Here is a 57,671-nt window from a genome sequence, read left to right on the forward strand (position 1 = left end):
GAGGTCAATTACGACCTGATTCCCAACGTGATCTACACCCGGCCAGAGCTGGCCAGCGTCGGCAAGACCGAAGAGCAGCTGAAAGCCGAAGGCCGGGCGTACAAGGTCGGCAAATTCCCGTTCACCGCCAACAGCCGGGCGAAGATCAATCACGAGACCGAAGGTTTTGCCAAAGTCATCGCTGACGAGCGCACCGACGAAGTCCTCGGTGTGCACCTGGTCGGCCCGAGCGTCAGCGAAATGATCGGCGAATTCTGCGTGGCCATGGAGTTCAGCGCCTCGGCCGAGGACATCGCGCTGACCTGTCACCCGCATCCAACCCGCTCCGAAGCGCTTCGTCAGGCAGCAATGAATGTCGAGGGGATGGCGACGCAGATGTAAGCACTGTGCGAATACTTCCCGCGCAATGCGGGAAGTATCAGGACGGCAGATGCCCCAGCGGCAGCGCGCCGGGCGTCTTCACCGTGTGAATCGCAAAATTGCTGCGGATGTCGCTTACCCCCGGCAGCTTCAACAGGCAACCGGTGAGAAAGCGGTCATAGGCGCGTAGATCCGGCACCACCACTTGCAGCAGAAAGTCCGACTCCCCGGACACCAGAAACGCTGAAATCACCTCCGGCAACGCCGTCACCGCCCGGTGGAACGCCTCGGCTTGTTCGTCGTTGTGCCGCTCGACCTTGACCCCGACAAACACCGTCAGACCCAACCCCACTTCATCGCGATCCAGATTGGCCTGATAACCGCGAATCACCCCAGCCTCTTCGAGCATCCGCACCCGGCGCAGACACGGCGATGCCGACAGACCGATCTCGTCGGCCAACTGCACATTGCTCAAGCGCCCGTCCCTTTGCAGCGCGGCGAGAATCTTGCGATCAAAGGCATCCAGTTTCATGGTTGGCAGATCCTGATGGTTTAGGCGGTGAAAGAGCGCAGATTATGCCAATTCAGCGGCCTTTAGAAGCTGACTACGCAACCACCTGCCCTGCCTTTCGGCCCTAGACTGAGGCGACCGAATCGACAACGAAAGGGGTGCGACATGGCGAGTCTCTGGCTGTTTTTCCTGGCGCTGGCAGTGGTCTTTCTGTTGCCCGGCCCGGACATGATCCTGCTGCTGCAGACCGGCGCTCGCCAGGGGCGCGGTGCAGCGCTGGCCACGGCGGTGGGTCTGGCCATCGCCCGAGGCTGTCATGTAGCGCTCGCGGCGTTGGGGCTGGCGGCGCTGTTCAAGGCGGCGCCGTGGACGTTCGATGCCGTGCGGATCGCCGGGGCGGCGTACTTGCTGTGGATCGGCATTCAGTGCCTGCGCACCACGCTGCTGCCGGATCTGAACGCCGGCACCATCACGGACAGTCATGCGCAGTGCTACGCCGCCATCCGTCGCGGCCTGTTGACCAACCTGCTCAACCCGAAAGCGTTGCTGTTCTGCTCGGTGTTGCTGCCGCAGTTCATCGTGGCAAATGGCGCACCGGTGCTGACGCAGTTTGCGCTGCTCGGCGCGATGCTGGTGGGCGCCGGCCTGCTGTTCGACAGCGCCTACGCCCTGACCGGCGCCGCGCTGGGCCGCTGGCTGAAACACAGCCCGACGGCCCAACGGGTGCAACAGTGGCTGTTCGGCAGCCTGTTGATCGGCTTTGCGGTGCGCCTGACGTTCGTCCAGCAGGCTTAGGCTTTGCGAGACTTGCGCTGACGGCGGGTAATGATCACCAGCACAATCACGGTTAACCCGACAATGGTGCCGATCTGTACTGCACGCTTGTAGGGTCGCAACACTCCCCGTACAGCATCGACAACCTGGGTGACGTAGCGTTTGTCGGCGCTGGCGAAATCCGGATAAGGGCATTGCTGGCCGAAATAGCCACCCCAGCCCATGTACGGACCTTCTTTCACATATCGCTGATACAGCGCGCTTTGCTCTTGCAGGCTGCTATTGAAACCGGCCGCCGAGCACAACACAGCGGCAAACGCCTGACTGGTGTGCGGCAGATTATCCGCCGCACGGCTGGCCAGCGCCGTGGCAACAAACCGATAGTGATAGCGCTCATCCGGCTGCGCTTCACTGGCCTTCTGACGTTGGACTTCGGCCTCGCTCACCAGCGGTCCGACTTTCAGCTCGGCGTTTTCCAGACTGAAGTTGCCACCAAAGGTCGCGTAATCCGGGGCCATTTCGTAGCCCAGTATGTCCATGCCCCACTCACGGGCTGTCCACGCAGCATTGAACAGTGCGCTGGCACGTTTGGTCGGCCACCATGCCGAATCGGCTTTGAGGCGTTGCTCACCATAGAGCCGCGCCTTGTTCTGCAGATCCGCGCTGTCGAAATAGCCAACCGCTTCTTCGTAGTGCCCCTCACGCAACAAACGCCGCCCCAGCAGATTACGCAGACTGGCGGCCACCGGCAGCGGCACGTAATTGTCGCGATCCTGCTGGCTCAACGCAGGCGGCGCCGGGACGTTGGTATCGACATAGTTTTTCAACTCCTCGACCGTCAGCACGCGCTCGGCCACGGTCGCGGCGTCGAACCAGTAAATGTGCTGGCTGCGATACAACTGATCGAAGGCCTGCAGGTACTCGCCACGTTGCAGCGCCAGAATGGCGCTTTCACCCTCGACCCGGCATTTGGGCTGCACGCTTTCGAGATTCCAGTCGGCAGTGCGCCGCTCGCCCCAGGATTCGTCCTGCGGGAACGCTTGCGCGGCTTTCGCATAAGCCGCAGCCGCCGCGTTCCTGTCGCCATCGCGCACCGCCAGTTTCGCCCGCAGCCACCACGCCAGGCCGCTGTCGCCAGCGTGTTCGAGGAACGCCTTGGCGCTGGCGTAATCGCCCTGTTGATAATTCATCGCCGCCAGACGATCAGCGTTATCGAGGCTGCCGCGGGTGCTCGCTTGCAGGGCCTTGACCAGCTTCTTCTCGTTCGGCGGCTCATCACCGAACGACCAGCCGATCCGGCTGATCAGCGAGGCGGTCACCAGTTGCTGCACCGCTTCGCGGCGCAGCAATTTCGCCAACCGATCTTCGGGCTCCTCGGCCAGTTCGTTCATCAACTGCTTTAGCGAGGTATACCCGACGTTCGAGCCGTGCAGGTTTTGCGCGGCATACAGCTTGATGGCGTTGTTCCAGTCACCCGCCATGCGCAACGCCCGCGCCTCTTCGCCAAGGCTGGCCACGCCCAGTTCCAGCGGATCGCTGAAGCCGTCGATGCTCAGTTGCCGCGTCTGGCGGAACGCGTCGATAGCGTTTTCCCAGGCTTCAAGCGCATCGCCCGATTCGCTGCTCATGGCAAAGTACGCCCGGCCCAGAGAATAGGCAGCCCAGGTGCTGCGTAACGCCCGCTGATCGGCCGGCAGCGCCAGCAACTGACGGAAATACTCGACCGCCAGTTGATGGTCACCGGCGCCGAACGCCACCGCGCCCGCCACATACAGACGCAGTTCCGCCGGCAGGCTCGCGCCCTGCACGTCGACCTGATGCGCATCGGTCAGGCCGCGCAGTTGTTTGACCAGCGCTTGCTGATCAGGCGTCAGGCCGATCTGCTCGGCCTTGTCGCGCACCTCGGCGGGTTCTGGAGCCTCGGCGTAGATGTCATCCGGATTGTGGGTGGCGGCGGTGACGTTCTTCAGCCCGGCGATGGTTTTGCCGAGGCGACTGATCTCGAACCTGAAGTTGCCCTCCGGCAGCTCCGCCAGCGATTGCCCGCGATCGTCGAGCAGACGCATCGGGAAATCCGGGCCGCAGGCCAGCGCCGAGCCCAGCGGCAGGCTGAGGCTCAGGCAAAGCAGATGGCGCGGCCAGTTACGGGTCAACATGCGAACCTCCTTGATCAATATTTGCGCAGCGTGCCCAACCGATCGCACGCTGCCCGTTCGCCGGCAATCGGCCGTCGCGCAGGCGGGTGAAGGTAAGCAGATCCGCCGTCTGTTGCAACGCATAACCGGCGAGCGCATCGGCACCTTCGCAGCCCCGGGCCTTGATGGTGATGCGGGCGGGCCAGGCGCTGTCGAGGTTACCGACGTTACGCAGGGCGATGTCTTGCAGGCCGTTCTGTTCGGTGAACGTCAGTCCGAGCTGGCTGCTCAATGCATCGCCTCGGGCGACCGCACGCAACGTGCTCAGGCTCCAGGCTCTGCGGTCGTTGGCCAACGGCAGCCGAAACCAGATCAGACCGGCCAGATGCGCCGGGCGATCCTCGCGTAACTCATTGGCCAGCCGGCCCAGTTGTTGCGGATCGGCGAGCAATTCGCGTCGCTCGCCACCGCGCTCGAGCGGCACTTCGCTTTCCACCACCGGGGCGCCGTCGGCAGCCGCCAACAACGCCACGCCATAGGCCGGCAGTGCCAGATAAAACGGTTTGTCGGTCACCCGCCCCCAGGCCTTGGCCCAGCGCTGGGCCAGCTCGGGATCGAACAGACCGCGACGCGGATCGCTGACGGCATGCACCTGCAACACGCTGCTGTCGACGGTCGCCAGCAGCGCCGGCAATTGCGGGCTGTCGAGCCAGGCGGGCAACGCGGTGATGCTCAGGGGCAGATTGGCCGGCAATGCGCCGCGCAACTGAGTGAGAAATTCAGTGTAAGCAGGCAGTCGGGCATTGCCGGCGTCATGATCGATCTCGACGCCGCTCAGGTTCAGCCCCTGGCCTTGCCAGTCAGCGAGCACTTGAAGGATTTGCGCCGTGACCGCTTGCGTATCGAGCGCCTTGAGCTGGCCGTCGAGGCGAATCACCGCAATCAACGGCCGCGCATCGTGTTTCAGCAGCGCGAAATCGACGCGTGCGAGACTCCAGCCGTCATTCGGGAAAGCCTGCAACGCCAATACCCGCAACGTCGAAAAGTCGTTGCGACTGTCGTTCAAGGCACGTTCATGGGCTGGCGTCCATTGCCGTTGCCAGACGTAAAGCTGCTGATCGAGCGGCACCGCGTCCTGTCGTTCACAAGCACACAGCAACAACACAGCCACCAGGGCCAACCACCCGATGATAAAGCGCATACCTTGCAGATCCCTGAGACATCAAGCTGCAAGGTTACACAAAAGCGTTCAGGGCTTGCGGGCAATGATTACCTGACTCTTGGCCACCACCGCATCCAGCGCCTGCTTGATCTGCGCGCCGCGCGGTGAGTCGAGCACCGCTTGCCAGGTCTCGGCCCAATGGTTTAGCAACGGGTGATCCGGGTTGCTGAAATCGACCTTGGCCTCCCAGAACAGCAACATCCACATCGACCAGTAAAAGCCGTACTGGCTATGGCTGATGATCTCGAGTCCCGCCTCGCTGACCATCGCCTTGAACTGCTCTTCACTGATGATGCGAATGTGGTTGGGCTTCTGGAAATACTCCGGCGCGGCGATATCTTTCTGCAGGTCTTCGGAGCTCGGATGCGGCACGCTCAACAGGTACAGCGCGCCCGACTGACCGACGCGCACCAGCTCGGCAAGGAACTGCGCCGGGTCGTCGACGTGCTCGATGACTTCGGTGGACACCACACGAGTGGCGGTGCCATCGGCGATCGGCAGCGGATTGCAGTCGGTGACATGGCATTCGACCCCACGCGCCGGGGTATCGCTCAGGCGCTGGCGGGTCGCCTCGACCTTGGCGCCGTCGATGTCGGCAATGATGATCTTCGCCCCGCGCATGCCGCAGAAATGCACGTTGCCACCGTCGCCGCAGCCAACGTCCAGCAAGGTGTCATCGGCGGTCACCGGGAAGCCTTTGAACAGCTCACCGGTTTCCTGGTTGAACCAGCCGCTGAGCATCGCGTCGTGCAGGCCGAGCATGTACGAATCGACCTTCCCGGCAGCTGGCTGCTCGGGCATCGGTGCAGGCGTCGACGCCGTGAGTTTCTTCAAAAGGCTCAGCATGAGGTGGCTCCAGAGGATGGGACGGCGATTCGCGATGTACCGAGGCGCCGCACCAGGGCAGCGCCTCGATTGCGCATCGGCATTTCGATGAGACGGTAATTGAGCTCGCTGAGCAGCACGATCAGACCGAACGCCAGCAACAGCGTGATGATCGGGTGACCGGCAGGGCTGGACATTCCCGCCTCCTGCAAGCGGAAGATCAGCTCACGCACCAGTTGGTAAGCCGGAATGTGGATGAGGTAGATCCCGTAGGAACGGCTGCCGACCCATGCCATCAACTGTTGCAGCCTGCCGGCAGGCAGCAGGTAATCGCGGTTGTACGAAGCGATCCACACCAGCAGCGCACCGAGCACGGCAATCGAGCCGATGCGGTAAGAAACAAAGGTGAAACGGTCGGTGGCCATGTAGCTCAGCAGCAGCGCCAGCACGATCAGCGCACCCACTCCGGCCCACGGGCGGTGCAGGAAAGTCGGCTCCCACCGGCGATAGCCCGGCTGCATGCTCCACATCGCCAGCAACACACCCAGGGCCAGCGCATCGGTACGGATGACCATCAGTATCGGCGTGCGCAGGGTGAACAATTGCACCGCAACCAGTGCCAGCAGCGCCCAGACCAGATGCTTGCGGCACACCAGAATCAGCAGCGGGAACAGCAGATAGAACTGCTCCTCCAGCGCCAGGCTCCAATACACGAAACTGCTGCCGTACTCGTAATGAAAGAAACTGTCGGCAAAACGGAAGTTAGCGTACTGCAACACGCCCGCCAGCGTCGCCTGCAGGTTGGCGTGCAGCGTACCGAACGCTCCGGAGCGATTGAGAAACAGGCACGCCAGCAACATCAGCGCCAGCCACAGCCACGCCGACGGCAGCAGACGAAAGACCCGGCGCAACCAGAAGTTGCGCGTCTGCTCCCAGTATTCCTGACGGGTCGTGCAACCTCGCAACGCCGGGATCAGGCTGCGGGCTATGACGAATCCGGAGATCGCGAAAAACAGATCGACGCCCCACCACGGCTGCGCCCAGGCGTGGATTTTTTCCAGCAGGGGTACCGGGTCGGTGAACAGGCTGCCCTGCAAATGATGAAACAGCACACCGAGCACCGCGATCGCCCGCAGCACTTCGATGTCCAGGATTCGTTTGTCACTCATGCCTGGGGCACCTCGGTGCCCGCGGATGCCTGATGCTCGAACAGTTGCGCGAGAAAAACCTGCAACCGCTGCTCTGCCACTGCCTGACTGCAGAAACCCTGCAGACTGCTGACGGCCCGGGCCGCCATGTGTGCGTAACGCTGCGGATCGTGTTTCGCCACTTCGTAGCTGTCGCGGTAGGCCACGCAGACCGACGCCCAGTTGGTCATGTAGCGCAGGGTACGGAAAGCCCTGCGCGGATCGTGAGGCCAGGCGGTAAGTTCATCGGAGGACTCGACCAGGAATGCGTTCTCGGCACTCAGGTAATCGATCATCGCCGTGGTCCGCGGCGCCACGGCCGGCTTGCCGCAGGACATGAATTCCATCAACGGCAGGCACTGGCCCTCACCGTAAGAAGTATTCACCACGTAACGCGTGGCCTGTACCAGACGCTCGTAGTCCGCGTCCGCGAGGTAGCCATAAATCAGCACGATGCGACAGCGATAGGACTGGTTCTTATACAGGTGATGAAGAATGTCGCTGAGCGCTTCTTCGGCATCGTGGTGCGTGAGCTTGAGTACCAGCGTCGCGTCTTCGATGTCGCGAAACGTCACGCAGAATGCGCTCAGCATGTCTTCCCAGTTCTTGCGGCCGTCACCGGGATTGAACACCGACGTGTAGACGACCCCGTCCAGCAACAACTCTTGCTCGCACACCGGTGCCTGGAAATCGATGCCCTCACCACGGCGCAAATGTTCCGGGCCGAAGGCGTCGAGGTCGAGCTGGCGACTGTCGGCGATCAGTCCCTTGATCGTCAGTCGCACCGGTCCGGTCGGAGACTGACCCTGAAGCTGCGCGCCTCGGGCTGCGAAGCGATCCCATACAGGCGCCGGGACCGCGACAATCGGGTAATCGGCGCCCATGGCCTCGCGCACGGCATTGACCGTGTAACCGGAATGGGTGATCGCCGCACCGCAGGCCCGGAGCACCGTGCGCCAGTCGTTGCGCGGCTCGTTGTCGAAGGGTTCGTTGGGGATGGTGCTGAATTCCCAGGCGAATACCGGCAGTGTCGGGCACGCGAGGTGGATCGGCGTGCGGTGCGGCGGCGAGAACGACAGAAACACGCAGGGCTCGCCACGGGCCAGGCATTCCAGATACAACGCATCGACTTCGCGCGCCGGATCAACGACTTCCACCACACGCCCAAGGCGTTCGAGCACCGGCCGGTACTCCTTGAGTACGAAGTAGTAGCTGTACTCCGAACGGCCGAGGTTTTGCGCGATGGTGTGCTGGTTGGTTTCCGAATGAATGATGATCAGCATGAGGCGTTGTCCGTCACAGGGGCGGCATCGGCGGCCAGTGGCTCGAGGCCGAAAAAGTCCGCCATGCGCCGTTGCACCGGGGCGAACGCGCAATAGTCGCGCATGCGTTCGACAGCGGCGGCAGACATGCGCGCGTACTCCTGCGGCTGCGCCCTGGCCATCCGGTAGCTGTTCTCATAGGCGCTTTTGAGCGAAGCCCAGTCCGGCCGATAGCGCAGCGTGCGATAAATTATCCGGGTGTCCTGAGGCCAGATCGTCAGCTCTTCGCTGGACCGGACGACGAAGGCCACCGTATCGTCGATGTAGTCTTCCATGGCCGTATGGTCCGGGGCGATCACCGGTTTGCCGCTGGACATGAACTCCATCAGCGGCAGGCACAGGCCTTCGCAGCGTGAGGCGTTGACGTAAAAACTGGCGGCCTGGTAAAGCCGCGCGTATTGCGCGTCGTCCAGGTAACCGTGCATCACCAGCACCCGGCAGGCGAACGGTGTCAGTTGCGCGAGCAGGGTCATCAGTTCGCTGTAGTAGGACGCCAGATCATTCTGGGTAATCTTCAGCACCAGCGTCGCGTCAGGCGTTTCGCGAAAGGCCCAGCAGAACGCGGTGATCAGGTGGTGCCAGTTCTTGCGGCCGTCTTTGGGGTTGAACACGGTGACGTAGATCACGCCTTCCACCGCGGTCTCGACCACTGAGGAGGTGTCCGGCAAATCCAGCGGGGGTGGCTCGACCACCGCCACCGCATGCGGAGCGGCGATGGCCGGGAAACGTTTTTCAAGCCAGGCGTGTGCGCTGTCCGACAGCAGATCCTGCACACCCTCCCAGTACCAGTGGTGCAGGAATTTCACCCGTTCTTCACCCGCGCCCAGCCTCCACAGACGCAGATAGTGACGGGCAATGACCAGGCGTCGTTTGACCGTCAGCGGTGGCGGGCGCAGTGCCTCGATTTCAGCCAGTTGTTCGGCGGTCAGCGGTTTGGGCAGCAAATCGTCGGCAGACAGTCCCAGCGTGCGGCTGTCGAAAATGCAGCCCTTGATCGCCAGGGTCGCGCCTGGATTGATCGGCGCACTGACGTGCTGCTCACGAATGGCGGCGAAGTTTTCCCACAAGGGCGTCGGCAGCACGAGTACCGGAAAGTCCTCGCCCATGGCGCGGCGAATCGCGCGGGCGGTGTGGCTCGACAGCGTGATGACCCGTCCCTGTCGTGCGAGCATTTGCGTCCAGTCGTGGCGCGGATCATCGTCCCACGACTCGTCCGGGATCGAATCGAACTCCCATGCGATCACGCAGATCGTCGGGCATTCAAGATCGCTCGGGGTATTTTGCGGCGGAGTAAAAGACAGAAACACGCTGGACTCGCCGGCAGCAAGCAGCCGTCGATAGAGCGGATCGACCTCGGCGGTGGTGGACACCACATGCACCTGCCCGAGGCTTTCAAGCACCGGGCGATAGGCCTTGAGCACGAAGTAATAGCTGTATTCGGGACGCCCGAGACTCTGGCTGATGGAGCGGTCGTTGACGTCCGAGTAGAGAATGAAATTCATGGCATCCCACGGTGAAACCGCCATCCCGGCAACTTCACGCTATGACGGCCTGGCCATTGGATCGAGTCGGCAGGGCCGATGCTCGTCCAGTGTTCCGGGACATGTCTTCGTTCTTGTTTTAGTGGTCAGATTCACCCGGTTGCACACCCACTCCGGCAGCGTTCGGGGAACCGTGACGAGGGGCATTCTAAACACATCCGTTGAAGGTTCGGGAACCGCCCGACGAGAAAAACGCGACTACGCTGACGAGAACTGACCGGTCACGGTTTGGCCGGTTGAAATTGCTGCGCAATTGGCACAGATTGGCAGTCAAACAACTACAACAATGACTTCACCTGCCGTTCTGCCCGGTTTTACCAGGGGTCTGACAGACATTCCCTTAAAGCCTGTGGGAAGAGGTGAAAGTTAAAGACCAAGGGGTCGCTGTTTGAAAAAAAGTCTGTTCATCACGGGCCTCAGTGGGTTCGTAGGACAACACATCCAGTCACGTCTGCAAGGGGAAGACGCGTCGTGGCAGCTTCTGCCTGCCGCCTCGGCCTACGACCTGACAAAACCGGACAGCCTTATCGATCTGTGGCCGCAGCTGCCCGATGCGATCATTCACCTGGCTGGACAAACCTTCGTCCCCGAAGCTTTCCGCGACCCGGCACGTACTCTCGACATCAACCTGCTCGGCACTCTGAACCTGTTGCAGGCCCTCAAGGCCCGCGGCTTCAAGGGCACGTTCCTGTATGTCAGCTCGGGCGACGTCTATGGCCAGGTCGAAGAACCCGCGCTGCCGATCACCGAACAACAACCACCCTGCCCGCGCAATCCCTATGCAGTCAGCAAGCTGTCGGCGGAGTTCCTCAGCCTGCAATGGGGGCTGAGCGAAGGTTGGCCGGTACTGGTCGCGCGTCCGTTCAACCACATCGGCACCGGGCAGAAAGACAGTTTTGTCATCGCCAGCGCCGCGCGGCAGATCAACCGTATCAAGCAAGGCCTGCAGGCGCCGCAACTGGAAGTCGGTGACATTGATGTCACCCGCGATTTCCTCGACGTCGGCGATGTGGTCTCGGCCTATTTCGCGCTGCTGGAAAAAGGCACGCCGGGGCAGGTGTACAACATTTGCTCAGGCCATGAGCAAAGCATCCGCAGCCTCATCGAACAGATGGGCGACCTGGCCCAGGTCAAGCTGCAACTGGTTCAGGATCCGGCACGTATGCGCCGCGCGGATCAGCGTCGCGTCTGCGGCAGCCACCGACGGCTGGCCCGGATCACAGGATGGACGCCGCAAATCACTACACAACAATCCCTGCGGGCGATCCTGTCCGACTGGGAGACGCGAGTACGACAAGAATGACAAAAAGTGCATTGATCACAGGGATCACCGGCCAGGATGGCGCGTATCTGGCCAGACTGTTGCTCGACAAGGGTTACAAGGTTCACGGCCTCGTGGCACGGCGCAGCAGCGACTCGCGCTGGCGTCTGCGCGAGATGGGCGTTGAAGCCGACATCGTTTACCTGGACGGCGACATGGCCGACGCCTGCTCGGTGCAGCGCGCGGTGATCAAGTCGGCGCCGGACGAGGTGTATAACCTGGCGGCCCAGAGCTTCGTTGCCGCCTCCTGGGACCAACCGGTAACCACCGGCATCGTCGACGGCCTGGGCGTGACTCACTTGCTCGAAGCGATCCGTCAGTTCAGCCCGCACACGCGTTTCTATCAGGCGTCCACCAGCGAAATGTTTGGCCTGATCCAGGCCGAGCAACAGGACGAAAACACGCCGTTCTATCCGCGCAGCCCTTACGGCGTGGCCAAGCTCTATGGCCACTGGATCACCGTCAACTACCGCGAAAGCTTCAACCTGCACGCCAGCAGCGGCATCCTGTTCAACCATGAATCGCCCCTGCGCGGTATCGAGTTCGTCACCCGCAAGGTCACCGACGCTGCGGCGCGGATCAAGCAGGGCAAACAGCAGGAGCTGGCCCTGGGCAACATCGACGCCAAGCGCGACTGGGGTTTCGCCGGTGACTACGTCGAGGCCATGTGGCTGATGCTGCAACAGGACAAGCCTGACGATTTCGTGGTCGCCACCGGCGTTACCACCACCGTGCGCGAGATGTGCCGAATCGCCTTCGATCACGTTGGCCTGAACTACCGCGACTACGTGAAGATCGACCCGGCGTTCTTCCGCCCGGCCGAAGTCGAAGTGCTGCTCGGCAACCCGGCCAAGGCCCAGCGCGTGCTCGGCTGGAAACCCAAGACCGACCTCGACACCCTGATCCGCATGATGATGGATGCAGACATGAAACGCGTCGCCAAGGAGTAGGCCATGCTGATCCCCGTGATTCTGTCCGGCGGTGCCGGCACCCGTTTGTGGCCGGTGTCCCGCGAGGGCCACCCGAAGCCGTTCATGACCCTGCCCGACGGCCAGTCGCTGCTGGGCAAGACCTACCGGCGCGCCGCCGCGCTGCTGGACGGCTGGGGCGACATCGTCACGGTGACCAACCGCGAGTACTACTTCCAGAGCAAGGATCACTATCAGGCCGCGCGCCTTTCACGCCATCGCGGGCATTTTCTGCTCGAACCCGCCGGGCGCAACACCGCGCCGGCCATCGCGGCGGCAGCGCTGTCGCTGCAAGCCCTGCACGGTGATGCAGCGATCATGGTGGTGATGCCTGCCGACCATCTGATCGTCAACGAAGACGCGCTCAAGAGCGCGGTCGAACATGCGGTCAATCTAGCAAAAGACGGTTATCTGGTGACCTTCGGTGTGGTGCCGACCGCCCCGGAAACCGGATTCGGCTACATCGAAACCGGCGCGCCACTGGACGCAAACGGCGCAGCCAAAGTGCAGCGCTTCGTGGAAAAGCCCGATCTGCAAACCGCGACCCATTATCTGGAGAGCGGCAACTTCCTGTGGAACTCGGGGATGTTCTGTTTCACCACCGCGACCCTGATCGCCGAGCTGGCGCTGCACGCCCCCGAGTTGCTGGAACAGACTCGCGCCTGCATGGCCGCCAGCGAACCGGTGGAAACCGTCGGCTGCCTGCAACAGGAACTGTCGCCCCAGCTGTTCGCCGAGATCACCGACATCTCCATCGACTACGCGCTGATGGAGCGCTCGGAAAAGGTCGTGGTGGTGCCCGCCGGTTTCGACTGGAGCGACATCGGTTCGTGGGGCGCGGTCGCCGCGCTGGTGCCGGCCGACGCTGACAATAACCGCGCCAGCGGCGAAGCGATTTTCATCGACAGCCGCAACAACTTCGTTCAAAGCGAAGGCCGGCTGGTGGCCGCCGTCGGTGTGGAAGACCTGATCATCATCGACACCGCCGACGCCGTGCTGGTGGCCCACGCCGACCGTGCTCAGGATGTGCGGCGCGTGGCCAAGCAGCTCAAGGACAAATCCCACGAAGCCTATCGCCTGCATCGTACGGTCAGCCGTCCGTGGGGCACCTACACCGTGCTCGAGGAAGGCCCGCGCTTCAAGATCAAGCGCATCGTGGTCAAACCCGGCGGCAAGCTGTCGTTGCAGATGCACCATCACCGCAACGAACACTGGGTGGTGGTCGAAGGCATGGCCAAGGTCACCAACAACGGCAGCGGCACGACCCTGGTGGCGAAGAACGAATCGACGTTCATCGCCGCCGGTCACAAGCACCGTCTGGAGAACCCCGGCGTGATCGACCTGGTGATCATCGAAGTGCAAAGTGGCGAATACCTGGGAGAGGACGACATCGTCCGCTTCGAAGACCAGTACGGCAGGACGGTTTAAATGCTGCTTTCCCTGTATCGCTCGCTGCATGACTATCGAGGCTTCATTCTCGGCAGCGTGCAGCGAGAGTTTCAATCGCGCTATCGCAATTCACTGCTCGGTGCCTTGTGGCCCGTGTTCAACCCGCTGTCGATGATCATCGTCTACACCGTGATCTTTTCCCACATCATGCGCGCACGCCTGCCGGGCGTGGATGACAGCATGGCCTACAGCGTCTACCTCTGCGCCGGTCTGCTGGCCTGGGGGCTGTTCTCTGAAATCACCCTGCGCAGCCAGACCATGTTTCTGGACAACGCCAACCTGCTGAAGAAAATCAGCTTCCCCAGAATCTGCCTGCCGGTGATTGTGCTCTGCAACGCGGCAATCAACTTCGCCATCATCATCGGCCTGTTCCTCGGCTTTCTGCTGATCACCGGGCGCTGGCCGGGCATGGCGCTGCTGGCGCTGATCCCCCTGATCGCGCTGCAAATGATGTTCTGCGCCGGGCTGGGCATGATCCTCGGCGTATTGAATGTGTTCTTTCGCGATGTCGGTCAGCTCTTCGCCATCTGCCTGCAGTTCTGGTTCTGGCTGACGCCGATCGTGTACCCGATGAGCATCCTGCCGGAGTGGGTTCAGCGGCTGCTGCAACTCAACCCGTTGACCAACCTGATCGGCAGCTATCAGAACCTGTTCCTGTATGGGCAGTGGCCCGTCTGGAGTTCGCTGCTGCCGGTGTTCATCACCGCGCTGGTGATGTGCCTGATCGGCCTGCGGCTGTTTCGCAGGCGTGTCGGTGAAATGGTGGATGAACTCTGATGGGACATATTCGCGTCACCGGCCTGGGCAAGGCCTATAAGCAGTATCCCAATCGCTGGAGTCGCCTGGCGGAATGGCTGATCCCGTTTTCGCCCCTGCGCCACCACCAGCACTGGGTGCTGCAGGATGTCGCTTTCGAAATCGCTTCCGGCGAGGCGGTGGGCATCGTCGGCGCCAACGGTGCGGGTAAAAGCACCTTGCTGAAGATGATCACCGGCACCACTCAACCCACGTGCGGCAAGATTGAAATTGAAGGTCGCGTCGCCGCATTGCTGGAATTGGGCATGGGCTTTCACCCGGACTTTACCGGCCGCCAGAACGCAATCATGGCCGGGCAACTGCTGGGTCTGCAGGTCGACGAAATCGAAGCGATGATGCCCGAGATCGAACATTTCGCCGAAATCGGCGAGGCCATCGACCATCCGGTCCGCACCTACTCCAGCGGCATGCAGATGCGCCTGGCCTTCAGCGTCGCCACCGCACGGCGACCGGATATCCTGATCGTCGACGAGGCGCTGTCGGTGGGTGACGCCTACTTTCAGCACAAGAGTTTCGACCGCATCCGCAGCTTCCGCAAGGCGGGCACGACACTGCTGATCGTGTCCCACGACCGCTCGGCGATCCAGTCGATCTGCGACTCGGCGATCCTGCTCAAGGACGGCCAGATGGCCATGTACGACAAGCCGGAAGTGGTGCTCGATTACTACAACGCCCTGATGGCCGAACGCGAAGGCCAGATCGTGCGTCAGGAAATGCTCGCCGGCGGCGAGGTGCGGACTGTGTCCGGCACCGGTGAGGCCGTCATCCTCGGGGTGCGCCTGCTGGATGAACAGGAGCGCTCCATCGAGGCTGCAGAGGTCGGTCAGCCGGTGGTATTGGAAGTACAGGTTGAGGTGCGCAGCGACATCGAACGAATGGTGCTCGGCTTTCTCATCAAGGACCGCCTGGGCCAGATGATGTATGGCATCAATACCCATCGCCTCGACAAGGCCCTGACGGATCTGCACGCCGGAGAACGTTTCACCTATCGCTTTGCCTTCGTGATGGGTCTGGGCAAGGGCAATTACTCGGTATCGCTGAGCCTGTCGCGACTGGACTCTCATATGGATCGGAACTTCGAGTGGCGCGACTATGGCCTGGTGTTTCATGTGATCAACGGCCGGCAGGAAAATTTTGTCGGCTGCTCGTGGCTCGACGCCAAGGCCTCGATAACCCGCCATACCGCCGCTGCGCTGACTGAGCGCGCGCCATGACCCGGCTGCTGGTCGAATGCACCCACGTGTTCAAACACCCGAAGGTCAATTCGGGGATTCAGCGGGTGGTGCGCAACGTCATCAAACAGCTGCCGCCGAGCGCCGAAGGGGTCGAATGCGTGCCGGTGATCCTGCTCAAGGGCAGGCTCTACCGTGTGACGCGTCTGGCGCCGCTGGACTCACCGCTGTTCAATACCATCGCCACGCTTGGCGAACGCCTGGAACGGCTTGCCCACCGCTTCTGGCAAGTGCATCAGCGGCTGGACACACGCTGCCGAACAAAGCTGACACGACGTTTGTTGTACGTCGGCTATCGCCTCACGTCGTTCGGTGTATTCGGGATACCACTGCGGTTGGTCGAGCAGATCAATCGCTATCAACTGGATCGACGCTGTGAGCCGCTGCAACACCAGCCCGGCGATCATCTGGTGTTGCTGGACTCGTCCTGGCATTCGGACTTTTTTCTGCACGCCGAACGCCTCAAACATGAAGGTCTGGGCATCGTCGCGGTGATCTACGACCTGATTCCCCTGTCCCACCCGCAGTTTTACGACACGCGGCTGGTCGAGGTGTACAGCGAGTGGTTCGACTGGATCGCCCACAACGCCGACGGTTTCATGGCGATTTCCGCCACCGTGCGCGATCAGGTGCGTGCAGAACTGCAACGTCGCCTCGGATCGGAACAGACCGGCAAACGCTGGTTCGACTATTTTCACCTCGGTTCCGAGCTGGATCTGCAGAGCGTTGAAGCTGCCGTCGAACCGCGTCTGGAACGGCTGTTCGCAACGCCGGAGCCAGTGTTCCTGATGGTCAGCACCATCGAGCCGCGCAAGAACCATGACTATCTGCTGGATGCCTTTGATCATGCCTGGGCGAACGGCTCGAAAGCCCGGTTGTGCATCGCCGGACGCATTGGCTGGAAGTGCGACACGCTGCTCGCCCGGATCCGCCATCATCCCGAGCTGAACCGGCGCCTGTTCATGTTCAACGACCTGAGCGACACCAGCCTCGAACACGCCTACGCCCATGCCAGCGCGCTGGTGTTTCCGTCGTTCGTCGAAGGATTCGGCCTGCCGCTGGTGGAAGCCATGCAGCGCGGGCTGCCGGCGATGGGCAGCGACATCCCGGTGTTTCGCGAGATCGGCGGTGAGTTCATGGCCTATTTCGATCTGCAGGCCCCGCAAAGCCTCGCCGATCTGGTGCAGTCCTTTGAACGCAGCGGTCGATTCCCCGCCGCCCGCGATGTCAGCGACTGGCAGTGGAACGGTTGGCGCGAAGCCAGCGCGCAACTGGCCGAGCGTACCGCACGCCATGTGCTGGAGGCGCCTCAGGTGCCAGCGAGGCAACATGCGCATAGCCCTTAACGCCCGGATTCTCCAGGCACCGCGCACCGGCATCGGCCATTACGTCGCCGAGCTGGTAAATGCCTTGCACGCGGACACCGATATCGACGTGGCGCTCTTCCATGGCTGGGGCTGGAGTTCGCAGCTGCCGGAAGCAGCGATGCCCGGTTATTCGCGTCTGACGCCATTGCTGCGGCAGATCCCCGGCGCCTATCAGGCCCGCCGCTGGCTGGAGCAGAAACGCTTCGATCAGGGCCCGGCGCACCCGGTCGATCTGTATCACGAACCGAGCCTGTGGCCGCTGGCCTTCGATGGCCCGACCGTGATCACCCTGCACGATCTGACGCACCTGCATTTCCCCGAGACCCAGCCGCCGGCACGGCTGCGGGAAATCGAGCGACGACTCGCCGACGGCGTACGCCGGGCACGGATCATCCTGACAGACTCGCAAGCCATCGCTGACGAGGCACGGGAATATTTCGGACTGCCTGCCGAGCGTTTCGTGGTCGCGCCGCTGGGTGTTGCCGAGCGTTTCCATCCGCGCGAGCCGGAAGACATCGATACGGTGCTCAAGGCCCATGCGGTCGAGTTCCGGGAGTATTTCCTCTGCGTCGGCACTCTGGAGCCACGCAAGAACCTGAACCTGGCTCTGCGCGCCCACGCGCTGTTGCCGGATCTGGTACGCCAGCGTTTTCCGCTGTTGATCGTCGGCATGGCCGGCTGGCAGCGCGACCAGTTCAGTGATGAATTGCAGCAGGCGCTGGCTTGCGGGCACGTGTGCCTGCTCGGCTACTTGCCCGATGAGCAAGTCGCGCAATTGCTGTCCGGCGCCCGGGCGCTGATTTTTCCGTCGCTGTATGAAGGTTTCGGCCTGCCGGTGCTGGAAGCGATGGCCAGCGGCACGCCGGTGGTGCTCACCCACTCCTCGGCCATGCCGGAAGTGGCGGGAGACGCCGGCAACTATATTGAAGCTGACGATGCAGACGGCTTGCGTGATGCGATGAGCCGACTGATCGAAGATCAAGCGCACTGGCAGGCATGCCGGAAAGCCGGATTGCAGCAGGCACGGCTTTTTTCCTGGAAGCGTTGCGCGCAGGCCACGGCCGGCGCCTACCTCCAGGCCATGGGAGGTTGAATGCGGGTTCTGCATTTTTTCAAGACGTACCTGCCTGACTCGGTCGGCGGTATCGAACAAGTGATCTTTCAACTCTGCGAGAGCGGCGCCCAACACGGCATCGACGGCCAGGTGCTGACCCTTAGCGCCAATCCAGAGCCTGCTGTGGTGCGTCTCGGCCAGCACGAAGTGCATCGGGCAAAACTGGATATCCAGTTCGCCTCCACCGGTTTTTCCTGGAGCGTGTTCAAGCAGTTTCGCGAACTGGCCGCCGAAGCCGACGTGATCAACTACCACTTCCCGTGGCCGTTCATGGATCTGGTGCACTTCGCCAGCGGCGTGAACAAACCGACGGTGGTGACGTACCACTCGGACATCATTCGCCAGAAGCACCTGCTCAAACTCTATCGCCCGCTGATGAACCGCTTCCTCGCCAGCGCCGACCGGATTGTCGCGGCCTCGCCTAACTATCTGCACACCAGCGATGTGTTGCAGCAATTCCAGGACAAGACCCGCGTCATCCCTTATGGCTTGAACAAGGCAGGTTATCCACAGGCCGATGTCGAGCGCATGAACCGCTGGCGCCAGCAGCTTGGGGATAAGTTTTTCCTGTTTGTCGGGGTGATGCGCTATTACAAAGGCCTGCACATCCTGCTTGATGCCTTGAAGGACGTTGACTACCCGGTGGTGATCGTCGGCGCGGGCCCGCTGGAGCAGGAGCTGCACGCCCAGGCCGCCGCGCTTGGCCTGAAAAACATTCATTTCCTCGGCCGTCTGAGCGATGAAGACAAGGTCGCCCTGCTGCAACTGAGCTACGCCATCGTCTTCCCGTCGCACCTGCGCTCGGAAGCGTTCGGCATTTCTCTGCTCGAAGGCGCGATGTACGGCAAACCGATGATTTCCAGCGAGATCGGCACCGGCACCAGCTACATCAATATCCACAACGAAACCGGGCTGGTGGTGCCACCGAGTCATCCCCAGGCGTTTCGCGAAGCGATGCGCACCCTGTGGGAAAACCCGGCCCGCGCCGCCGAAATGGGCCTCAAGGCAGAGGCCCGCTATCGGCAGTTATTCACAGCCGACGAAATGGGCCGCAAGTGGACCGAGTTGTATCAGGAGCTGCTGGAGGAAAAGGCGTTGTCCTACGCCTGATCCCTTACAGATCCAGCACCAGCGGCTGAGCACTCTGCGCCGGCACCGCGCAGCAAATCAGCACCTGCCCCTCCTCCGGCACTTCAGCCGGAGGCTGTGGATAATTCACCGCGCCGCTGATCAGCCGTGTCTTGCAGGTGCCGCACGAACCACCGCGGCAACTGAACTCCGGACGCAATCCACGGCTTTCCGCCAGCTCCAGCAAACTGCCGCCGTCGGGCTGCCAACGTGCTTCCTTGGCCGAACGCTCGAACACCACCGGTACCGATGTGGTCGCGGCGGGCAATTGCTCGATCACGATCGCATCCGGATCGGGTTGGCGCTTGAGGGTCGAAGGGCCGAAGGTTTCGGCATGGATCTGCCCGTCCCGCACATCCAGTTCACGCAGAGTGTCATAGATGCCCTGGGTAAAACCGCCGGGACCGCAGAGCACGAAGTCGACCTGATCGAAGTCCTCGTCGGTCAGCAGATTGCGCAACAGATCGCCATCGATACGGCCACGCAGGTCGAAGTCTTTTCCTTCGACCAGATCGTCTTCCGGCTGACTTAGCACTCGCAACACTTTCACGGCATCACCGGCGTCCTCCAGCAACCGATCCACCTCTGCGCGGAACGGCTGGTCGGCGAGGCTGCGGGAGCTTTGAACAAACAGGGTCGGACGAATCCGCCGCGTCCGCAGGCCCTGATACACCACCTCACGCAGCATCGAAAGCAATGGCGTGATGCCGACGCCCGCAGCCAGCAGCACCAATGGACGGCGTTCCAGCGCCGCTACAGTGAAATGCCCCTGGGGCAATCGCGCCTCCAGCACGTCGCCGACGCGAATCTTTTCGTGAAGGTGGGTCGATACCCGCCCTTCGCGTTTCACGCTGATCCGGAAGAAATCATCCGACGGCGCGCCCGACAGGCTGTAAGTACGGATGTGCACCTCACCGTCGAGGTTGAACCGAAGCGGCAGATGCTGGCCCGCCAAAAACACCGGCAGACCCGCGCCATCGTTCGGTTCCAGGTAAATCGAGCGAATGTGGCGGCTTTCCATTTCGATCCTTGCCACTCGCAATGGACGCCAGCTGTCACCCAATGCCTTGGCCTGCAACCGTGCATCGGCCTGGGCCCAGTTGCCGGTCAGCAGGCTGGTGGGCGACATGCCGTCGAAGCGCCAGCGCAGAGCCAATGCCGCCGGACGTCGAACCAGTTTCTCCACCTCGAAGGTCCACAACCGTTCGGCGCCCTGAAAGGCTTCGATCTGTGGTGCCTCGAGAATCACCTCGGTGCGACCGCTGAGCTGCAATACGTCGCCTGTGGAAAAGTCGATGAACAGCAACCCGGCCAAGGGATTGAGCAACAGATTGCCGAGGGTGTTGAAATGCAGGTTGCCGGCAAAATCCGGGATCGTCAGGCGATTGCCTTCGATCCGTACGAAACCAGGCTGGCCGCCGCGGTGGGAGACATCCACCGAACGCTCACCGTCGACATCGACGTAACTGGCGACGAAGAAAGTGTCGGCGCTTTCGATCAGCGCAATCGCGGCGTCATCGAGACTATCACGGTGTTCGGCTTTGCGGGTCTGCGGATCCGTCAGGGGGACCCGTTGGAACTGGCGCAGCTGTATGTACTGCGGACAGTTGCCGAAGGACTGATCCACCGTCAGCGCAAAACCATCCGCCCCAAGGCTGCTGATGTGACCATTGAGCCGATTTCGCCGACGGGTGTGCAGCTCGATACCGAGCAGGCCGATCGCGGCGCCGGCCTCTAGCTGTGCCGGATCATCGGCAGCCGGCAGACCGGCGAACTGCAGTTGCGTCGGCTCGGGAGAGTGAGCAAAGCCCGGCTCCCCCTCCAGCACACTGGCCCAGGGGCGACCTTCGGCATCCACCGCGCCGTACAGCATGAATGGCAATTGCTGATAGAACTGGCGGTGTTGATCCGGCATCCAGGTGCGAATCACCTTACGACCGAATTCCTCCATGCGCTCGGCAACGCCGACATGGGCCTGCAACTGTTGCTCGCCAGCGTGCCACGGTGAACGTTCCATCACGGTCTCTCCCCTGCGCCGTCGGCGCAGATTGAATGTCAGACGGTGGTTTGCAGGCCGGCAACGGTGCGTGGCATGCCGACAAAACCGGGCAGCGCCTCAATCCGCGAAAGCCAGGCGCGAACGTTAGCGTAGTCGTCCAGCGACACATTGCCTTCCGGCGCATGGGCGATGTAACTGTAGGCCGAGACATCGGCAATGGTCGGCTCAGTGCCGGTCAGGTACGGGGTTTTGCCCAGTTCCGCATCCATCACCTTGAGAAAATTGTGCGCACGGGTGATGACCTCCTCGGCGTTGAACTTCGCCCCGAACACCGTGATCAAGCGTGCGGCAGCGGGCCCGAAAGCAATCGGCCCGGCGGCGGCCGACAACCAGCGCTGCACGTGCGCGGCGCCGACCGGATCACTTGGCAGCCAGCGGCCATTGCCGTATTTCTGTGCCAGGTAGACAAGAATCGCGTTGGAGTCCGCGAGCACCACACCATTGTCATCAATGGCCGGAACTTGGCCGAAGCTGTTGATGGCCAGATATGCCGCCTGTTTATGTTCGCCCTTGGCCAGATCGACGAAGATCAGCTCGGTCGGCAGTTGCAACAGTGACAACATCAGTTCGACGCGATGGGCGTGGCCGGAACGCGGGAAGTTGTAGAGTTTGATCGCTTGCATGGTCGACTCCGCTGGATGATGGCGCCGTTCAGGATGGACGGTGGCCGTGGGAGCCATCTTCCCCTGATCGCGAAAACAACAGAATCACCAGCAAATGCAATCCATTATTTCTCTGGATGAAATAACGCAGCGTTTTTCAGCGCCGGATGCTCGCGCAGCGCCTGCACGATGAAGTCGACAAAACTGCGTATCCGCGCCGGCGCCTTGCGCCCGCCCTGATACACCACATGGATCGGCAGCGCAGGCAGTTCAAACTCGGCGAGGACGATTTCCAGTTCGCCGGAAGCCACCTTGCCGGCCACCTGATAAGACAGCACCCGGGTCAACCCCAGACCCAACGACGCCGCTGTGATCGCAGCTTGATTGGCGGTAACCACCAGACGCGGCTCCGGTTTTACGCCAATGAGCTCACCGTTTTCCATGAATGGCCAACTGCGCTGCTGGCCGATGGCCGACGTCGCCACCACCGGCGCCCCGGCCAAGGTCTGCGGATGGGTCGGCCGGCCATGGACCGAAAAGTATTCCGGCGAACCACAAATCACCCGCCGCACCTCACCGACCCGGATCGCATGCTGATTGCTGTCCGGCAACTCGCCGATGCGCACCGCGACGTCGACGCCCTCCTCGACCATGTTCACCACCCGGTCGAGCAACAGGGCATTGATGGAAACGTCCGGGTATTGCGTCAGATAACGCGCCATTACCGGCGTGACGAACTGTTCTCCGAATAAAACTGGCGCCGTCACCGTCAACTGCCCACGGGGCTGGGTATGACTGCCGGCAGCGGAATCCTCCGCTTCCTGCACCTCGGCGAGAATTCTCCGACAGTCTTCCAGATAACGCAGACCCGCTTCGCTCAAATGCACGCTGCGGGTGGTACGGATCAACAACTGCGTACCAATTCGCTGCTCCAGCCCCGCCACCGCCCGGGTCACGCTGGCTGCCGACAAACCCAGGCGCCGCGCGGCAGCGGAGAAGCCCTGCTCCTGGGCAACGATGGCGAAGACTTGCATTTCCTGGAAGCGATCCATGGTGCCCTCGATCCGGATAAAAAAATCGCAGCCGAAGCTGCGATTTTATGGGGGTGATTCAACTGTGGATAACTTATTCCACCGTCACCGACTTCGCCAGGTTGCGCGGCTGATCCACGTCCGTGCCCTTGAGCACAGCAACGTAGTACGACAGCAATTGCAGCGGAATGGTGTAGAGGATCGGCGACAGGATGTCGTGGATGTGTGGCATCTGCACCACGTGAGTGCCTTCGCCATTGGTCATCCCGGCTTTTTCGTCGGCGAACACGATCAGTTCGCCACCGCGGGCGCGGACTTCCTGCAGGTTGGACTTGAGCTTCTCCAGCAGTTCGTTGTTCGGTGCAACAGTGACCACCGGCATGTCGTTATCCACAAGCGCGAGCGGGCCGTGTTTCAGTTCGCCGGCCGGGTAGGCTTCGGCGTGGATGTACGAGATTTCCTTGAGCTTCAAGGCCCCTTCCATCGCCACCGGGAATTGCGCGCCACGGCCCAGGAACAGCGTGTGGTTCTTCTCGGCGAACAACTCTGCGATTTTTTCCACAGTGCTGTCCATGGCCAGCGCTTCGCCCAGACGGGTTGGCAGACGACGCAGCTCTTCGACCAGCGTGGCTTCAACGCCATCGGCCAGAGTGCCGCGTACCTGGCCCAGAGACAGAGTCAGTAGCAGCAGACCGACCAGTTGCGTAGTGAAGGCTTTGGTCGACGCCACGCCGATTTCACGACCGGCCTGGGTCAGCAGGGTCAGGTCGGATTCGCGTACCAGCGAACTGATGCCGACGTTGCAGATCGCCAGGCTTCCCAGGAAACCCAGCTCCTTGGCGTTGCGCAGGGCAGCCAGGGTGTCGGCGGTTTCGCCGGACTGGGAGATGGTGACGAACAGAGTGTCCGGCTGCACCACCACCTTGCGGTAGCGGAACTCGCTGGCGACTTCGACTTGGCACGGAATGCCGGCCAGCTCTTCGAGCCAGTAACGGGCAACCATGCCGGCGTGATAGCTGGTGCCACACGCCACGATCTGCACGTTGCGCACTTTGGCGAACAGTTCGGCCGCTTGCGGGCCAAACGCCTGCACCAGCACCTGATCCGAACTCAATCGACCTTCCAGGGTGCGCTGCACCACGGATGGCTGCTCGTGGATTTCCTTGAGCATGTAGTGACGGAACTCGCCTTTGTCGGCGGCTTCGGCGCCATCGGTGTACTGGACGGTCTGGCGCTCGACGGCTTTGCCGCTCACGTCCCAGATCTGCACCTTGTCACGCTGGATTTCGGCGATATCGCCCTCTTCCAGGTACATGAAACGGTCGGTGACCTGACGCAGGGCCAGTTGGTCGGAAGCGAGGAAGTTCTCGCCCAGGCCCAGACCGATCACCAGCGGGCTGCCGCTGCGGGCTGCGACCAGTCGATCCGGCTGCTGTGCGTGGATAACCGCCAGACCGTAGGCGCCATGCAGTTCCTTGACCGCGGCCTTCAGGGCGTCGGTCAGGTCCGGCAGATTTTTGAGCTTTTCAGTCAGCAGGTGGGCGATGACTTCGGTGTCGGTGTCCGAGGTGAACACGTAGCCCAGCGCCTTGAGTTGTTCACGCAGCGCTTCATGGTTTTCGATGATGCCGTTGTGCACGACGGCAACGTCACCGGAGAAATGCGGGTGGGCATTGCGCTCGCTCGGCGCACCGTGAGTGGCCCAACGGGTGTGGGCAATGCCGAGACGGCCTACCAGCGGATGTTCGGCGAGCGCCGCGTCGAGTTCGCTGACCTTGCCCACACGACGGGTGCGTTCCAGAGTGCCGTCATTGGTGTACACCGCCACACCGGCGCTGTCATAACCCCGGTATTCGAGGCGCTTGAGGCCTTCGACCAGAATGGCGGTGATGTTACGTTCAGCTACCGCGCCGACAATTCCACACATGCTTATTTCTCCTGACTGACAGTCGCGCAAATCAAGTTGATACCGCGAGCCTGAATCTGAGCGCGTGCCTCAAGGGGCAGGCGATCATCGGTAATTAGGGTATGGACGCTGCTCCATGGCAGCTCCAGGTTGGGAATCTTGCGGCCGATCTTGTCGGCCTCGACCATCACGATCACTTCCCGCGCCACTTCCGCCATCACCCGGCTCAGGCCGAGCAGCTCATTGAAAGTGGTGGTGCCGCGCACCAGGTCGATGCCATCGGCACCAATAAACAACTGATCGAAGTCGTAAGAGCGTAGTACCTGCTCGGCGACCTGGCCCTGAAAGGATTCCGAGTGGGGATCCCACGTACCGCCGGTCATCAGCAGTACCGGCTCGTGTTCGAGCTCGCTCAGGGCGTTGGCCACGTGCAGGGAATTGGTCATCACCACCAGGCCTGGCTGCTGGCCAAGCTCGGGAATCATGGCGGCGGTGGTGCTGCCACTGTCGATGATGATGCGGGCGTGCTCGCGGATGCGTGTAACCGCGGCGCGGGCAATCGCCTGTTTGTATTTGGAAACGTTCTGACTGACGTCTGCCACCAACTCTTGAGGCATGGTGATCGCTCCCCCGTAACGGCGCAGCAACAGGCCATGACTTTCCAGGGCGGCGAGATCCTTGCGAATCGTAACTTCCGAAGTTTCGAAGCGCTTGGCCAGTTCGTCCACACTCACTTCGCCCTGCTCATTAAGCAAAGCCAGAATGTTGTGACGACGCTGAGGTGTATTGCGTTTCGACATGGGCTACTAAGTTTCGATTCGAAAGATAACGGAAGCAATCAAAACCTATCAGCTGCAAATCGTCAAGACGTGCCCAATAAAAAAGACCGCCGGCGGCGGTCTTTTTCATACATCGAGCATTGTGGATAACTCAGCTCTTCTTGATCTTCTCAGGCCGCTTCCAGCCATCGATGTTCTTCTGCCGTGCCCGACCAACCGCCAACTGCGCGTTATCCACATTCTGGGTAATGGTCGAACCGGCCGCAGTGGTTGCGCCGGCGGAGATATCCACAGGTGCGACCAGCGAGTTGTTGGAGCCGATGAACACATCTTCGCCCAACACGGTTTTCCACTTGTTGGCGCCATCGTAGTTGCAGGTGATGGTGCCGGCGCCGATATTGGTGCGCGCACCGATCTCGGCGTCACCAAGGTATGTCAGGTGTCCGGCCTTGGCGCCCTCGCCCAAGCGGGCATTTTTCAGTTCGACGAAGTTACCCACATGGGCGCGGGCCTCAAGCACAGTGCCCGGACGCAGACGGGCAAACGGGCCGGCATCGCTGCCTTCACCCAACACTGCGCCTTCAATATGACTGTTGGCCTTGATCACCACGCCTTTGCGCAGGGTGCTGTCCTTGATCACGCAGTTCGGGCCGATGACCACGTCGTCCTCAATGACGACCTTGCCTTCGAGAATCACGTTGATATCGATCAGCACGTCGCGACCGACGGTCACTTCGCCACGTACATCAAACCGGGCCGGATCGCGAAGAGTGACACCCTGAGCCATCAGGCGACGACCGGCGCGCAACTGATAATGACGCTCCAGCTCGGAGAGCTGTTTGCGATCGTTGGCGCCCTGCACTTCCATCGGGTCGTGCGGTTGTTCGGTGGCGACAGTCAGGCCGTCGTTGACTGCCATCTCGATCACGTCGGTCAAGTAATACTCGCCCTGCGCGTTGTTGTTCGACAGGCGACTCATCCAGTCCGCCAGGCGGTTGGCCGGCACAGCCAGGATGCCGGTATTGCCTTCGGTGATCGCCCGTTGTGCTTCGCTGGCGTCTTTGTGCTCAACGATGGCGGCCACCTTGCCGTCGGCGTCGCGCACGATGCGGCCATAACCCGTGGGGTCGTCCAGTTCGACGGTGAGCAGACCCATTTGCCCCGGTACAACGTGCTTGAGCAGACGCTGCAAGGTCTCGACCTCGATCAACGGCACGTCACCGTAGAGAATCAGTACGGTATCGGCCGTAATGAACGGAACAGCCTGGGCCGTGGCGTGGCCGGTGCCCAGCTGCTTGTCCTGCAACACGAAGTTCAGGTCGTCTGCGGCCAGACGTTCGCGTACTACATCCGCACCATGGCCGATGACGACATGGATGCGCTGTGGATCAAGTTGACGGGCGCTGTGGATAACATGACCGAGCATGGAGTCGCCGGCAATCGGGTGCAGCACTTTTGGCAGCGCGGAACGCATGCGGGTGCCTTGACCGGCCGCGAGGATAACGATTTCAAGAGACATGACTGGCTACCAATCCTGGGTGGTCAGCAACTGCGACCGGGGTTTCGGGAATTCTGAAAAGAAAAAAGGGTAGCCGAGGCTACCCTTTTTTATCAATCGCACAACAAGTGGCTGACGGGTTAACCGCCAAACTTCTTGCGGATCTGCTGGACGGTGCGCAGCTGAGCTGCAGCCTCGGCCAGACGTGCGGATGCAGCTCCGTAGTCGAAATCTGCGCTCTTCTCATGCAGAGCAGCTTCGGCAGCCTTGAGAGCTGCTTGAGCCTGAGCTTCATCCAGGTCGGCGGCACGTTGCACGGTATCGGCAAGCACCTTGACCATGTTCGGCTGAACCTCGAGGAAACCACCGGAGATGTAGAACACCTCGGCTTCCCCGCCTTGCTTGATCAGGCGGATCGGACCTGGCTTCAGATTAGTGATCAGCGGCGCGTGGCCCAGAGCGATACCAAGATCACCCAGAGCACCGTGCGCAATCACCATCTCGACCAGGCCGGAAAAGATTTCTCCTTCCGCGCTGACGATGTCGCAATGGACTGTCATAGCCATCTGATTGCCTCAACCTAAATTAGCGCCCGTTGCCGGGCGCCTGGATTACAGTTTCTTGGCTTTCTCGATCGCTTCTTCGATGCCGCCGACCATGTAGAACGCTTGTTCTGGCAGGTGGTCGTAGTCACCGTTGAGGATGCCTTTGAAGCCAGCAATGGTGTCTTTCAGGGAAACGTATTTACCCGAAGCACCGGTGAAGACTTCAGCCACGAAGAACGGCTGCGACAAGAAGCGCTGGATCTTACGAGCACGGTTTACCAACTGCTTGTCGGCTTCCGACAGCTCGTCCATACCCAGGATCGCGATGATGTCCTTCAGCTCTTTGTAACGCTGCAGCACGTACTGAACACCACGAGCGGTCTCGTAGTGATCGTTACCGATCACGTTCGGGTCCAGCTGACGCGAAGTCGAGTCCAGTGGGTCTACCGCCGGGTAGATACCCAGGGAAGCGATGTCACGGGACAGAACGACGGTGGCGTCCAGGTGAGCAAACGTGGTCGCTGGCGACGGGTCAGTCAAGTCGTCCGCTGGTACGTATACGGCCTGGATCGAAGTAATCGAACCTTGCTTGGTCGAAGTGATGCGCTCTTGCAGCACGCCCATCTCTTCTGCCAGGGTCGGCTGGTAACCTACTGCCGAAGGCATACGGCCCAGCAGTGCGGATACTTCGGTACCGGCCAGGGTGTAACGATAGATGTTGTCGACGAACAGCAGAACGTCGTTACCTTCGTCACGGAACTTCTCGGCCATGGTCAGACCGGTCAGCGCTACGCGCAGACGGTTTCCCGGTGGCTCGTTCATCTGACCGTAGACCAGGGCTACCTTGTCGAGAACGTTGGAGTCCTTCATCTCGTGGTAGAAGTCGTTACCCTCACGAGTACGCTCACCCACACCGGCGAACACGGAATAACCGCTGTGCTCGATGGCGATGTTACGGATCAGTTCCATCATGTTTACGGTCTTGCCTACACCGGCACCACCGAACAGACCGACTTTACCGCCCTTGGCGAACGGGCAAACCAGGTCGATAACCTTGATGCCTGTTTCCAGCAGCTCGTTGCCACCGGCCTGTTCAGCGAAGGAAGGAGCGGCGCGGTGGATACCCCAGCGCTCTTCTTCGCCGATCGGGCCAGCTTCGTCGATCGGGTTGCCCAGTACGTCCATGATCCGGCCCAGAGTCGCTTTACCGACCGGTACGGAGATGGCTGCGCCAGTGTTGTTGACGTCCAGACCGCGCTTCAAGCCTTCGGTGGAGCCCATCGCAATGGTACGAACCACGCCGTCGCCCAGCTGCTGCTGAACTTCCAGAGTGGTTTCGGCGCCTTGAACCTTCAAGGCGTCGTAGATGCTCGGTACGCTGTCGCGTGGAAATTCCACGTCGATAACGGCGCCGATGATTTGAACGATACGTCCGCTACTCATAGCTGGATCCTCTGAATATTTGAACCGTTAAACCGCGGCAGCGCCGCCGACGATTTCCGAGATCTCTTGGGTGATCGCAGCCTGACGCGCCTTGTTGTAGATCAGCTGCAAATCGCTGATCAAATCACCGGCGTTGTCGGTAGCGTTCTTCATCGCGATCATCCGCGCAGCCTGTTCAGCCGCGTTGTTCTCGACCACCGCCTGGTACACCTGCGACTCCACGTAACGCACCATCAAGCCGTCAAGCAGCTCTTTGGCGTCTGGTTCGTAGAGGTAGTCCCAGTGGTGCTTGAGTTCCTGATCCGGGGTCGCCACCAGTGGAATCAACTGCTCCACGGTAGGCTGTTGCGTCATGGTGTTGATGAACTTGTTGGATACCACGGACAGGCGGTCAATACGGCCGTCCAGGTAGGCATCCAGCATCACCTTGACGCTGCCGATCAGATCATTGATCGACGGCTCTTCACCCAGGTGGCTGATAGCTGCAACGACGTTACCGCCGAAGTTGCGGAAAAAGGCCGCACCCTTGCTACCAACGACACACAGATCGATCTCGACGCCGTTTTCGCGGTTTACCGCCATGTCCTTGACCAGGGCCTTGAACAGGTTGGTGTTCAAGCCGCCGCACAGACCACGGTCACTGCTCACGACGACATAACCGACGCGCTTTACTTCGCGATCGATCATGAACGGGTGGCGGTATTCCGGGTTGGCGTTGGCCAGATGCCCAATTACCTGGCGGATACGCTCCGCATAAGGACGGCTAGCAGCCATGCGCATTTGTGCCTTGCGCATTTTGCTGACCGCCACTTTTTCCATGGCGCTGGTAATTTTTTGCGTGCTTTTGATGCTCGCAATCTTACTGCGAATCTCTTTTGCGCCTGCCATGTAACACCTATCAGGTTAGCAAGCGGGAGCCTTGCGGCTCCCGCTGCGGCTTACCAGGTTTGGGTGGCCTTGAACTTCTCGATACCAGCCTTCAGGCCAGCGTCGATTTCGTCATTGAAGTCACCTTTAACGTTGATCTTCGCCATCAAGTCGGCGTGATCGCGGTTGAAGAAAGCAATCAGCGCTTGTTCGAAGCTGCCGATCTTGGCGATTTCAATGTCAGTCAGGAACCCACGCTCAGCGGCATACAGCGACAGCGCCATGTCAGCGATCGACATCGGTGCGTATTGCTTCTGCTTCATCAGCTCGGTAACGCGCTGACCATGCTCAAGTTGCTTGCGGGTCGCTTCGTCCAGGTCAGAAGCGAACTGGGCGAATGCCGCCAGTTCACGGTACTGAGCCAGAGCGGTACGGATACCACCGGACAGCTTCTTGATGATCTTGGTCTGAGCGGCACCACCCACACGGGATACCGAAACACCGGCGTTCACTGCAGGGCGGATGCCCGAGTTGAACATGGCCGATTCCAGGAAGATCTGACCGTCGGTGATGGAAATCACGTTGGTCGGAACGAACGCGGAAACGTCGCCAGCCTGGGTTTCGATGATCGGCAGTGCGGTCAGGGAACCGGTTTTGCCGGTCACTGCGCCGTTGGTGAACTTCTCTACGTACTCTTCCGAAACGCGGGATGCGCGCTCCAGCAGACGGGAGTGGAGATAGAACACGTCGCCTGGGTAAGCTTCACGGCCTGGTGGACGGCGCAGCAGCAGGGAAATCTGGCGGTAAGCCACTGCTTGCTTGGACAGATCGTCATAAACGATCAGCGCGTCTTCACCGCGGTCGCGGAAGAATTCACCCATGGTGCAACCGGAGTACGGAGCCAGGAATTGCAGTGCTGCAGATTCCGAAGCGCTCGCTGCAACGATGATGGTGTTAGCCAGTGCACCGTTTTCTTCCAGCTTGCGAACCACGTTGGCGATGGTCGATTGCTTCTGACCGATTGCCACGTAGACGCAGAAAATGCCGCTGTCTTTCTGGTTGATGATCGCGTCGATCGCCAGAGCGGTTTTACCGATCTGACGGTCACCGATGATCAGCTCACGCTGGCCACGGCCGACAGGGATCATGGCATCGACAGCCTTGTAGCCAGTCTGTACAGGCTGGTCTACCGACTTACGCCAGATCACGCCCGGAGCAACTTTCTCGACCGCGTCGGTCTCGGTGTTGCCCAGTGGACCTTTGCCGTCAACAGGGTTACCCAGTGCGTCGACAACGCGACCCAGCAGTTCCTTACCAACCGGAACTTCGAGGATGCGGCCGGTGCACTTGGCGCTCATGCCTTCAGCCAGACTGGTGTATGCGCCCAGTACAACGGCACCTACGGAGTCTTGCTCCAGGTTGAGGGCCATACCGTAGACGCCGCCCGGAAACTCGATCATCTCGCCGTACATGACGTCGGCCAGACCGTGAATCCGCACGATACCGTCAGATACGCTGACGACAGTGCCTTCGTTACGGGCTTGGGAGGTCACATCGAGCTTTTCGATGCGGCCCTTGATAATTTCACTTATTTCGGAAGGATTGAGTTGCTGCATTGCTCTGCTGCCCCTTCAAACTCAAGATTTCAATGCTTCGGCAAGTTTCGCGATTTTGCCGCGAATCGAGCCATCGATAACCAGGTCGCCGGCGCGGATGACCACCCCCCCGATAAGGGAGCTGTCTTCCTCGACTTGCAGGCGCACTTCCCGGTTGAGTCGTGCACTGAGAACCTTGGCGAGTTTGTCTTGCTGTTCTTGGTTCAATGCAAAAGCACTGGTCACTTCAACGTCTACCGATTTCTCTTGCTCGGCCTTGTACAGGTCAAACAGAGCGGCGATCTCCGGCAGAAGCGGGAGACGGTCGTTTTCGGCAACGACATTGATGAAGTTCTGTGCCTTGGCATCAAACTTGTCGCCGCACACGTCAATGAACGTGGCGGCCTTTTCTGCGCTCGTCAGTCGCGGGGCCTTGAGCACGCGCTGCATGGTGTCGTCTTGCGACACCGCTGCTGCCAGGCCGAGCATGGCTGACCAATTGGCCAGTTGCTGGTGGGCCTGAGCGTGCTCGAAGGCCGCCTTAGCGTAAGGTCGGGCCAACGTGGTCAGTTCTGCCATGATCGCCCTCGCTTAGATTTCAGCAGCCAGTTGGTTAACCAGCTCTGCGTGCGCGTTTTGATCGATTGTGGCACCCAGGATCTTCTCGGCGCCGCCGACAGCCAGCAAGCCCACTTGGGCGCGCAGCTTGTCTTTGACGCTGTTCAGTTCCTGTTCGATCTCGGCTTGAGCCTGAACCTTCACACGGTCAGCGTCGATGCGGGCCTTTTCAACGGCCTCTTCGACAATCTGGTTACCGCGTTTCTTGGCTTGCTCGATGATTTCAGCTGCCTGAGCTTTCGCTTCGCGCAGTTGCTGACCCGCTTTTTCTTGGGCCAACTCCAGGTCGCGAGCTGCACGGCTGGCAGCGTCCAGACCATCAGCGATCTTCTTTTGACGTTCGTGCAGAGCTGCGATGACCGGAGGCCATACGAACTTCATGCAGAACAGTACAAAAATCAGGAACGCAACGGACTGGCCAATCAGGGTCGCATTAATGTTCACGCCAACACCTCGCAGTTACGTTGTCCATCACACCAAATCACTCGGAGATCCGAATGATTAGCCAGCGATCTGACCAACGAACGGGTTCGCAAAGGTGAAGAACAGAGCGATACCAACACCGATCATGGTTACGGCGTCGAGCAGACCGGCAACGATGAACATTTTAACTTGCAGCATTGGAACCATTTCTGGCTGACGCGCTGCGCCTTCCAGGAACTTGCCGCCCAGCAGGCCGAAACCAATTGCGGTACCCAGTGCGCCCAGGCCGATCAACAGTGCAACAGCGATAGCGGTTAGACCAACTACAGTTTCCATCTTTCCTCCCGACTTTTACGTCGTATGGTTTAGGTTTTTTAGATTAAAGCGGTAAAACAAATCGTTTCATGGTGCCCCGTGAGGAGCCCCTTCCCGTTTGACCGGGAAGGACATCAGACTAGTCGAGACTGGTCTTAATGGTTTTCTTCGTGCGCCATCGACAGGTAGACGATGGTCAGCATCATGAAGATGAACGCCTGCAGGGTGATGATCAGGATGTGGAACACAGCCCACGCCCACTGCAGGACAACACCCAGGCCGCTCAGCCAGAGCAGGCCGCTGCCGAACATCACAGCGATCAGGATGAACACCAGCTCGCCGGCATACATGTTGCCGAACAGACGCAGAGCCAGAGAGATCGGTTTGGCGATCAGGGTCACGAATTCCAGCAGGAAGTTCACCGGGATCAGCAGGGCCTGAACGAAGATGTTCTTGCTGCCGAACGGGTGCAGGGTCAGCTCGCCGATGAAGCCGCCGAGGCCCTTGACCTTGATGCTATAGAAAATGATCAGTGCGAAAACCGAGAACGCCATGCCCAGGGTCGCGTTCGGGTCGGTGGTCGACACGGCGCGGAACGGGATGTGGTGGTCGCCGGAGATCAGGATGGCCAGCTGAGGAATCCAGTCGACCGGTACCAGGTCGACGGCGTTCATCAGGAACACCCAGACGAAGATGGTCAGTGCCAGCGGTGCGATCACCGGGCTACGGCCATGGAAGCTGTCTTTCACGCTGCCATCGACGAATTCGACCAGGACTTCAACGAAGTTCTGCAATGCACCCGGCTGACCGGAAGTCGCCTTCTTGGCCGCCATGCGGAAAAGAAGAACGAAGATCAGACCCAGCGCGACCGACCAGCCGAGGGTATCGACGTGGAAAGCCCAGAAGCCCATTTCCTTGGCCTCTGCTGCGGTGTGGGCAAAGCCCCAGCCGCCGTTGGGTAGCTGACCGAAGGTCAGGTTCTGCAAGTGGTGCTGGATATAGCCCGAAGCGGTTGTTTCTGCCATGGTTGCCTCAAACGCCCTAAGGTCTCGAAAGTCTTGTTCTCATCAGCAGGGGAGCGAACCAGCTGACCGACTGAGTCAGCACGAAGGCGCCGAATACAGCGATCGGCGCCAGTGGCTTCACACCTGCAAACACCAGTGCAAACAGCACTGCCGTCAAAATCAGTTTGCCTGCCTCGCCGGCATAGAAAGACCGGACGATGGACTGGGCTGCTCGGGCGCCGGAAAACCGAAATGCCTTGTGAGCGAAATAAACATTGGGCAGCAAGGCTATCAGGCCTCCGCAAAGTCCCGAGTATCCGGCAACGACTCCGTGCCATTGCCAGAGCGCCAAAGCGGCAATGAGCAAAATGACAAATTGAGCCATCAACACCGGAAAAACCGCCAGGCGATGGAACGGCAGGCGGTTTGGCTTGCGGGTTTCCATCACTATTGCTCTCCAATGGTCGGCTGCCGAAATTCAATAACTTGGCATAATTTGTGCCGACAAAATGCGCGCAGAGTATAGGGGCGGTTCTGCCCCTATTCAACTGTCAGGTAGTGATTTCCGACTGCGCGCTACAAGAGGAATTGTTTCAGCGGATGTGTGCGAGCACACCTTGAAGCTCGTCGAGGGAGTTGTAACCGATCACCAACTGACCCTTTCCCTTCTTGCCGTGGCGGATCTGCACCGCAGAGCCTAGGCGCTCGGCCAGACGTTGCTCGAGGCGAGCGATATCCGGGTCGGGTTTGGACGGTTCGACCGGCTCCGGTTTGCCACTCAACCACTGACGAACCAGTGCCTCGGTTTGGCGCACGGTGAGACCGCGTGCGACAACATGTCGCGCCCCTTCCACCTGCTGATTGTCCGGCAGACCGAGCAATGCACGGGCATGACCCATTTCCAGGTCGCCGTGGGACAACATGGTCTTGATGACTTCCGGCAGCGCAATCAGGCGCAACAGGTTGGCCACAGTGACGCGGGACTTACCCACAGCCTCGGCGACCTGTTGCTGGGTGAGCTGAAATTCCTGCTGCAAGCGCTGCAGGGCCACCGCTTCTTCAATCGGGTTCAGGTCTTCGCGCTGGATGTTCTCGATCAGCGCAATGGCGATCGCGGTTTCATCCGGCACGTCGCGGACCATCGCAGGAATGGTTTCCTGGCCGGCCTGCTGACTGGCGCGCCAGCGGCGCTCGCCGGCGATGATTTCAAAACGACCACCGCCAATCGGGCGAACCACGATCGGCTGCATCACGCCCTGGGCCTTGATCGACTGCGCCAGCTCTTCCAGCGCCTGCGGATCCATGTCCCGACGTGGCTGATACTTGCCGCGCTGCAGCAGGTCCAGTGGCAGGTGCTGCAACTCACGGCTGTCAGCCTGCGCCGCTTGTTCTTCCAGCGAGCTGACAGTCGGACCGCTCAGCAGTGCATCCAGTCCTCGTCCGAGACCTCGTTTCTTGACGGCCATGGGGATTCCTTAAGTTGGCTGGGCAGCGGCGATGCGTGAATTTTTGCGCTGACGGCGAACCATCTCGCCCGCCAGGGCCAGATAGGCCAGCGCGCCACGCGATTGCTTGTCGTAGGCCAGCGCCGGCATGCCGTAGCTCGGGGCTTCAGCCAGTCGGATGTTGCGCGGGATCACCGTGTCGTACAGCTGATCACCGAAGTGTTCCTTGAGCTGGGCCGATACATCGTTCATCAGGCTCAGGCGCGGGTCATACATGGTCCGCAGCAGGCCTTCGACTTTCAGGTTCGGGTTCAGCAGTTCGGCGATGCGCTTGATGTTATCCACAAGGTCGCTCAAACCTTCGAGCGCAAAGTACTCGCACTGCATGGGAATAATCACCCCGTCAGCAGCGACCAGTGCGTTCAGTGTGAGCATCGACAGCGACGGCGGGCAGTCGATCAGAATGTAATCGTAGTTTTCACGGATCGGCGCCAGCGCACTGCGCAGACGGCTTTCCTTCATCTGCATTTCCAGCAGCACCACTTCGGCCGCCGTCAGGTCGCGGTTGGCCGGCAGCAGTTGATAACCGCCGTGTTCGGAGTAGTGCATGGCCTGGGCCAGATCGCATTCGCCGATCAGCAGGTCGTAGACCGAGTTTTCCAGGCCATGTTTATCCACACCGCTACCCATGGTGGCGTTGCCCTGTGGATCGAGATCGATCAACAGCACCCGGCGCTTGGTCGCGACCAGGGATGCTGCGAGGTTGATGCAGGTGGTGGTCTTGCCCACACCACCCTTCTGGTTCGCTATCGCGAATACCTTAGCCATTCTTGCTTGTGTTCCCAATCATGCCGTGCGGCGCAGTATCAGCAGATGGCGTTGGCCTTGGCAACCGGGTACGGCCAGGGCGTGTTCGCTATCGAGTTTGAAGTCTGCCGGCAATGCTACCAGCTCATCGGCCGGATGGACGCCCTTCATTGCCAACCAGCGCGTATCGGCGTCGCCGAGGTGGCGAGTCCAGTTGGTGAAGTTCTCCATGCTGCTGAAGGCCCGGGAAATGATCCCGTTGAACGGCTGTGCAGGCTGGAATGCTTCGACGCGACTGTGGATAACTTGCAGGTTATCCAGTTTGAGTTCGAGTTTGACCTGGGTCAGGAAGCGGGTTTTCTTACCGTTGCTGTCCAGGCAAGTCACTTGCGAGTCCGGATACAGGATCGCCAAAGGGATCCCCGGCATGCCGCCGCCGCTGCCGACATCCAGCCAGCGGCCGTTTTCGATGAACGACATCACGCTGAGGCTATCGAGCAAGTGACGGGAAACCATTTCGTCCGGATCGCGGACCGCGGTCAGGTTGTAGGCCTGGTTCCATTTGATCAACAGGGCCAGATAACCCAGCAACAATTCGTGCTGGGTTTCAGTGAGATTGACACCGAGCTCGCGGGCTCCTGTGGATAACTCTTCGGCGTGTTGCGAAGTGACCTTAGAACTCAAGCGCTTTGCTCCAACTGACGGCCCGCGCCGCGTTTTTTCAAATGGATCATCAACAGCGAAATCGCTGCCGGGGTCACACCCGGGATCCGCGAAGCCTGGCCCAGCGTCTCGGGACGAGTCGCGCCAAGCTTGCTCTGGATCTCCTTGGAGAGACCGGAAATGTTGGTGTAATCGATATCCACAGGCAGTTTCGTGTCTTCGCTTGCACGCAGACGGGCGATTTCGTCCTGTTGACGGTCGATGTAACCGGCGTATTTGGTCTTGATCTCGACCTGTTCGGCGACCTGTGGATCTTCCGCGCCCTGCCCGGTCACTTCGACCAGACCAGCGTAGTCGATTTCCGGACGGCTCAAGAGATTGAGCAGGTTGTATTCGTGAGTCAGCGGCGTACCGAATTTCTCGGCAATCGCATCGCCCTGCGGAGTGCCCGGGCGAACCCAGGTGCTTTTCAGGCGCTGCTCTTCGAGTTCGATGCTCTCGCGTTTTTTGCAGAACGCTGCCCAGCGCGCGTCATCGACCAGGCCCAGTTCGCGACCTTTTTCGGTCAGACGCAGGTCGGCGTTGTCCTCACGCAGGATCAGGCGGTACTCGGCACGGGAAGTGAACATGCGGTACGGCTCTTGGGTACCTAGGGTGATCAGGTCGTCGACCAGTACCCCGATGTACGCCTCATCACGACGCGGGCACCAGGCTTCTTTGCCTTTCGCACGCAATGCGGCGTTCGCGCCGGCGAGCAAACCCTGGGCGCCGGCTTCTTCGTAACCGGTGGTGCCGTTGATCTGACCAGCGAAGAACAGACCGCCGATGACTTTGGTCTCCAGGCTGTACTTCAGGTCGCGCGGATCGAAGTAGTCGTACTCGATTGCATAACCCGGACGCACGATGTGCGCGTTTTCCATGCCGCGGATCGATTGCACAATCTGCAATTGCACGTCGAACGGCAGGCTTGTGGATATCCCGTTCGGATACAGCTCATGGGTGGTCAGGCCTTCCGGCTCGATGAACACCTGATGGCTTTCCTTGTCGGCGAAGCGGTGAATCTTGTCTTCGATCGACGGGCAATAACGTGGGCCGATGCCTTCGATCTCGCCTGCAGCGGAATACATCGGCGAACGGTCGAGGTTCGCGGCAATGATTTCGTGGGTGCGGGCGTTGGTGTGAGTAATCCAGCAACTGACTTGCCGTGGATGTTGTTCCTTGTTGCCCATGAACGACATCACCGGGATCGGCGTATCGCCTGGCTGCTCGGTCATCACCGAGAAATCCACCGACTTGCCGTCGATACGCGGTGGCGTACCGGTTTTCAGGCGACCGACACGCAGCGGCAATTCACGCAGACGATGCGCCAGGGCGATCGATGGTGGATCACCGGCGCGACCACCGGAAAAATTCTGCAAGCCGATGTGGATAAGTCCGCCCAGGAACGTACCAGTGGTCAACACCACGGAATCGGCGAAGAAACGCAGACCCATTTGCGTGACGACACCGCGTACTTGTTCCTGCTCGACGATCAGGTCGTCAGCAGCTTGTTGAAATATCCACAGGTTCGGCTGGTTTTCCAGAATTTCGCGGACAGCGGCCTTGTACAAAATCCGGTCGGCTTGCGCACGGGTTGCACGTACGGCTGGGCCTTTGCGGCTGTTCAACACGCGAAACTGGATACCGCCCAGATCGGTGGCCATGGCCATCGCGCCGCCGAGGGCGTCGATTTCCTTGACCAGATGGCTTTTGCCAATGCCGCCAATGGCCGGGTTGCAACTCATGGCACCGAGGGTTTCCACGTTGTGCGTCAGCAGAAGGGTTTTTGCGCCCATGCGTGCTGAGGCCAGTGCTGCCTCGGTACCGGCATGACCGCCGCCGATGACGATCACTTCAAAACGGGAAGGGAAATCCACCACGCACCTCGTGCCTGCTTAAGTAGGTAATTCAGGAATAGTTTGAGATCAGGTTTCTGGACCTGGTCGGCAAGTATAGGGACTTCGCCCTTCCTAAAGAACCCTTTGCACAAAATTTAACCAGCTGTGGAGAACTCGCGGTTAAAAGAATAAAAAAGAGAGAAATTTATAAAACCTTTGTTTTAAAGCTTATTCTTACTGCCCATGGTTTCTGTGGATAGATTTCTGCAGGCCTTTATTTTCAATGTGTATAGAGATTCAAAACCCTGTGGCCATGTCGCCATGAGGCCCTTGGATAACCGGTGTAAGCCTGTGGATGAATGAGGTGGTTATCCACAGCGGCAGTTATGTTCAGTTTTCATGCCCTGTTATCAACTGCCCTCAGCGGCAGTTATTCACAGGGCTTAATCCACAGAAATCGGATGAATGAAGGAATCGCGGACACGGAAAATCCGCTCAGGAACAGAAATCTGTCCGGCACTGGAGGAAGGAAAAACGAGGAAGGAGGACAGACAGGTCGCGAACGGACCTGTCTGTGGACAACGGGAGGTTTATTTACCGATGCAGAAGCTGGAAAAGATCCGTCCCAGCAGATCATCGGAGCTGAAGGCGCCGGTGATTTCCCCGAGAGACTGCTGGGCCTGACGCAGGTCTTCGGCCAACAGCTCACCAGCACCCGCCAAGGTCAGTTGGGCACGTCCATGTTCTAGGGCATCACTGGCATGACGCAGGGCTTCGAGGTGCCGGCGGCGTGCGCTGAAGCTGCTTTCCGATGTTTGTTCGTAGCCCATGCAGGCTTTGAGGTGATCACGTAGCAGGTCCAGACCTTCACCGGCAGACTTGGCGCTCAGGCTGATCGTCACGTGGCCATCGTCACTGACTTCCAGGGCAATGGGTTCACCGGTGAGATCAGCCTTGTTACGAATCAGAGTGACCTTCGCCGGATCTGGCCGGGTTTCAAGGAATTCCGGCCACAAGGCGAACGGATCGGCGGCCTCTGGCGCAGTGGCATCGACGACCAGCAGCACTCGGTCAGCTTCGCCTATGGCTTTCAACGCTCGTTCAACGCCGATCTTTTCCACATGGTCATCGGTATCACGCAGACCGGCGGTGTCCACAACATGCAGCGGCATGCCGTCGATGTGGATATGTTCACGCAGGATATCCCGAGTGGTGCCGGCGATTTCGGTCACGATCGCGGCTTCACGACCGGCCAGTGCGTTCAGCAGGCTGGATTTGCCGGCATTCGGACGACCGGCAATCACCACGGTCATGCCGTCACGCAGTAACGCACCCTGCCCGGCTTCGCGCAATACGGTGGATAACTCGTTACGAACCTTGTCGAGCATGCTCAGCACATGGCCGTCGGCGAGGAAGTCGATTTCTTCTTCCGGGAAGTCGATCGCCGCTTCGACATAGATCCGCAGGCCGATCAGCTGTTCGGTGAGGTTATGCACACGTTGGGAGAAGGCCCCTTGCAAGGAGCGCAAGGCATTGCGCGCGGCCTGTGCAGAACTGGCTTCGATCAGATCGGCGATGGCCTCGGCCTGCGCCAGATCCAGTTTGTCGTTGAGGAACGCTCTTTCGCTGAACTCACCGGGACGAGCCAGACGGCAGCCCAGTTCCAGACAACGCTTTAGCAACATGTCGAGGACGATCGGGCCACCGTGGCCCTGCAGTTCCAATACGTCTTCGCCGGTGAACGAGTTCGGCCCGGGGAAATACAGCGCCAGACCTTCATCCAGCACCTGTTGATCGTCACTGAAGAACGGGCCGTAGTGGGCAAACCGTGGTTTCAGCTCGCGGCCGCTGATGGCTTTGGCCGCAACGCTGGCCAGCGGCCCGGAAATTCGAACGATGCCCACGCCGCCACGGCCCTGGGCGGTAGCGACGGCTGCGATGGTTTCACGAGGTGCGCTCATAAACCGGTATCCAGACAAAAATGGCAGATAGCAAAACGCCCCACTAGGGGGCGTTTTGAGTGGTGTTATCCACAGAGTAAGTTACGCCTCGGCTTTTTTCGTCGCCGCTTCGATCTTACGCGTGATGTACCACTGTTGGGCAATCGACAGGCAGTTGTTCACAACCCAGTACAGCACCAGACCCGCCGGGAACCACAGGAAGAAGAAGGTGAAGATGATTGGCATCATTTTCATCACCTTGGCCTGCATCGGATCCGGAGGTGTAGGGTTCAGACGCTGCTGGATGAACATGGTCGCACCCATGATGATCGGCAGGATGAAGAACGGATCCTTGATCGACAGGTCGGTAATCCACAGCATGAACGGCGCCTGGCGCATTTCCACGCTTTCCAGCAGAACCCAGTACAGGGAAAGGAAAACCGGCATCTGCACCAGGATCGGCAAGCAGCCGCCCAGCGGATTGATCTTCTCTTTCTTGTACAGCTCCATCATGGCTTGCGACATTTTCTGCCGGTCATCGCCATGTTGCTCTTTCAGTGCAGCCAGTTTCGGAGCCACGGCGCGCATGCGGGCCATCGACTTGTAGCTGGCGGCCGACAGAGGGAAGAAGATCCCTTTGATCAGCATGGTCAGGAAGATGATCGACCAGCCCCAGTTGCCGACGATGCTGTGGATATGTTGCAGCAGCCAGAAGATTGGCTGGGCAATGAACCACAGAATGCCGTAGTCGACAGTCAGTTCCAGACCTGGGGACAACTCTTTCAGCACAGCCTGGCTTTTCGGACCGGCGTACAGAACAGCGCTGGTTTCGACTTTCGCACCCGGTGCAGCGGTCAGCGAAGGACCGGTGTAACCGATGATGTAGTTGCCTTTGCTGTCTTTACGGGTCTGGACGATGTTGTTTTCGCCCTTCGGAGCAACCCATGCAGTCACGAAGTAGTGTTGCAGCCAGGCTACCCAACCACCGGTGACAGTTTCCTTGAGCTGAGCTTTGTCCATGTCCTTCATGGACACTTTCTTGTACGGCTCGGAACTTGTCCACAGGGCGGCGCCCAGGTAAGTCGCGGTACCGGTAGCAGTGGTCGACGAAGGATCAGCGCTTGCATCGCGTTTCAGCTGAGCAAACATCGAACCGGACCAAGGCTGAGCGCTCTGGTTGTCGATCAGATAGGTCACGGTCACGTCATACAGGCCACGTTTCAAGGTGAAACGCTTGATGTAATTGACGCCGTCCTTGCTGAACTTCAGGTCGACGACCAGTTGGTCCTGACCGTCAGCCAGTTGATAAGTCTTCTTCTCCGAGGAGTAGACCGGACGACCGGCCGGGTTTGCATCCGGACCGTTGGTGCCAATCAGACCGCTCTGTGCCAGATAAGTACGTTCGCCACCGTTGTCGAACAGCTGGAACGGAACGTCCGGACGATCCTGACGACGTGGATACAGCGGCAAGGTCAGCTGGGCAACATCGCCACCTTGTGGATCGATCGCGAGATCGAGCACATCGGTTTTGATCTGGATCAGATCCTTGCTGACGGCGACCGGCGTTTCGGCAGGTGCGCTGGTATCGCTTGCGGCGCGCGGAATATCGTCACTGGCAGCAGCATTATTGCCAGTGGCGGTGTCCGGCAAACCGGATGTAGTCGTACTGGAAGCAACATTCTGAGTCGGCAGGGCAGCCTGGCCATAGTCCTGGTTCCATTTAAGGACCATGACGTAGGACACGATTGCCAGGGCGACGATCAGGATCGTGCGTTTGATATCCATGATTACTCGGCCATCGAAGAAGAACGGGAGGTAGGGATAGGTGGAACCGGGTCATAACCACCGGGATTCCACGGATGACAGCGACCTAAACGACGAAAGGTCAGCCAGCCACCGCGCAGAAGGCCATGATTTTCGATGGCTTCATACGCGTAGCAAGAACAACTGGGGTAGAAACGACAGTGACTGGCCATCAGGGGACTAATGGCGTAGCGATAAAACTGGATCGGAACGAGCGCCAGTTTACGCATCTGGACTGTCTACCCCTACAGTTTCGGTTTTGACTGCTGGTACCGGCTTGTTGCGTGCCAGACGTTTCCAGAGTTTGCCGAAATGCTGAATCAATTCGGGGTTTTCTACGTCACCCAAACCTTTGCGCGCGACGATAACGATGTCCCAGCCGACCAGTGAATCCTGGTGCAGGCGAAACGATTCGCGCATAAGACGTTTGAGGCGATTGCGCTCGACGGAGAGCTTGACGCTCTTTTTCCCGATAACCAGTCCGAGACGGGGGTGATCGAGATCGTTGTTGCGCGCAAGGAGCAGGAGATTTTTCCCCGGAACCTTGCCGGTAGGGGAGTCAAAGACTGCCTTGAAATGCCGGGGAGTAAGCAGACGCTTTTCCCGACTGAAGTCCTGACTCACCTCCAGTGCCGGATTATCAAACTGCCAGACGTGCGCGGCCTTTGGCGCGACGACGCGACAGTACGGCACGACCGTTCTTGGTAGCCATGCGAGCACGGAAACCGTGGGTACGAGCGCGTTTGATAGTGCTTGGTTGGAAAGTACGTTTCATGTCGTGTTACCTGGTTCGTCCACAACGGGCCGGAATGGCCCCCGTTTTAAGAGACCGGGGATTCTAGAGAAAGCAAGCCAATAGGTCAATTTCCAACCAACGTTTCCTTATAAATAGATCTTCGGAGCCGCCAGGACCTGTTTACCCGGTTTGCCAAAGATAAAAATAAAGAAGGGAATTATTTAAAGCTTTTCTGTAAAGCTTGTAAAAGCTAGGTACACCGTTATCTGTGGATAACTGGCTCAAGGCCTTGTTTCAAGCGATGTACAGATAATGACAACTACAGTGGAAAACCGTGTTCAGCCTGTGCTGCGCTGTCGGATAACCTGTGTGTGGAATAGGTGGTTATCCACAGGCTGGTTATCCACCGACTTTCGCCCCCAGTTGTCCAGTGTGCTCAGATAGGGTTATCCACAGAGCTTATGCACACACCGTCGGTCGCCTTTTTCGCGTTTAACGCATTGATAAATCATGTCCACCGGGCAACCTGCATGTGGATAAGTGGACGACTGGCCGCTACAATGGCCGCTTGTTTTTGCCTCACCGGCTTTCAACTTAGGGGATATCCGTGTCAGTGGAACTTTGGCAGCAGTGCGTGGAGCTTTTGCGCGAAGAGCTGCCTGCCCAACAATTCAACACCTGGATCCGTCCACTACAGGTCGAAGCCGAAGGCGACGAGTTGCGCGTCTACGCACCGAACCGTTTTGTTCTGGACTGGGTCAACGAAAAGTACCTGGGGCGCGTCCTTGAACTGCTGGATGAGCATGGCAACGGTCTCGCACCGTCGCTCTCCTTATTAATAGGCAGCAAGCGCAGTTCGGCTCCTCGTGCCGCACCGAACGCACCGTTGGCTGCTGCGCAAGTGTCCCAGGCTCAGGCCAATGCCGCGCCGGCCAGTGCGCCAGCACCAGCTCCGACGCCTGCGCCGACCAAGCGCACAACGCAGAAAACAGAAGAGATCAGTGAAGAGCCGTCCCGCGACAGCTTCGATCCGATGGCTGGTGCCGCGTCTCAACAGGCCCCGGTTCGCGCCGAACAGCGCACCGTGCAGGTCGAAGGCGCGCTCAAGCACACCAGCTACCTGAACCGCACCTTTACCTTCGAAAACTTTGTCGAAGGTAAATCCAACCAGCTCGCCCGTGCGGCGGCCTGGCAGGTGGCAGACAACCCGAAGCACGGCTACAACCCGCTCTTCCTTTATGGCGGCGTAGGTCTGGGTAAGACGCACTTGATGCACGCGGTGGGTAACCATCTCTTAAAGAAGAACCCGAATGCCAAGGTCGTGTACCTGCATTCCGAGCGTTTCGTTGCCGACATGGTCAAGGCACTGCAACTGAACGCGATCAACGAGTTCAAGCGTTTCTACCGTTCGGTGGACGCCCTGCTGATTGACGACATTCAGTTCTTCGCCCGCAAGGAACGTTCCCAGGAAGAGTTTTTCCACACCTTCAACGCCCTGCTTGAAGGTGGTCAGCAGGTCATTCTCACCAGTGACCGCTACCCGAAAGAAATCGAAGGCCTTGAAGAGCGCCTTAAATCCCGCTTTGGCTGGGGCCTGACGGTTGCCGTCGAGCCGCCGGAGCTGGAAACCCGCGTCGCCATCTTGATGAAGAAGGCCGACCAGGCCAAAGTCGAGTTGCCACACGATGCGGCGTTCTTCATTGCCCAGCGCATTCGCTCCAACGTCCGTGAACTGGAAGGCGCGCTGAAACGCGTGATCGCCCACTCGCACTTCATGGGCCGCGACATCACCATCGAGTTGATTCGCGAATCCCTGAAAGACCTGTTGGCGTTGCAGGACAAACTGGTCTCTGTGGATAACATTCAGCGCACCGTCGCCGAGTACTACAAGATCAAGATCTCCGACCTGCTGTCCAAACGCCGTTCGCGTTCGGTCGCTCGTCCGCGTCAGGTGGCCATGGCATTGTCCAAGGAACTGACCAACCACAGCCTGCCGGAAATCGGCGATGTGTTTGGCGGCCGGGATCACACGACCGTGTTGCACGCCTGCCGCAAGATCAACGAACTTAAGGAATCCGACGCGGACATCCGCGAGGACTACAAGAACCTGCTGCGTACACTGACCACTTGATGAACACCAGCGCAGCTTATTAAGGCAAGGGACTAGACCATGCATTTCACCATTCAACGCGAAGCCCTGTTGAAACCCCTGCAACTGGTCGCAGGCGTCGTCGAGCGCCGACAGACCTTGCCGGTACTGTCCAACGTGCTGCTGGTTGTCGATGGCCAGCAACTGTCGCTGACCGGTACCGACCTGGAAGTCGAGCTGGTCGGTCGCGTGCAACTCGAGGAGCCGGCTGAAACAGGTTCCATCACCGTGCCGGCGCGCAAGCTGATGGACATCTGCAAGAGCCTGCCGAACGATGCGCTGATCGATATCAAGGTCGACGAGCAGAAGCTGGTGGTGAAAGCCGGCCGTAGCCGTTTCACCCTGTCGACCCTGCCGGCCAATGACTTCCCGACTGTGGAAGAAGGCCCGGGTTCGCTGACCACCAGCCTGGAACAGAGCAAGCTGCGTCGTCTGATCGAACGCACCAGTTTCGCCATGGCCCAGCAGGACGTGCGTTACTACCTCAATGGTATGTTGCTGGAAGTGTCGACCGGTGTGATCCGTGCCGTGGCTACCGACGGTCACCGTCTGGCCATGTGCTCGATGCAGGCCGACATCGGTCAGCAGGAACGCCATCAGGTGATCGTGCCGCGTAAAGGCATTCTCGAACTGGCACGTCTGCTCACCGAGCCGGACGGTAACGTCAGCATCGTCCTGGGCCAGCACCACATCCGTGCGACCACCGGCGAATTCACCTTCACCTCGAAACTGGTCGACGGCAAGTTCCCGGACTACGAGCGCGTTTTGCCGAAGGGCGGCGACAAGCTGGTACTAGGTGATCGTCAGGCGTTGCGCGAAGCGTTCAGCCGTACCGCGATTCTGTCCAACGAGAAGTACCGCGGTATCCGTCTGCAACTGGCCAGCGGTCAGTTGAAGATCCAGGCCAACAACCCGGAGCAGGAAGAAGCGGAAGAAGAAGTAGGCGTGGAATACAACGGCGGCTCCCTGGAAATCGGCTTCAACGTCAGCTATCTGCTCGACGTGCTGGGCGTGATGACTACCGAGCAGGTTCGTCTGATCCTGTCCGACTCCAACAGCAGTGCGCTGGTGCAAGAGTCCGACAATGACGATTCGGCTTACGTTGTCATGCCGATGCGTCTGTAATCAGCTGACTCTGGATGTCTTTAAGTCGCGTCTCGGTCACCGCGGTGCGCAATCTGCACCCGGTGACCTTCTCCCCCTCCCCCCGAATCAACATTCTTTACGGCGCCAACGGCAGCGGCAAAACCAGTGTTCTGGAAGCCATTCACCTGCTTGGGCTTGCCCGTTCGTTTCGTAGCACGCGGCTGTTGCCGGTCATCCAGTATGAGCAACTCGCCTGCACCGTATTCGGTCAGGTCGAACTCGCCGAGGGTGGCCACAGCGCATTGGGGATATCCCGCGACCGTCAGGGCGAGTTCCAGATTCGCATCGATGGTCAGAATGCTCGTAGCGCTGCACAACTGGCGGAAATCCTGCCGCTGCAGTTGATCAACCCCGACAGCTTTCGCCTGCTGGAAGGCGCGCCGAAGATTCGCCGGCAGTTCCTCGACTGGGGTGTGTTCCACGTCGAGCCGCGGTTCATGGCCACCTGGCAGCGTTTGCAGAAGGCCTTGCGCCAGAGAAACTCCTGGCTGCGGCATGGTACACTTGACGCCGTTTCGCAAGCGGTTTGGGACAGGGAACTGTGCCAGGCCAGCGCTGAAATCGATGAATACCGCCGCGCTTACATCAAAGCCTTGAAACCAGTCTTTGAACAAACCTTGAGCGAACTGGTTGAGCTCGAAGGTTTGACGCTCAGCTATTACCGAGGCTGGGACAAGGACCGGGAATTGAGCGCCGTACTTGCCGGATCCGTGCAACGGGACCAGCAAATGGGTCATACCCAGGCCGGGCCACAACGGGCTGACTTGCGTCTTAGATTGGGCGCACACAATGCCGCGGACATCTTGTCCCGGGGTCAGCAGAAGTTGGTGGTCTGTGCATTGCGGATTGCCCAGGGGCATCTGGTGAGCCAGGCCCGACGCGGCCAGTGTATTTATCTGGTGGATGACTTGCCGTCCGAACTGGACGAGAGCCACCGTCGCGCGCTGTGCCGTTTGCTGGAAGACTTACGCTGCCAGGTCTTTATCACCTGTGTAGATCACGAATTATTGAGGGAAGGCTGGCAGACGGAAACGCCAGTCGCTCTGTTCCACGTGGAACAGGGCCGTATCACCCAGACCCACGACCATCGGGAGTGAAGGCATTGAGCGAAGAAAATACGTACGACTCATCGAGCATTAAAGTGCTGAAAGGCCTGGATGCCGTGCGCAAACGTCCCGGTATGTACATTGGTGACACCGACGATGGCAGCGGTCTGCACCACATGGTGTTCGAGGTGGTCGACAACTCGATCGACGAAGCCCTCGCCGGCCACTGCGACGACATCAGCATCATCATCCACCCGGATGAGTCCATCACCGTTAAAGACAACGGCCGTGGCATCCCGGTAGACGTGCACAAAGAGGAAGGCGTTTCCGCCGCCGAGGTCATCATGACCGTCCTCCACGCTGGCGGTAAGTTCGACGACAACTCCTACAAGGTATCCGGCGGTCTGCACGGTGTAGGTGTTTCTGTTGTGAACGCGCTGTCCGAAGAGCTGGTACTGACCGTTCGCCGCAGCGGCAAGATCTGGGAACAGACCTACGTTCACGGCGTGCCTCAGGCACCGATGGCGATCGTTGGCGACAGCGAAACCACCGGTACCCAGATTCACTTCAAGGCTTCCAGCGAAACCTTCAAGAACATTCACTTCAGCTGGGACATCCTGGCCAAGCGCATTCGTGAACTGTCCTTCCTAAACTCCGGTGTCGGCATCGTCCTCAAGGATGAGCGCAGCGGAAAGGAAGAGCTGTTCAAGTACGAAGGCGGCCTGCGTGCGTTCGTTGAATACCTGAACACCAACAAGACTGCGGTCAACCAGGTGTTCCACTTCAACATCCAGCGTGAAGACGGCATCGGCGTGGAAATCGCCCTGCAGTGGAACGACAGTTTCAACGAGAACCTGTTGTGCTTCACCAACAACATTCCGCAGCGCGACGGCGGCACCCACCTGGTGGGCTTCCGTTCCGCACTGACGCGTAACCTGAACAACTACATCGAGCAGGAAGGTCTGGCGAAGAAGCACAAAGTCGCCACCACCGGTGACGATGCCCGTGAAGGCCTGACCGCGATCATCTCGGTGAAGGTGCCGGATCCGAAGTTCAGCTCCCAGACCAAAGACAAGCTGGTGTCTTCCGAAGTGAAGACCGCGGTCGAACAGGAAATGGGCAAGTACTTCTCCGACTTCCTGCTGGAAAACCCGAACGAAGCCAAACTGGTCGTCGGCAAGATGATCGACGCCGCCCGTGCCCGTGAAGCGGCGCGCAAGGCTCGTGAAATGACCCGCCGCAAAGGCGCGCTGGACATCGCCGGTCTGCCGGGCAAACTCGCTGACTGCCAGGAGAAAGACCCGGCGCTGTCCGAACTGTACCTCGTGGAAGGTGACTCCGCGGGCGGCTCTGCCAAGCAGGGACGTAACCGCAAGACCCAGGCCATCCTGCCGCTGAAGGGCAAGATCCTCAACGTCGAGAAAGCCCGTTTCGACAAGATGATCTCGTCCCAGGAAGTGGGCACCCTGATCACCGCGCTGGGCTGCGGCATCGGTCGCGAAGAGTACAACATCGACAAGCTGCGCTATCACAACATCATCATCATGACCGATGCTGACGTCGACGGTTCGCACATCCGTACCCTGCTGCTGACCTTCTTCTTCCGTCAGTTGCCTGAACTGATCGAGCGCGGTTACATCTACATCGCCCAGCCGCCGCTGTACAAAGTCAAGAAAGGCAAGCAAGAGCAATACATCAAAGACGACGACGCCATGGAAGAGTACATGACGCAGTCGGCCCTGGAAGATGCGAGCCTGCACCTGAACGAAGACGCCCCGGGCATTTCCGGCGAAGCGCTGGAACGACTGGTGAACGACTTCCGCATGGTGATGAAGACCCTCAAGCGTCTGTCGCGCCTGTACCCGCAGGAGCTGACCGAGCACTTCATCTACCTGCCGGCCGTGAGCCTGGAAATGCTCGGCGACCACGCCAAGATGCAAGACTGGCTGGCCCAGTACGAAGTCCGTCTGCGCACCGTCGAGAAGTCGGGCCTGGTCTACAAGGCCAGCCTGCGTGAAGACCGTGAACGTGGCGTGTGGCTGCCAGAGGTCGAACTGATCTCCCACGGCCTGTCGAACTACGTCACCTTCAACCGTGACTTCTTCGGCAGCAACGACTACAAGACCGTCGTCACCCTCGGCGCTCAACTGAGCACCCTGCTCGACGAAGGCGCGTACATCCAGCGTGGCGAGCGCAAGAAAGCGGTCACCGAGTTCAAGGAAGCCCTGGACTGGCTGATGGCCGAAAGTACCAAGCGCCACACCATTCAGCGATACAAAGGTCTGGGCGAAATGAACCCGGATCAGCTGTGGGAAACCACCATGGACCCAAGCGTGCGCCGCATGCTGAAAGTCACTATCGAAGACGCCATTGGCGCAGACCAGATCTTCAACACCCTGATGGGTGATGCGGTCGAACCTCGCCGTGACTTCATCGAGAGCAACGCTCTGGCGGTTTCCAACCTGGATTTCTGATCCCGGTCGGCGCTAACGAAAAGGCCAACGCACAAGCGTTGGCCTTTTTTATTGCCTGCGATTCACTCCCCTGCCGCCACACTCTCCAACCGATACCCATACCCATAAATCGTCAGCAACTGCCAACCCCGATCCGCCGTCAGCCCGAGCTTGTTGCGCAGGCGATAGATATGGGTGTCCAGCGGTCGCGATGTGGACATCTCTTCGTGGGGCCAGAATCGTTCGTACAGGTAATCCCGTGAAAGCGGTCGGCCAAGATTGCTGAACAGGCAGTGAGCGAGTCGATACTCGCGCTCGGTCATGACGATCGGTTTCCCGTCGCGGGTGACGGTCAGCTCGGCGTCGTCGAACACCAGGTCATTGAAACGCAGGATTTCGGCCGGGGCGTTACGTTGCAGGCTGTGCCGACGCAGTACCGCTGCAACCCGGGCTTTCAATTCATTGGGCCGAAACGGCTTGCTGACGTAATCGTCGGCCCCGGCATTCAGGGCCTGGACGATGTCGCTTTCACCATCGCGGCTGGTCAGCATGATGGCCGCCGGGGGGGCTTCCATGTGTTCGCGGGTCCAGCGCAGCAGCGCCATGCCGGTGAGGTCGGGCAATTGCCAGTCGAGGATCAGCAGGTCGAAGGTTTCCCGGCGCAATTGTCGCAGCAGGTCTTCACCGCTTTCGAAGCTGTGCAGTGACCAGGGCTGTCCTCCGGCCTCGGCCATTTGTTGCAGGGTCTGCTCGACCCGGCGCAGTTCGGCGGGTTCATCGTCCAGTATCGCAACGCGCATACGCGGTGGTTCCTTGTCGCTCGGGCAATGGGTGCCGACCGGATCGGCTCACTCCATGCAGTGAAAGTAAGCGGCACGCCGTGGGGTGAGCCGCTATGATTCTTCGGGTCTACGTCCTCAGACCGGCCGCCTATGAAACCATTCAACCCACCCTGCCCTGTTTCCCATGAATAACCACCGCCGACACGAAAGCCGCGTCCCCAGCCAGGTTCAGCGTTTGTTCCGGCAACTGGTGCGCGAGTGGGTGTGGATAAGTCTAGTGCTGTTGCCGCTGACTGCACTGCTTTCCTGGCGTGCGCAGATCAATTTGCATGATCCGGCGCCGTTGATGGGCGCGGGACTTTCAGTTGCCTTGGTCGCGTGCGTACTTGGATTGCTGCTGTGGCGTCCACGTCTGGCGCTCTGGCTGACATTGGGCGGGATGGCCTGCGTGCTGCTGACCAGTGCGGGGCTGGCGGAGATGAGGCGTTGGTGGTCGCCGACACCGGCGGTGCTGGGTATGTTGTTCGGTTATTTGATCTGGAACTGGCGACGTCTGAGCGTGGTGCTGACCTATTTCGGCTGGGAGCTGGCGCGGCTGGACAGTGAACCGAAAGTCTTTCCCGAACGGCGTCGGGCGCAGTTTCCCAGCGCCGACCGCTTGCAGGGGCAGATCATGGCGCTTGAGCAAGCCATGAGCCGCACCCGCGATACCCGCCGATTCATTGCCGACGGGCTGGAGTATCTGCCGGTCGCAACGCTGATCAGCGATCCACGGGGACAAGTCTTGTTGGGCAACCGCAAGGCCCGGAGCCTGTTCGATCACAATCTGGTGGGCGAGGATGTGCTCGATCAACTCGCGAGCCTGGGCTATCCGGAGTTGTCCACAGAGTCGCGTCCGCCGCTATCCGAGCTTCCTCTGCTGGAATTTCGTGACCACAAGGAGCGTAGCCTGCGTCTGGAGCGCGCCGCTTTATTGCCGGTCGATGGCGACTTGCCGATCGGCTGGCTCCTGAGCCTCACTGACCTGAGCGCCGAACGCGCCGCCGAGGAACAGCGCGGTGTGTTGCTGCGCTTTCTGTCCCATGACCTGCGTGCCCCTCATTCGGCGATTCTTGCCCTGCTCGAGGTACACCGGCATCAGACGGGAACGGATTCGCCGCTGTTCGAACAGATTGAGCGCCAGGTACGCCGGGCGCTGGAGCTCACCGACGGCTTCGTTCTGCTGGCACGGGCCGAATCCGAGACGTATCAGTTTCAACCGAGCCTGTTCGGGATGCTGGTCATGGACGTGCTGGATCAGGCCTTGCCCATCGCCCAGCAAAAACGCATTGAGCTTTTGAGCGACATGGACGAACAATCACACGAGCGCCTGATCCTGGCCGATCAGGGCTTGCTGACCCGCGCACTGTTCAACCTGCTGGAAAATGCAATCAAGTACAGCCCGGCCGGATCAACCGTCGATCTGCGTGTCAGTTGCCACGACGACTGGCTGCGTTGCGAACTGACCGATCAAGGCAAAGGCATCGCTGCAGAGGAGCTGCCCGACCTGTTCAGCCAGTACCGGCGCTTTTCTTCTGCACAGGGCATCGACGGCGTGGGCCTGGGGTTGTCGATGGTCAAAGCCGTGGTCGATCACCATGGCGGTCGGATCGAGTGCCTGAGCGTGGTCGATCAAGGCACGACGTTCCGCCTGGAGCTGCCGCTGATCGCCGAAGAGCAGGCATAAAAAAACCGGCTATATCAGCCGGTTACCTTACTTCCGAAAAAAACTTATGCACCTTTTACGGTGTTTTATCAGCTTCGGAAATATATAAGTAAATCAGTAACTTAATCAGATAATTAGGGACTTTGCGAACAAACCGTACACAGGTTATCCACAAACCTCAGACAGCGATCTGATCGTTCGCAGCCGGTGCCTCAGGGGCCGGAGGCAGCGAGCCCATTTCCCGTTGGGTCTTCTCGTTCCACGCCTGCACCCGATCATTCAGATCGGCGATGGCGCGGGGGCCACTGCCCTCGGCGTACATCGGCTCACCAATCACCACAGTGATCACGCCCGGCTTTTTACCCCAACCGATTTTCGGCCAGAACTTGCCGGCATTGTGCGCAATCGGCAGTACCGGAAGCGCAGCATTCACTGCCAATGCACTGCCACTGCGGGAGAACTTGCCGATGGTGCCATGAGGAACGCGAGTGCCTTCAGGGAAGATCAGCACCCAGACATTGTCCTTGAGCAGCTCGTCACCTTTCGCAGCGACTTGCTTGAGGGCGGCTTTCGGGTTGTCGCGGTCAATCGCGATCGGCCGCAGCATGGCCATCGCCCAGCCGAAGAACGGCACGTACAGCAGTTCGCGCTTGAGCACCTGGCTCAAGGGCGAGAAATAAGCGGAGAGAAAAAACGTCTCCCACGTGCTCTGGTGGTTCGATTGAATCACGCAGGGCCGGTCAGGGACGTTTTCCGCGCCTTTGACTTCGTAACGGATACCGAGAAACACCTTGGTCAACCACAAGGCGCAGCGGCACCAGTACACGTTGATGAAACGATAGCGCGCCTTGAACGGCAGAAAGGGCGCGATAAAAAAGCTCAGGCTGCACCACAGCAGAGCGGTGGTGCCCAGCAGCAGGTAAAAGAGGAAGATTCTGATGGCCTGCAGTATCGACATGGCGACGTTTACCGTTACGGGCGATGCCCGACTGTTCAAGCGCACTCCCGATCAATCCCTGGTCAGGAACTTCAGAAGCACTCTAGTTGTGGATAAGTTCTGCGGCAATCGCCGCGAGATCGTCAAAAATCAGGGTGCCCACCGGCAAGGTCTTGGCCTGAGTCTTTTCGCCTTTCCCGGTCTTTACCAAAACGGGCTGTGAATCGACGGCGTTGGCGGCCTCCAGGTCACCAAGGCTGTCGCCGACGAACCAGACATTCGTCAGCGCGACGTCGTAATGCTGCGCGATGGTTTTCAACATCCCCGGTTTCGGCTTGCGGCAGTCGCAACCCTCGTCCGGCCCATGCGGGCAGTACACGATCAACCCGACTTCACCGCCCTGCTCCGCCACCAGTTCGCGCAGACGCGCGTGCATGGCATCGAGGGTGGCGAGGTCGTAGTAGCCGCGAGCAATGCCCGACTGGTTGGTGGCGACCGCCACCGTCCAGCCGGCCTTGCTCAACTGCGCAATCGCTTCGATCGAGCCGGGCAGCGGAATCCACTCCTCCACCGACTTGATGTAAGCGTCGGAGTCGTAATTGATCACTCCGTCCCGATCGAGAATCAGCAGTTTCAACAGCAATCCCTCAACCCAGCAGCGAAATGTCGGCAACGCCCAGGAACAGGCCACGCAGACGCGCCAGCAGCGCGTAACGGTTGGCCCGCACATTGGCGTCTTCGGCATTGACCATCACCGCGTCGAAAAACGCATCCACCGGCTCGCGCAGTGCAGCCAGACGTGCCAGCGATTCGTTGTACTGACGCGCCGCAGCCATTGGCTGTACAGCCTGGTCCGCTTGCTGGATCGCCGAGTACAGCGAGAACTCGTTGGCATTGTCGAAGTACTTGGCCTGGACTTCGGTCGGCACCGAGCCTTCCACCTTGCTCAACAGGTTCGATACGCGCTTGTTCACCGCCGCCAGCGCTGCCGCTTCCGGCAGTTTGCGGAAGGCCTGCACCGCTTGCACACGCTGGTCGAAGTCCAGCGCCGAACCCGGCTTCAGGGCACGTACCGACAGGTAGGTGGCGACATCCACGCCTTCGTCTTCGTAACGCGCACGCAGACGGTCGAAGATGAACTCCAGCACCGCGTCGTTCAGGCCGGCAGCCTTGACCTTGGCACCGAACGCATTCACGGCGAACGCCACGGCGTCGTTCAGGTCCAGATCCAGTTGTTTCTCGATCAGGATCCGCAGCACGCCCAGTGCCGCACGGCGCAGGGCATACGGGTCTTTGCTGCCGGTCGGCAACATGCCGATGCCGAAGATGCCGACCAGGGTGTCGAGCTTGTCGGCGATGGCCACGGCCGCACCGGTCAGGGTGGCTGGCAGTTCAGCGCCGGCACCGCGCGGCATGTACTGCTCGTTCAGCGCCAGGGCGACGTCTTCCGGCTCGCCGTCATTGAGGGCGTAGTAGTAACCGGCGACACCTTGCATCTCCGGGAACTCGCCGACCATTTCGGTGGCCAGGTCGCACTTCGACAGCAACCCTGCACGGGCAGCCCACGAAGCGTTGCCACCGATGCGAGCGGCGATGTACGCGGCCAGTTTCGATACGCGCTCGGCCTTGTCGTAGACGCTGCCGAGTTTTTCCTGGAACACCACGTTCTGCAGGCGATCGTTGAACGCTTCGAGCTTCTGCTTCTTGTCCTGCTTGAAGAAGAACTCGGCGTCGGTCAGACGTGGGCGAACCACTTTCTCGTTACCGGCGATGATCTGCTGCGGGTCTTTGGAATCGATGTTGGCCACGGTGATAAAACGCGGCAGCAACTTGCCATCGGCATCCAGCAGGCAGAAGTACTTCTGGTTGTCCTGCATGGTGGTGATCAGCGCTTCCTGCGGCACGTCCAGGAAACGTTCCTCGAACGAGCACACCAGCGGCACCGGCCACTCGACCAGCGCAGTCACTTCGTCGAGCAGCGCCGGTGGCACGATCGCGGTGCCTTCCTGACGGGTCGCCAGCTCTTCGGTGCGCTTGCTGATGATTTCGCGACGCTCGTTGGCGTCGGCCAGCACGTAGGCGGCACGCAGGTCTGCCAGATAGCTCGACGGCGAACCGATGCGCACGCTTTCCGGGTGGTGGAAACGGTGGCCACGGGATTCACGACCAGCCTTTTGGGCAAGGATCGTGCAGTCGATGACCTGGTCGCCGAGCAGCATCACCAGCCACTGGGTCGGACGCACGAACTCTTCCTTGCGCGCACCCCAACGCATGCGTTTCGGGATCGGCAGGTCGTTCAGCGAGTCTTCGACGATGGTCGGCAGCAGGCTGGCGGTCGGCTTGCCGGCGATGTTCTGGCTGTAGCGCAGTTTCGGACCGCTCTGGTCGATTTCGCTCAGCTCGACGCCGCACTTCTTGGCGAAGCCCAGTGCCGCTTGAGTCGGGTTGCCTTCGGCATCGAACGCGGCCTGACGCGGCGGGCCGTCGAGGTTGATGCTGCGATCCGGCTGCTGGGTGGCCAGCGCAGTGATCAGCACGGCCAGACGACGCGGCGCGGCGTAGACGGTTTTGGTCTCGTAATTCAGGCCGGCAGCTTGCAGGCCCTTGTCGATACCGGCCAGGAACGCTTCGGCCAGGGTGTTCAGGGCTTTGGGTGGCAGTTCTTCGGTGCCCAGTTCAACCAGAAAATCTTGAGCACTCATTGTGCAGCCTCCAGCTTGGCCAGTACTTCGTCACGCAGGTCCGGGGTTGCCATCGGGAAGCCCAGCTTGGCGCGGGCCAGCAGGTAGGCTTGGGCGACGGAACGCGCCAGGGTGCGAACGCGCAGAATGTATTGCTGACGCGCAGTCACCGAGATCGCCCGGCGCGCATCCAGCAGGTTGAAGGTGTGCGAGGCCTTCAGAACCATTTCGTAGCTTGGCAACGGCAGCGGCTGGTCGAGTTCGATCAGGCGCTTGGCTTCGCTTTCATAGAAATCGAACAGTTCGAACAGCTTGTCGACGTTGGCGTGTTCGAAGTTGTAGGTGGACTGCTCCACTTCGTTCTGGTGGAACACGTCGCCGTAGGTCACTTTGCCGAACGGACCGTCAGCCCAGACCAGGTCGTAGACCGAGTCCACGCCCTGCAGGTACATGGCCAGACGCTCCAGACCGTAGGTGATCTCGCCGGTCACCGGGTAGCACTCGATGCCGCCCGCCTGCTGGAAGTAAGTGAACTGGGTCACTTCCATACCGTTCAGCCAGACTTCCCAGCCCAGACCCCAGGCGCCGAGGGTCGGCGATTCCCAGTTGTCTTCGACGAAGCGGATGTCGTGGACCAGCGGGTCCAGGCCGACATGCTTGAGGGAGCCCAGGTACAGCTCCTGAAAGTTGTCCGGGTTCGGCTTCAGGACTACCTGGAACTGGTAGTAGTGCTGCAGACGGTTCGGGTTTTCGCCGTAACGGCCGTCAGTCGGACGGCGGCTTGGCTGCACGTAGGCGGCGTTCCAGGTTTCCGGGCCGATGGCGCGCAGGAATGTCGCGGTGTGGAAAGTGCCGGCGCCTACTTCCATATCGTAGGGCTGAAGTACCACACAACCTTGCTCGGCCCAGTATTGCTGGAGCGCGAGGATCAAGTCTTGGAAGGTACGCACGGCTGGCGTAGGCTGGCTCACGAAATTCACCTGTTTCTTGGGCTGCGATTTAAAGAGCGGGAGTATACCCGATTCAGTCGCACCTCCACCCCCTGGAGCCTTATGCCACGCTGCTTTTGGTGCAACGAAGATCCGCTGTACATGGCTTACCACGATCAGGAGTGGGGCACGCCGCTACGCGATGCGCAGGGTTTGTTCGAGTTGCTTTTGCTCGAAGGGTTCCAGGCCGGGCTTTCGTGGATCACCGTACTGCGTAAACGCGAGCGGTATCGCGAGGTGTTGTTCGGCTTCGACGTACAGCGCGTGGCGCAGATGAGCGACGCGGAAATCGACGAATTGATGCTCGATCCGGGGATCATCCGCAACCGCCTCAAGCTCAACGCCGCGCGGCGCAACGCCCAGGCCTGGCTGGCGCTGGAGGATCCGGTGGCCTTCCTCTGGTCGTTTGTGGATAACCGCCCGGTGATCAATCATTTCAAGGATCGCAGCGAAGTCCCGGCGATCACCCCGCAGGCCGTGGCCATGAGCAAAGGCCTGAAAAAGGCCGGTTTCACCTTTGTCGGTCCGACCATCTGCTACGCGCTGATGCAGGCC

General features: G+C 60.0%; 52 protein-coding genes (2 of these 52 running past the window's edge). 16 read left to right on the forward strand and 36 right to left on the reverse strand.

Annotated features, from left to right (window positions below):
• A protein-coding gene (gene lpdA, locus EIY71_RS09005) for a dihydrolipoyl dehydrogenase (RefSeq protein ID WP_085747982.1) crosses the window boundary here: on the forward strand, nt 1-381 show its end. The gene continues 1,020 nt to the left of window position 1, outside the view; 381 of the gene's 1,401 nt are visible here — the last part of the coding sequence; its start codon lies beyond the left edge, outside the window; it ends in the stop codon at nt 379-381.
• A gap of 37 nt (nt 382-418) precedes the next feature.
• On the opposite strand, the gene EIY71_RS09010 is transcribed toward lpdA, so the two are convergent.
• On the reverse strand, nt 419-892 hold the full coding sequence (locus EIY71_RS09010; RefSeq protein WP_007954205.1) for an Lrp/AsnC family transcriptional regulator: 474 nt from the start codon (nt 890-892) through the stop codon (nt 419-421).
• A gap of 144 nt (nt 893-1,036) precedes the next feature.
• Here EIY71_RS09010 and EIY71_RS09015 point away from each other — a divergent pair, with 144 nt between their 5' ends.
• Entirely contained in the window at nt 1,037-1,666 is a 630-nt protein-coding gene (locus EIY71_RS09015; protein WP_085747984.1) for a LysE family translocator, read from the forward strand.
• Here EIY71_RS09015 and EIY71_RS09020 read toward each other — a convergent pair.
• The 6 genes from EIY71_RS09020 to EIY71_RS09045 are packed head-to-tail and all read right to left on the reverse strand — an operon-like array spanning nt 1,663 to nt 9,838.
• Nucleotides 1,663-3,801: a hypothetical protein gene (locus tag EIY71_RS09020; protein WP_085747985.1), complete on the reverse strand. Its 2,139-nt coding sequence runs from the start codon at nt 3,799-3,801 to the stop codon at nt 1,663-1,665. The genes EIY71_RS09015 and EIY71_RS09020 overlap by 4 nt on opposite strands.
• The gene (locus EIY71_RS09025; RefSeq protein ID WP_134021451.1) at nt 3,788-4,981 is read right to left on the reverse strand and encodes a DUF3142 domain-containing protein; all 1,194 of its coding nucleotides are present in this window, start codon (nt 4,979-4,981) and stop codon (nt 3,788-3,790) included. The genes EIY71_RS09020 and EIY71_RS09025 overlap by 14 nt, the downstream gene beginning before the upstream one ends.
• Nucleotides 4,982-5,029: 48 nt before the next feature.
• Complete coding sequence (locus EIY71_RS09030; protein ID WP_085747987.1) at nt 5,030-5,848, reverse strand: class I SAM-dependent methyltransferase; 819 nt, start codon at nt 5,846-5,848, stop codon at nt 5,030-5,032.
• On the reverse strand, nt 5,842-6,996 hold the full coding sequence (locus tag EIY71_RS09035; RefSeq protein ID WP_129972460.1) for an acyltransferase: 1,155 nt from the start codon (nt 6,994-6,996) through the stop codon (nt 5,842-5,844). The genes EIY71_RS09030 and EIY71_RS09035 overlap by 7 nt, the downstream gene beginning before the upstream one ends.
• On the reverse strand, nt 6,993-8,297 hold the full coding sequence (locus EIY71_RS09040; protein ID WP_085747989.1) for a glycosyltransferase: 1,305 nt from the start codon (nt 8,295-8,297) through the stop codon (nt 6,993-6,995). Before EIY71_RS09040 ends, EIY71_RS09035 begins: the two co-directional genes overlap by 4 nt.
• A complete protein-coding gene (locus EIY71_RS09045) occupies nt 8,291-9,838 on the reverse strand; it encodes a glycosyltransferase family 4 protein (RefSeq protein WP_256661084.1) in 1,548 nt (515 codons plus the stop codon). The genes EIY71_RS09040 and EIY71_RS09045 overlap by 7 nt, the downstream gene beginning before the upstream one ends.
• Before the next feature lie 427 nt (nt 9,839-10,265).
• Between EIY71_RS09045 and EIY71_RS09050 the strand changes: the two genes are divergently transcribed.
• From EIY71_RS09050 to EIY71_RS09085, 8 genes are read left to right on the forward strand one after another with little or no spacing between them, the layout of a single operon-like run.
• On the forward strand, nt 10,266-11,180 hold the full coding sequence (locus tag EIY71_RS09050; protein WP_129972462.1) for a GDP-mannose 4,6-dehydratase: 915 nt from the start codon (nt 10,266-10,268) through the stop codon (nt 11,178-11,180).
• Nucleotides 11,177-12,148: a GDP-mannose 4,6-dehydratase gene (gene gmd, locus EIY71_RS09055; protein ID WP_007954189.1), complete on the forward strand. Its 972-nt coding sequence runs from the start codon at nt 11,177-11,179 to the stop codon at nt 12,146-12,148. Before EIY71_RS09050 ends, gmd begins: the two co-directional genes overlap by 4 nt.
• Nucleotides 12,149-12,151: 3 nt before the next feature.
• Nucleotides 12,152-13,594 (forward strand): mannose-1-phosphate guanylyltransferase/mannose-6-phosphate isomerase, encoded by a 1,443-nt coding sequence (locus tag EIY71_RS09060; protein WP_102717940.1) that lies wholly within the window; start codon nt 12,152-12,154, stop codon nt 13,592-13,594.
• On the forward strand, nt 13,595-14,392 hold the full coding sequence (locus EIY71_RS09065; RefSeq protein WP_085747994.1) for an ABC transporter permease: 798 nt from the start codon (nt 13,595-13,597) through the stop codon (nt 14,390-14,392). It begins immediately after the preceding gene.
• The gene (locus EIY71_RS09070; protein ID WP_085747995.1) at nt 14,392-15,645 is read left to right on the forward strand and encodes an ABC transporter ATP-binding protein; all 1,254 of its coding nucleotides are present in this window, start codon (nt 14,392-14,394) and stop codon (nt 15,643-15,645) included. Before EIY71_RS09065 ends, EIY71_RS09070 begins: the two co-directional genes overlap by 1 nt.
• Nucleotides 15,642-17,009: a glycosyltransferase family 1 protein gene (locus tag EIY71_RS09075; RefSeq protein WP_134021457.1), complete on the forward strand. Its 1,368-nt coding sequence runs from the start codon at nt 15,642-15,644 to the stop codon at nt 17,007-17,009. The genes EIY71_RS09070 and EIY71_RS09075 overlap by 4 nt, the downstream gene beginning before the upstream one ends.
• On the forward strand, nt 16,993-18,123 hold the full coding sequence (locus EIY71_RS09080; RefSeq protein WP_134021460.1) for a glycosyltransferase family 1 protein: 1,131 nt from the start codon (nt 16,993-16,995) through the stop codon (nt 18,121-18,123). The genes EIY71_RS09075 and EIY71_RS09080 overlap by 17 nt, the downstream gene beginning before the upstream one ends.
• Nucleotides 18,124-19,254, forward strand: a complete 1,131-nt coding sequence (locus EIY71_RS09085; RefSeq protein ID WP_085747997.1) for a glycosyltransferase family 4 protein — start codon at nt 18,124-18,126, stop codon at nt 19,252-19,254. It begins immediately after the preceding gene.
• 4 nt (nt 19,255-19,258) lie between these two features.
• On the opposite strand, the gene EIY71_RS09090 is transcribed toward EIY71_RS09085, so the two are convergent.
• From EIY71_RS09090 to rpmH, 24 genes are all read right to left on the reverse strand, one after another.
• Entirely contained in the window at nt 19,259-21,289 is a 2,031-nt protein-coding gene (locus tag EIY71_RS09090; protein ID WP_134021463.1) for a pyridoxamine 5'-phosphate oxidase family protein, read from the reverse strand.
• A 38-nt stretch (nt 21,290-21,327) separates the two neighbouring features.
• Nucleotides 21,328-21,954, reverse strand: a complete 627-nt coding sequence (locus EIY71_RS09095; RefSeq protein WP_064379665.1) for a glutathione S-transferase family protein — start codon at nt 21,952-21,954, stop codon at nt 21,328-21,330.
• Between the two features lie 104 nt (nt 21,955-22,058).
• On the reverse strand, nt 22,059-22,985 hold the full coding sequence (locus EIY71_RS09100) for a LysR family transcriptional regulator (protein ID WP_134021466.1): 927 nt from the start codon (nt 22,983-22,985) through the stop codon (nt 22,059-22,061).
• 73 nt (nt 22,986-23,058) lie between these two features.
• Nucleotides 23,059-24,891: a glutamine--fructose-6-phosphate transaminase (isomerizing) gene (glmS, locus tag EIY71_RS09105; protein WP_134021469.1), complete on the reverse strand. Its 1,833-nt coding sequence runs from the start codon at nt 24,889-24,891 to the stop codon at nt 23,059-23,061.
• A gap of 2 nt (nt 24,892-24,893) precedes the next feature.
• Nucleotides 24,894-25,670 (reverse strand): DeoR/GlpR family DNA-binding transcription regulator, encoded by a 777-nt coding sequence (locus EIY71_RS09110; RefSeq protein WP_102687914.1) that lies wholly within the window; start codon nt 25,668-25,670, stop codon nt 24,894-24,896.
• Between the two features lie 130 nt (nt 25,671-25,800).
• On the reverse strand, nt 25,801-27,168 hold the full coding sequence (gene glmU / locus EIY71_RS09115) for a bifunctional UDP-N-acetylglucosamine diphosphorylase/glucosamine-1-phosphate N-acetyltransferase GlmU (RefSeq protein ID WP_134021472.1): 1,368 nt from the start codon (nt 27,166-27,168) through the stop codon (nt 25,801-25,803).
• Between the two features lie 119 nt (nt 27,169-27,287).
• Nucleotides 27,288-27,713 carry a F0F1 ATP synthase subunit epsilon gene (locus EIY71_RS09120; protein WP_007954164.1) on the reverse strand — a complete coding sequence of 142 codons (426 nt, stop codon included), beginning with the start codon at nt 27,711-27,713 and terminating at the stop codon, nt 27,288-27,290.
• Nucleotides 27,714-27,758: 45 nt separating this feature from the next.
• On the reverse strand, nt 27,759-29,135 hold the full coding sequence (gene atpD, locus EIY71_RS09125; RefSeq protein ID WP_007954162.1) for a F0F1 ATP synthase subunit beta: 1,377 nt from the start codon (nt 29,133-29,135) through the stop codon (nt 27,759-27,761).
• Between the two features lie 27 nt (nt 29,136-29,162).
• Nucleotides 29,163-30,023 (reverse strand): F0F1 ATP synthase subunit gamma, encoded by an 861-nt coding sequence (gene atpG, locus EIY71_RS09130; protein WP_007954161.1) that lies wholly within the window; start codon nt 30,021-30,023, stop codon nt 29,163-29,165.
• A gap of 50 nt (nt 30,024-30,073) precedes the next feature.
• Nucleotides 30,074-31,618, reverse strand: coding sequence for a F0F1 ATP synthase subunit alpha (gene atpA, locus EIY71_RS09135; RefSeq protein ID WP_041073579.1), 1,545 nt, complete (start codon nt 31,616-31,618; stop codon nt 30,074-30,076).
• Nucleotides 31,619-31,639: 21 nt separating this feature from the next.
• On the reverse strand, nt 31,640-32,176 hold the full coding sequence (locus EIY71_RS09140) for a F0F1 ATP synthase subunit delta (protein WP_011336717.1): 537 nt from the start codon (nt 32,174-32,176) through the stop codon (nt 31,640-31,642).
• A 12-nt stretch (nt 32,177-32,188) separates the two neighbouring features.
• On the reverse strand, nt 32,189-32,659 hold the full coding sequence (locus tag EIY71_RS09145; RefSeq protein WP_011336718.1) for a F0F1 ATP synthase subunit B: 471 nt from the start codon (nt 32,657-32,659) through the stop codon (nt 32,189-32,191).
• Nucleotides 32,660-32,716: 57 nt separating this feature from the next.
• A complete protein-coding gene (gene atpE / locus EIY71_RS09150) occupies nt 32,717-32,974 on the reverse strand; it encodes a F0F1 ATP synthase subunit C (protein WP_003097235.1) in 258 nt (85 codons plus the stop codon).
• A gap of 134 nt (nt 32,975-33,108) precedes the next feature.
• Nucleotides 33,109-33,978: a F0F1 ATP synthase subunit A gene (gene atpB, locus EIY71_RS09155; protein ID WP_007954148.1), complete on the reverse strand. Its 870-nt coding sequence runs from the start codon at nt 33,976-33,978 to the stop codon at nt 33,109-33,111.
• 16 nt (nt 33,979-33,994) lie between these two features.
• Nucleotides 33,995-34,402: a F0F1 ATP synthase subunit I gene (locus tag EIY71_RS09160; RefSeq protein WP_003229783.1), complete on the reverse strand. Its 408-nt coding sequence runs from the start codon at nt 34,400-34,402 to the stop codon at nt 33,995-33,997.
• Between the two features lie 148 nt (nt 34,403-34,550).
• Nucleotides 34,551-35,423: a ParB/RepB/Spo0J family partition protein gene (locus EIY71_RS09165; RefSeq protein ID WP_064600630.1), complete on the reverse strand. Its 873-nt coding sequence runs from the start codon at nt 35,421-35,423 to the stop codon at nt 34,551-34,553.
• A 9-nt stretch (nt 35,424-35,432) separates the two neighbouring features.
• A complete protein-coding gene (locus tag EIY71_RS09170) occupies nt 35,433-36,230 on the reverse strand; it encodes a ParA family protein (RefSeq protein ID WP_007954142.1) in 798 nt (265 codons plus the stop codon).
• A gap of 18 nt (nt 36,231-36,248) precedes the next feature.
• The gene (gene rsmG, locus EIY71_RS09175) at nt 36,249-36,893 is read right to left on the reverse strand and encodes a 16S rRNA (guanine(527)-N(7))-methyltransferase RsmG (protein WP_007911906.1); all 645 of its coding nucleotides are present in this window, start codon (nt 36,891-36,893) and stop codon (nt 36,249-36,251) included.
• A complete protein-coding gene (gene mnmG, locus EIY71_RS09180) occupies nt 36,890-38,788 on the reverse strand; it encodes a tRNA uridine-5-carboxymethylaminomethyl(34) synthesis enzyme MnmG (protein ID WP_007954140.1) in 1,899 nt (632 codons plus the stop codon). The genes rsmG and mnmG overlap by 4 nt, the downstream gene beginning before the upstream one ends.
• Nucleotides 38,789-39,339: 551 nt before the next feature.
• Nucleotides 39,340-40,710: a tRNA uridine-5-carboxymethylaminomethyl(34) synthesis GTPase MnmE gene (gene mnmE, locus EIY71_RS09190; RefSeq protein ID WP_085606314.1), complete on the reverse strand. Its 1,371-nt coding sequence runs from the start codon at nt 40,708-40,710 to the stop codon at nt 39,340-39,342.
• Nucleotides 40,711-40,791: 81 nt separating this feature from the next.
• Nucleotides 40,792-42,474 carry a membrane protein insertase YidC gene (gene yidC, locus EIY71_RS09195; RefSeq protein WP_085748005.1) on the reverse strand — a complete coding sequence of 561 codons (1,683 nt, stop codon included), beginning with the start codon at nt 42,472-42,474 and terminating at the stop codon, nt 40,792-40,794.
• Nucleotides 42,475-42,476: 2 nt separating this feature from the next.
• Nucleotides 42,477-42,722 (reverse strand): membrane protein insertion efficiency factor YidD, encoded by a 246-nt coding sequence (yidD, locus tag EIY71_RS09200; RefSeq protein ID WP_010465488.1) that lies wholly within the window; start codon nt 42,720-42,722, stop codon nt 42,477-42,479.
• Complete coding sequence (rnpA, locus tag EIY71_RS09205; RefSeq protein WP_011336726.1) at nt 42,715-43,116, reverse strand: ribonuclease P protein component; 402 nt, start codon at nt 43,114-43,116, stop codon at nt 42,715-42,717. The genes yidD and rnpA overlap by 8 nt, the downstream gene beginning before the upstream one ends.
• Nucleotides 43,117-43,132: 16 nt before the next feature.
• Nucleotides 43,133-43,267 carry a 50S ribosomal protein L34 gene (gene rpmH, locus EIY71_RS09210; protein WP_003213577.1) on the reverse strand — a complete coding sequence of 45 codons (135 nt, stop codon included), beginning with the start codon at nt 43,265-43,267 and terminating at the stop codon, nt 43,133-43,135.
• 568 nt (nt 43,268-43,835) lie between these two features.
• On the opposite strand from rpmH, the gene dnaA reads away from it, so the two are divergent.
• The 4 genes from dnaA to gyrB are packed head-to-tail and all read left to right on the forward strand — an operon-like array spanning nt 43,836 to nt 50,043.
• Nucleotides 43,836-45,359 (forward strand): chromosomal replication initiator protein DnaA, encoded by a 1,524-nt coding sequence (gene dnaA / locus EIY71_RS09215; RefSeq protein WP_011331732.1) that lies wholly within the window; start codon nt 43,836-43,838, stop codon nt 45,357-45,359.
• Between the two features lie 39 nt (nt 45,360-45,398).
• Nucleotides 45,399-46,502 (forward strand): DNA polymerase III subunit beta, encoded by a 1,104-nt coding sequence (gene dnaN, locus EIY71_RS09220; protein ID WP_007954131.1) that lies wholly within the window; start codon nt 45,399-45,401, stop codon nt 46,500-46,502.
• Nucleotides 46,503-46,516: 14 nt separating this feature from the next.
• Nucleotides 46,517-47,620 carry a DNA replication/repair protein RecF gene (recF, locus tag EIY71_RS09225; RefSeq protein WP_003220208.1) on the forward strand — a complete coding sequence of 368 codons (1,104 nt, stop codon included), beginning with the start codon at nt 46,517-46,519 and terminating at the stop codon, nt 47,618-47,620.
• Between the two features lie 5 nt (nt 47,621-47,625).
• A complete protein-coding gene (gene gyrB / locus EIY71_RS09230; protein ID WP_011331734.1) occupies nt 47,626-50,043 on the forward strand; it encodes a DNA topoisomerase (ATP-hydrolyzing) subunit B in 2,418 nt (805 codons plus the stop codon).
• Nucleotides 50,044-50,105: 62 nt separating this feature from the next.
• On the opposite strand, the gene EIY71_RS09235 is transcribed toward gyrB, so the two are convergent.
• Nucleotides 50,106-50,822 carry a response regulator transcription factor gene (locus tag EIY71_RS09235; protein WP_085748006.1) on the reverse strand — a complete coding sequence of 239 codons (717 nt, stop codon included), beginning with the start codon at nt 50,820-50,822 and terminating at the stop codon, nt 50,106-50,108.
• Nucleotides 50,823-50,988: 166 nt separating this feature from the next.
• Between EIY71_RS09235 and EIY71_RS09240 the strand changes: the two genes are divergently transcribed.
• Nucleotides 50,989-52,530, forward strand: a complete 1,542-nt coding sequence (locus EIY71_RS09240; RefSeq protein ID WP_134021475.1) for a HAMP domain-containing sensor histidine kinase — start codon at nt 50,989-50,991, stop codon at nt 52,528-52,530.
• Nucleotides 52,531-52,687: 157 nt separating this feature from the next.
• Here the strand turns inward: EIY71_RS09240 and EIY71_RS09245 are convergent, their stop codons facing one another.
• The 4 genes from EIY71_RS09245 to glyQ all read right to left on the reverse strand — a co-directional run bounded on the left by EIY71_RS09245 (nt 52,688) and on the right by glyQ (nt 57,098).
• Nucleotides 52,688-53,467, reverse strand: a complete 780-nt coding sequence (locus tag EIY71_RS09245) for a 1-acyl-sn-glycerol-3-phosphate acyltransferase (RefSeq protein ID WP_085606324.1) — start codon at nt 53,465-53,467, stop codon at nt 52,688-52,690.
• An 82-nt stretch (nt 53,468-53,549) separates the two neighbouring features.
• Complete coding sequence (gmhB, locus tag EIY71_RS09250; RefSeq protein ID WP_166673419.1) at nt 53,550-54,089, reverse strand: D-glycero-beta-D-manno-heptose 1,7-bisphosphate 7-phosphatase; 540 nt, start codon at nt 54,087-54,089, stop codon at nt 53,550-53,552.
• A gap of 4 nt (nt 54,090-54,093) precedes the next feature.
• Nucleotides 54,094-56,148, reverse strand: coding sequence for a glycine--tRNA ligase subunit beta (gene glyS, locus EIY71_RS09255; protein WP_134021481.1), 2,055 nt, complete (start codon nt 56,146-56,148; stop codon nt 54,094-54,096).
• Nucleotides 56,145-57,098, reverse strand: coding sequence for a glycine--tRNA ligase subunit alpha (gene glyQ, locus EIY71_RS09260; RefSeq protein ID WP_003187265.1), 954 nt, complete (start codon nt 57,096-57,098; stop codon nt 56,145-56,147). Before glyQ ends, glyS begins: the two co-directional genes overlap by 4 nt.
• A gap of 81 nt (nt 57,099-57,179) precedes the next feature.
• Here glyQ and tag point away from each other — a divergent pair, with 81 nt between their 5' ends.
• A protein-coding gene (tag, locus tag EIY71_RS09265) for a DNA-3-methyladenine glycosylase I (protein ID WP_007954111.1) crosses the window boundary here: on the forward strand, nt 57,180-57,671 show its 5' portion. The gene runs 66 nt beyond the window's last position; only the first 492 of its 558 coding nucleotides appear in the window; it begins with the start codon at nt 57,180-57,182; its stop codon lies beyond the right edge, outside the window.

This window comes from Pseudomonas sp. CH235 (assembly GCF_004368175.1).
GTDB lineage: Bacteria > Pseudomonadota > Gammaproteobacteria > Pseudomonadales > Pseudomonadaceae > Aquipseudomonas > Aquipseudomonas paraglycinae.

Excerpts from the sequence above, each read along its gene's own strand:
- EIY71_RS09010 (WP_007954205.1), bottom strand. The coding sequence starts at position 892 with ATGAAACTGGATGCCTTTGATCGCAAGATTCTCGCCGCGCTGCAAAGG.
- EIY71_RS09015 (WP_085747984.1), top strand. The coding sequence starts at position 1,037 with ATGGCGAGTCTCTGGCTGTTTTTCCTGGCGCTGGCAGTGGTCTTTCTG.
- EIY71_RS09020 (WP_085747985.1), bottom strand. The coding sequence starts at position 3,801 with ATGTTGACCCGTAACTGGCCGCGCCATCTGCTTTGCCTGAGCCTCAGC.
- EIY71_RS09025 (WP_134021451.1), bottom strand. The coding sequence starts at position 4,981 with ATGCGCTTTATCATCGGGTGGTTGGCCCTGGTGGCTGTGTTGTTGCTG.
- EIY71_RS09030 (WP_085747987.1), bottom strand. The coding sequence starts at position 5,848 with ATGCTGAGCCTTTTGAAGAAACTCACGGCGTCGACGCCTGCACCGATG.
- EIY71_RS09035 (WP_129972460.1), bottom strand. The coding sequence starts at position 6,996 with ATGAGTGACAAACGAATCCTGGACATCGAAGTGCTGCGGGCGATCGCG.
- EIY71_RS09040 (WP_085747989.1), bottom strand. The coding sequence starts at position 8,297 with ATGCTGATCATCATTCATTCGGAAACCAACCAGCACACCATCGCGCAA.
- EIY71_RS09045 (WP_256661084.1), bottom strand. The coding sequence starts at position 9,838 with ATGAATTTCATTCTCTACTCGGACGTCAACGACCGCTCCATCAGCCAG.
- gmd (WP_007954189.1), top strand. The coding sequence starts at position 11,177 with ATGACAAAAAGTGCATTGATCACAGGGATCACCGGCCAGGATGGCGCG.
- EIY71_RS09060 (WP_102717940.1), top strand. The coding sequence starts at position 12,152 with ATGCTGATCCCCGTGATTCTGTCCGGCGGTGCCGGCACCCGTTTGTGG.
- EIY71_RS09065 (WP_085747994.1), top strand. The coding sequence starts at position 13,595 with ATGCTGCTTTCCCTGTATCGCTCGCTGCATGACTATCGAGGCTTCATT.
- EIY71_RS09070 (WP_085747995.1), top strand. The coding sequence starts at position 14,392 with ATGGGACATATTCGCGTCACCGGCCTGGGCAAGGCCTATAAGCAGTAT.
- EIY71_RS09075 (WP_134021457.1), top strand. The coding sequence starts at position 15,642 with ATGACCCGGCTGCTGGTCGAATGCACCCACGTGTTCAAACACCCGAAG.
- EIY71_RS09080 (WP_134021460.1), top strand. The coding sequence starts at position 16,993 with ATGCGCATAGCCCTTAACGCCCGGATTCTCCAGGCACCGCGCACCGGC.
- EIY71_RS09085 (WP_085747997.1), top strand. The coding sequence starts at position 18,124 with ATGCGGGTTCTGCATTTTTTCAAGACGTACCTGCCTGACTCGGTCGGC.
- EIY71_RS09090 (WP_134021463.1), bottom strand. The coding sequence starts at position 21,289 with ATGGAACGTTCACCGTGGCACGCTGGCGAGCAACAGTTGCAGGCCCAT.
- EIY71_RS09095 (WP_064379665.1), bottom strand. The coding sequence starts at position 21,954 with ATGCAAGCGATCAAACTCTACAACTTCCCGCGTTCCGGCCACGCCCAT.
- EIY71_RS09100 (WP_134021466.1), bottom strand. The coding sequence starts at position 22,985 with ATGGATCGCTTCCAGGAAATGCAAGTCTTCGCCATCGTTGCCCAGGAG.
- glmS (WP_134021469.1), bottom strand. The coding sequence starts at position 24,891 with ATGTGTGGAATTGTCGGCGCGGTAGCTGAACGTAACATCACCGCCATT.
- EIY71_RS09110 (WP_102687914.1), bottom strand. The coding sequence starts at position 25,670 with ATGTCGAAACGCAATACACCTCAGCGTCGTCACAACATTCTGGCTTTG.
- glmU (WP_134021472.1), bottom strand. The coding sequence starts at position 27,168 with ATGTCTCTTGAAATCGTTATCCTCGCGGCCGGTCAAGGCACCCGCATG.
- EIY71_RS09120 (WP_007954164.1), bottom strand. The coding sequence starts at position 27,713 with ATGGCTATGACAGTCCATTGCGACATCGTCAGCGCGGAAGGAGAAATC.
- atpD (WP_007954162.1), bottom strand. The coding sequence starts at position 29,135 with ATGAGTAGCGGACGTATCGTTCAAATCATCGGCGCCGTTATCGACGTG.
- atpG (WP_007954161.1), bottom strand. The coding sequence starts at position 30,023 with ATGGCAGGCGCAAAAGAGATTCGCAGTAAGATTGCGAGCATCAAAAGC.
- atpA (WP_041073579.1), bottom strand. The coding sequence starts at position 31,618 with ATGCAGCAACTCAATCCTTCCGAAATAAGTGAAATTATCAAGGGCCGC.
- EIY71_RS09140 (WP_011336717.1), bottom strand. The coding sequence starts at position 32,176 with ATGGCAGAACTGACCACGTTGGCCCGACCTTACGCTAAGGCGGCCTTC.
- atpE (WP_003097235.1), bottom strand. The coding sequence starts at position 32,974 with ATGGAAACTGTAGTTGGTCTAACCGCTATCGCTGTTGCACTGTTGATC.
- atpB (WP_007954148.1), bottom strand. The coding sequence starts at position 33,978 with ATGGCAGAAACAACCGCTTCGGGCTATATCCAGCACCACTTGCAGAAC.
- EIY71_RS09160 (WP_003229783.1), bottom strand. The coding sequence starts at position 34,402 with ATGGAAACCCGCAAGCCAAACCGCCTGCCGTTCCATCGCCTGGCGGTT.
- EIY71_RS09165 (WP_064600630.1), bottom strand. The coding sequence starts at position 35,423 with ATGGCCGTCAAGAAACGAGGTCTCGGACGAGGACTGGATGCACTGCTG.
- EIY71_RS09170 (WP_007954142.1), bottom strand. The coding sequence starts at position 36,230 with ATGGCTAAGGTATTCGCGATAGCGAACCAGAAGGGTGGTGTGGGCAAG.
- mnmE (WP_085606314.1), bottom strand. The coding sequence starts at position 40,710 with ATGAGCGCACCTCGTGAAACCATCGCAGCCGTCGCTACCGCCCAGGGC.
- yidC (WP_085748005.1), bottom strand. The coding sequence starts at position 42,474 with ATGGATATCAAACGCACGATCCTGATCGTCGCCCTGGCAATCGTGTCC.
- yidD (WP_010465488.1), bottom strand. The coding sequence starts at position 42,722 with ATGCGTAAACTGGCGCTCGTTCCGATCCAGTTTTATCGCTACGCCATT.
- rpmH (WP_003213577.1), bottom strand. The coding sequence starts at position 43,267 with ATGAAACGTACTTTCCAACCAAGCACTATCAAACGCGCTCGTACCCAC.
- dnaN (WP_007954131.1), top strand. The coding sequence starts at position 45,399 with ATGCATTTCACCATTCAACGCGAAGCCCTGTTGAAACCCCTGCAACTG.
- recF (WP_003220208.1), top strand. The coding sequence starts at position 46,517 with ATGTCTTTAAGTCGCGTCTCGGTCACCGCGGTGCGCAATCTGCACCCG.
- EIY71_RS09235 (WP_085748006.1), bottom strand. The coding sequence starts at position 50,822 with ATGCGCGTTGCGATACTGGACGATGAACCCGCCGAACTGCGCCGGGTC.
- EIY71_RS09240 (WP_134021475.1), top strand. The coding sequence starts at position 50,989 with ATGAATAACCACCGCCGACACGAAAGCCGCGTCCCCAGCCAGGTTCAG.
- EIY71_RS09245 (WP_085606324.1), bottom strand. The coding sequence starts at position 53,467 with ATGTCGATACTGCAGGCCATCAGAATCTTCCTCTTTTACCTGCTGCTG.
- glyS (WP_134021481.1), bottom strand. The coding sequence starts at position 56,148 with ATGAGTGCTCAAGATTTTCTGGTTGAACTGGGCACCGAAGAACTGCCA.